Raw genomic sequence first — 55269 nt, 5'->3', positions numbered from 1 at the left:
CGCCGAAGCTCGCGGGCGAAGTGGTTGGGCTCGGCCAACACTGTCATGAACCCATTCATACTGGACGGCGTCCATCGCGCGATTCCCTGCGGGGAATCGCGCCACCGCACTCGCCCGGCACAGACTGCCGGTCATGAGCAACCCCATCGAGATCAAGGAATGGGCCGGCCGCTACGTCGCCCAGTGGAACGAACCCGACCCGGACCGGCGTGCCGCCCTCATCCGGGAGCTGTGGGCGCCCGACGGCGTCCAGGTGCTGGTCGATCCACCGCAGGCGATCCGAGAGGAGGCGGCGAGCCTGGCATTCCCGGTGCCGCCGCTGGAGGCGCGCGGTCACGACGGCCTGGACGCCAGGGTCCGGCGGGCCTACGAGATGTTCGTCGCACCGGGGGAGCATGTCTTCAAGGCAGACGGTGAGCCGTTCGCACTGCTGCCTGACCTGATCGCCGTGCGCTGGTCGATGGTGTCGACCAGCACCGGCGAGACCGTCGGCGGCGGCCTGGACCTCCTGGCCCTGAACGACGACGGCCGCATCCGCACCGACCACCAGTTCATCGGCACACCAAGCTGACAGCGCCGCCGCCACACCGCGTCAGCCGAGACGAGAAGGCACGACGGCACCGCCCACCTGCCTCGACGCCTAGGCAAGCCGGTTGGCGGCGACACCACCCCCCACCCAGGACAACACCACACGCCAGCCCCCTGGCCCGTACCGCGCCTCTGTACCAGGGCGGCGGCGGGCACTTGCCTCGAAGCGGTGCTGAGCCGCTTGCCAAGCCTGCGCCACCCATGTGCCGTGCATCTGCGCCATCACAGAAACAAAAACAACAGCAACTTAATTAAGTTCCTTATATACTCCTCCGGTGCCGCCCAAACCGCAGCCCGGCGAGCTCGATGTCGCCCACCTGACCTCCGTGCTGGAGGAGTTCACCCGGATGTTCATCCGCCTGCCCGCCGTGCAGCGGCTGAGCTTCACCACGCTGTCAGTGCTCCACACACTGGCCGGACAGGGCCCCAAACGTCTCACCGAGCTGGCCGCGAGTGAGCAGGTCACCCAGTCCGCCATCACCCAGATGGTCGCCAAACTGGAACGCGACGGCCTGGTGGAGCGGCGGCCGGACCCGTCGGACCGCCGCGCCGTGCTCGTCGACGTCACACCGGCGGGCGCCGCGATCGTGCACGGGCGGCGCGCCGACCGCAGGGCGCATCTCGCCGAGCTCACCGGCGAGCTCACCCCCGCCGAGCGGGCGACGATCGCGGCCGCCTTGCCCGCCTTGGCCCGCATGAGCGAGGTGAACCGGCGGCTCGCCGGCGAAGCCGACGCCCCGGACAGGAGGAAATGACCATGCCCACCACAGAGCCCACCGCGCAGGGGAACCGCTCGTTCCCCCTGGAACCGACGCCGATCCACGTGCCCGACGACGTCCTGGACGACCTGCGCCGCCGCTTGGAGCTCACCCGCTGGCCCGCCGACGTCGGCAACGAGGATTGGTACTACGGCGTCAACGCCGACTACCTGCGTGAACTCGTCGACTACTGGCGTACGGGCTACGACTGGCGCAAGGCCGAGGCGGCGATCAACGCCTTTGAGCACTACAAGGTAAACGTCGACGGCGTGCCCGTGCACTTCATGCGCCGCCCGGGCGTGGGCCCCAGCCCGACGCCGCTGATCCTGACCCACGGCTGGCCCTGGACGTTCTGGCACTGGTCCAAGGTCGTGGACCCGCTCGCCGACCCGGGCGCCCATGGCGGCGACCCGGCCGAGGCGTTCGACGTGATCGTGCCCTCCTTCCCAGGGTTCGGATTCTCCGGACCGCTGCCCGGCCGCCCGGACATGAACTTCTGGAAGGTCGCCGACGTCTGGCACACCCTCATGACCGACGTCCTCGGCCACGACCGTTACGCCGCCGCCGGCTGCGACGTCGGCGCGCTGGTGTGCGGGCAGCTCGGCCACAAGTACGCCGCCGAGCTGTACGGCATCCACATCGGCTCGGGCCAGATGCTGACGATGTTCAACGGCGACCGGGCCTGGGACCTCAGCGGTGGCCGGCCCATCCCCGAAGGGCTGCCGGCCGACGTCCATGCCCAGGTCGTGGCGCTGGACAGGCGCTTCGCCGTGCACCTGGCCGCGCACGTGCTGGCCCCGAGCACGTTGGCGTACGGGCTGTCGGACTCGCCCGCCGGGCTGCTCGCCTGGATTCTCGAACGCTGGATCAAGTGGAGCGACAACGGCGGTGACATCGAGACCGTCTTCACCAAGGACGACCTCCTCACCCACGCCATGATCTACTGGGTCACGAACTCGATCGGCACATCCATCCGCACGTACGCCAACAACAACCGTTACCCGTGGACCCCGTCCCACGAACGGTGGCCGCCCGTGGAGGCGCCGACCGGCATCACGTTCGTCGGCTACGAGAACCCGCCCGGCGTCACCACCGACCAGCGCGTCCAGCACTTCCTCGACAGCGGCCGGGCCGCCTGGTACAACCACGTCAACCTCACCGTCCACGATCACGGCGGCCACTTCATCCCCTGGGAGATTCCGGGGGAGTGGGTGGACGACCTGCGCCGGACCTTCCGGGGCCGCCGCTGACCACACAGTTCTTTCTTGTGCCGCAAATCGCATGATCCGCCCCCATGCCTCTGCGGCCATGGACCGTCTCCTCACCCGCCTGAGCCTCTCCTGTCCTTCGGAACGGTGCCCGGCTTGCCGTTCTTCGGCTCTTACGACCGGGCTTGGGCTTCCTCCGCCCGGATCCGAGGCTCAGGTGGCCGGGACCGTTCGTAGGCGTGGAACGCGCCCCAGCAGACGCACAACGCCAGCGCGAACACCGGTAACCAGGCCAGCCTGGCCAGCACCCAGGACGGTTCGCCGGGCACGGTGTGCAGGCCGTGCAGAGGGCGGCCGGCGAGCAGCCCGAGTGTGGTGACCGCGATCATCGCCGTCTGGTGCCAGAGAAAGATCGTCATCGCGGACAGGTTCGCCAGTGCCACGAACGCCCACACGGTGGGCCGCGCCAGCAGTCGCCGCAGCGGATCGCGAAGGAGGAGCGCGGCTCCGCACTGGGCCAGCCCGAATGCGACCGCCGCGAGCGTGGGCGGGGACTGGTTCGAGATCGGGGCACCCGGCACGCCCACCATGGAAGCCGGGTAACCGGCCCACACGATCAGCACGGCCGCGACGGCCGCGCCGCCGGCCAGTAACGCCCATCCGGTCGTCCGCTCGTTCAGCCGGTCACGGGCCCAGGCCGCCCCCAAGCAGTACGGCACCAGCCACCCCGCCGCCAGGTTCACCCATCCCACCCACTCAGGCCCGCCCCACCCGAACCGCACCAGATCGACGAGAGCGACCACGGCGAGCGGCCACGCCGGATGCAACCGGACGACCAGCGACGTCAACGCCGTCAGCCCCGCGTACACCAGCAGGAACCACAGCGGGGACCACACCAGCTTGGCCAGCGCCTGCACACTCTTGAAGTCGGCACCCGAGGCGAGCATCACCAAGGCCACCAGGGTCCACACCACCGCCACGGCCGCGACCGGCCGCAGCAGCCGTGCCGCACGCACCCGCAGCCACCGCCCGTAGCCGACACCGCGAGCGTGCGCGGAGGCGTGGCTCCTGGCGGTCACCTGGCCGCCCACCAGGAAGAAGAGCGCCATGGTCTGCAGGACCCACGACACCGGGGCGAGGTACGGCATGTCACGCAGCGGGCTGGCGACCCGAACGCTGCCGCTCTCGACGACCAGCGCGCTCACCAGCCAGTGACCGAGCACCACACCGCCGATGGCCAGGGCGCGCAGGGCATCCACGCTGCGGTCACGCCCGGCCGGCGTCGTCTCCTCGACCTTCCGCACGAGATCACGCACGCCCGGCCACCTCCAGCGGCATCCGCGCGTGCTCGCCCCCGCTCGGCGGCATCCGTGTGTGCCCGCCTCCGCTCGGCGGCATCCGTGTGTGCCCGCCTTCGCTCGGCGACAGGGATACGTGCCCGCCCCCGTGCCCCATCGGTGACAGGCGCGCGTTTCCGCCCAGGTCCTGTCCCGCGCCCTGCCTGGCGCCCTGTCCCGCGTCCGAACGCGCCTGCGGCGTGACATGGGCGTTCGATTCCGTGCTCGGTCCCTGATTCCTCGTGCTGCTGGCGAGCAGTTTCGTGGCCGCGTCCGCTGGTCGTGCCGCGGCTTCGTCCGGTGCTCTCAGGAGTGGCTCTGGTGTTGTGAGGGGCGGTCTCTGGTCTGTTCGAACGGCTGCGGTGTCTGGTCGGGAGCGGCCGGGGTCGGCCTGGAGGGGATCCCGGCCTGTGATGATCCGCATGATGTTGTGCAGGGACAGGGAGCCGTCCGTCAGGTAGTCGCTGTGGCCGCCATCGCCCGTCGCGAAGACGTGCGCACCGAAATCAGGGGAGACCGGGTCGGTGCCCAGGCCGAGGGTGACGAAGGGGAGGTGCAGACGGGTGTGCGGCACCAGGCTGATCCAGTCGTTGCTGGTGCGCCCCGCCCAGACCGCCGCAGAGGTCCGCAGCTCGCGGACGTTGTCCGCGCCGACGCCTGGGCTGCCGGTCAGGATGATGCGGGCGACGTCCAGTCCAGGTGCGGCGCGTGCGCACACCACTCCGCCGTACGAGTGGCACAGCAGTGACAAGCTGCCGCCGCCCTTGGTATCCGTCAGCCGTCGGACGAAGCCGTGCAGTTCGGCGGCACCCTTGTCCGCCAGGTCGGACGTGAGCGTGTCCAGACTGATCGTCGCGGGCGTCCGATAACCGAGCCAGGCGACGACGGCGTGCCCCTCGCCGAGCGCTTGGTGCAGGCGGAGCGCGCCGCCGCGCAGCAGCCCGTACTTGTCGAGATTGGTGTCGGCGCCGGGAACCAGGACGGCGACGTGCTCCGCCGTCGCCAGGTCGCCGAAGACCTCCACGACGCGCCCGCCGTCACGGCCGTCAAAGGACAGGAACCTGCGGCCGGGATCGGCCATGACTCGCAGCGCCGCGGCCCGCCGCAGGTCCCCATGACGAGTGGCCGCGTCGGCGGCGGCCAGGACGTCGCTCCGGCTGGTGGCGTATCTGTCTGCCAGGGCCTGTGCGGTCAGCTCTGACAGAGGGGTCGCGCTCGCGGGGACGGGCGCGGGCACCGCCGCTGGGTGCGCCGTGCCGATCACCGGCGCCGCCACCGATGCGGCGACGGACAGGGACAGCAGGGCACGGCGTAGCCGGAGAAGGTTCGACTGGATCACGCGTTCGAGAGTGCCGTGACGGGCCGCCGCGCCGCATCGGACCGTCGTCTGTTCTTTTCGCGGCTCAGGCAGACCACGGTTGTACGACCTGGGTCCGATGCGCGAGCAGGCCGTTCACCCATACGATCCGGGCATGCACGCTGAGTATCGGGGATGGACGCGCCCCGCCCACGTTCAGTCCTGGCCCTCGACGTCGTCCAGCAGGTCGAGCACGCGCCACAGAGCCGGATTGGCCGATCCGCGGTTCCAGATGGCATGGAGTTCCACCGGGTGCCCGCCGCTGTCGTTCTCGACCGTGAGCTCGTCGCCTTCGTCCCCGGTCATCGGATTGCCGCTCCGGCTTGCGGAAATGGGGCTGCCGCCGCCGTGGACGAGGTCCCTGAACACCACGCCCTCGATGCCGAGGGAGCGTGCGCTTGCGGGCACGAGTGTCACGCCCCGCCCCGCGGCCACAAGCAGCACCGCGGTGAGGATCTGGTGCACCTGCTGCTCGTCCCTGGGCCGCACCGTGGACAGGAAACGGACGGTGAGCTCGTGGAAGTAGCGCGACCGTACGGGGTGATAGCTGACCATGGGGAGGCCGGCGAAGTCTTCGGGCGCGAGCGGCCGGTCGAGCGCGGCCAGCGCGTGGCCGGTGGGCACCGCCGCGCACAGCGGTTCGCGGAAGATCACTCGCGAGTCGATTCCGGCCAGGTCGTACGTCGACCGGGCACGATTCACGTCGGCCGGTGGGCGGGCCGACGCCAGGTCAGACATCGGGCGAACCGGATTCATGGGGGGACGGGCCAGATCCAGTGGGGAGGAGGAGTCGGTCACGGTCGGGCCGGGCAATGGGCGGGCTGGATCGGACGGTGGCTGGGCCAAGTCCAGGCGGGACGTTGGGTGGGGTGGGTCGAGAGGCGGGCAGGCCGAGCCAAGGTGGGGGGTTGGGTGAGATGGGTCGGCGGGCGGGCAGGTCGAGCCAAGGCCGGGAGTTGGGTGGGACGGGTCGACCGGCGGGCGGAACGGGCCAACGCCGGAGGCTGGATGGGGCGGGTCCATGAATGGGCGGGCTGAGTCAAGGCCGAAGGCTGTGTGGGACGGGTCGACGGGCGGGCGGAACGGGCCAAGGCCAGGGGTTGGGTGGGACGGGTCGACGGGCGGGCGGAACGGGCCAACACCGGACGATGGGCGGGACGGGTCCAAGGGTAGGCGGGCCGAGCCAGGGCCGGAGGCTGGGTGGGACGGGTCGATGAGTGGGCGGGATGGCCTGACGCTGGACGATGGGCGGGGCAGGTCGAAGGGTGGGCGGGCCAGGCCCAGGTCGAGTTCGCCGCGCAGGATGCCGTCCATCTGCCTGGCGGTCACCTGCTCGTGCAGGATGACGTCGACCTCCGGCAGACGCTCGGCGAGCAGGCGCAGGAGTCGGCCCAGCACGCTGATCGCCGAGACGGCGGTGAAGCCGAGCCGCAGCGTGCCGCTGGCGCCGCCGGCGATTCGGCGGGCGCGGTCGCCGGCGGTATCGACCAGCGTGAGCATCTGACGGGCGTCCTCCAGGAAGCCGCGCCCGGCCTCGGTGAGGATCACCCGCCGGTTGTCGCGTTCGAGGAGGGTCACGCCGATCGCGCGTTCGAGCTTCTGGATGTGGCGGCTCAGCGGCGGCTGCGTCATGCGGAGGCGTTCGGCGGCGCGGCCGAAGTGCAACTCCTCGGCGACCGCCACGAACGCGCGGATCTGGTCAAGTGTCAGCATCGTTCGGCCTCACCGTTCTGCTCGGAGTTCGGCGGCGACGGCCCGCTCGCGCAGTTGCGCCGCTTCCACCCGAGCCGCCTCCAGCTCCGCCCGCAGCTCCTCGATCCGCGCCCGTTCCATGCGCAACTCGATCCGCGTACGGTCGAGCTCCTTGGCGACGGCTTCCGCCCGCGCCTTCTCCTCGGCCGCCGCTGCCTTGGCCGCCTGGACGGAGGCAAGGTCCCGGCCCGCCTCGGTGGCCGCCCGCTCGGCCATCAGGGCCCGTTCCAGGGCTCTTTCCCGTTCCTGTGCTGCGGCTTCCTCTCGTGCGCGGGCCGCGATCAGCTCGCGCTCGGCCCGCTCCTGCTTCTGGAGGGCGGCTTTCGCTTCCTTGCGCGCCTGTTCCTTGTCCGCCCGGTCGCGTCCGGCTTCCTTGCGGACGCGCTCGATCTCGGCTCTCGCCTCCTCTTGGGCGCGGGTCACCTCCGCGCGCGCCTCCTCGGCCCGCCGCTCGGCCAGCTCGGCCTGCCGTGCCGCCTCCTCGGCCCGCCGCTCGGCGAGCTTTGCCCGCCGCCCCGCCTCCTCTGCGGTCTGCAGCGCCTGCCGTTCGGTGCTGGCCGCCTCGCGCAGCGCGGCGAGCGCCTGCTCCCTGGCCCGTTCGGCGTCGTTGAGCGCGGTCTCCTTCTCGCTCTCCGCCTCCTCAAGGCGGACGCGCATCTCGGCCGTCTGCCGACGGGCGTGCTCGGTCGCCTCCCTCGCCAGCCGTACCTGCTCGAACGCCTGCTCCCGTTCTGTACGTGCGATCGCCACCCGTGCGTGTGCCTCGGCCTGCACCGCGCTGAGTTTCGCCTCCACGCCGGCGGGGCTGAGCTCCTCGGCCAACGCCCGCGCCAGGGGCTCGATCGCCGCCGCCAGGCCGCTCTCCATCCGGTCGTACAGCTGCTCGGCCCTGGCCAGGGCGCCCTCCAGGCCGGGAGTCGCCCGGCGCAGCTCCCGGTCCCGCTTGGCCGCCGCCTGGCAGTTCTTCTCCGGACAGTAGGACTTGGGGCGTCCCCGGCCTCGACGCTGCTCGATCGGTGCTCCGCAGTGCTTGCAAGGTGTCACGACAGCTGTCTCCGAAGCCACACGCAGACCCTAGCATTTTTATTTTCCAGAAATTTAAATTCAAAAATTGGGAGGATGGGGCGGCATGACGGGACGGGACGGGGTGACGTCGTGCTGGTGCGGCTCCGTTCAAGCTTGGGTGGCTGGTGCCGACGGGGCTCGGCTGTTTGAGCAGCGTTTCTTACTGGCCGCCCAGAGGGGCTTCTCGGTGCGCGGGTGGGTCTGTGGAGGTGTGGCGATGTGTCGGCCAAGGTGTGGTGACATCGGGTTCCGGCCCGAGCGAAGGGCGTCGCTCCAGCTCCAGCTCAAGCTCAAGAGGCCACGACACGGTTGAACAGGCCGCTGTTGCCCATGTCGGTCTACCCGGCGTCGGTCTACCCGGCCTGGGTGTCGGTAAGGTCCGCAGGCGCGATCGGCAGGTCCGTGTTGTGGGGGGTGGTGGCTGTTGTCGCTCGTCGTCTTACAGGTTGTGTCCGACTGTGACTGCTAAGTCTCCTGTAGCAGACAGCCAACGGCTTGCCGGTGTTCATAGCGCGGCTGCGAGCGTGCGAGACGGTGCTCACTGGCGAGGGCTGCACCGACCCGAAGCGGCGCGGAAGGCTGGGTGGGGCGCTGGGCGAGGCGAGCTGATGGTGCACCGGCCTGCGGTTCAGCGGGACGAGTAGCTCGCCCCGCTTCTTCTTCGCGGCGACGGCGTACCGGGAGGCCGCGACGAGGCGATCGCGGAGCCGGGCCGCTTGTCACGCCGAAGGTCGGCTCGCCTCACAAGGTGCTGTGGCGGGCTGCCGGGGCCTGCCTGGGCCGGGTGATCTGGATCTGGAGGGGTGGGAGCTGGCGTTGGTGGGCGGCAGATGCCGCTCGCGCGTTGGCGGACGGCTCCAGGAGCGGCTTGTCTGCCTGAGGCTTCTCCCTTGATGTCGCCGGACTCGCTGGGGAGTGAGTCAAGGTGAGGTGTTCGCGGGTGGCTCGGTGAGAGGCCGAGGAAGGGCGAGGCGGTCGTCGCATCGGTCGGCTGGTTGACGGGGTCGCCGTCGAGAGCGACCTCGTCGGTGGGGTCGCTGTCGACGGAGGAGGGCGACGGTCTGGGCCGGCGGTGGGGGTCGGCCCTGGGTCAGGTCAGGTCGTGTCGATCGCGGAGGATCTCGACGCCGTCGCCCGTGAGTTCGTCGCAGTACGCCGTGCGCCCGGTCATCGTCATGATGAGGGCCAGCGTGCTGCCCGACACCAGCGGCCCGGAGCCGGTGGTGAAAGGGCCGTCGTCGGCGACGAGCCGCAGGCCGGCGATGCGTTTCTTGGCGGGGAGGACGAGGTCGGAGCCCTGGTAGTACTCGGCTGTGCGGGTGAGGGTTTCGATGGGGTAGTCGTGGCGGATGCCCAGCGGCCGCCGGATGTCCTCGGCGTGCACGATCGTTTCGCCCAGCATCGCCACGACCGGGAGAGGCGGTTTGGTGGTGCTCGTGATGACGCGCCGGAACCTGTCGTGCGTCTCGGCGGCGTTCGCGCCCAACTGTTCGGCCAGCCGCATGGCGACCTGCTTGTCGAAGTCGAACCGGTAGCGGATCACGCCCGCCATCCATCGCACACTGTTGAGGCTCGCCCCCGCGATGAGGTGCGCCAGCACCTCGCGCACGGTCAGCCCGGCGCACAGCGACGGCGTGGCCCACTGCTCGTCGGTCAACTCCGCGAGGTCGGCGGCCAGGGCGGCACGCTCGACGTGCACCAGGGGCCAGAGGCCGGCCGCGCGGCTGTTCCTGGCATTCGGCTGCGGATTCGGCGTGCCGGACGGCTTCTCGTGGTTGGTCACAACTGTCCTTGCGTGGAGTCGATAAGGGTATTCGAAGGTGAAGACTCCCGGATTGGGGTGAAATCGTCGCTCAGCAGTGAAGCCAGTTGCCGGCAGGCGTTCCGGGGCTTCCCGAGATGTATGCGTTTCGCATAGAGTTCAAGGATGGAATCGGTACTCGAGGCGACCATCAACGAGTGGCACGCGAGCGTGAACGACGCCGACCTGCGGCGTTCCGCGCAAGTGGTCGGCGACCCCATCGTCGTCCTGGGGCCGAAGGGCGCCGGGCCGATCACGCCGGGACAGTTCGCGGAATGGGTGGAGCGTTCGGGCATCACCCTGCGCCCGAGGTCGTGGCATCCCGTCAGCGAGCGGCTCATGGTCGTGGAGGAGGACGCCACCTGGCCGGGCAGCGGGACCGCGACCCGCGTGGCGACGGTGTTCCGGGTGGCGGAGGGGAAGGTGACGGCCGCGCTGCGGCTGCCGGACCTCCGGCAGGCGCTGGAGCTGGCCTACATCTGCCGCGAGATGGCGGCCACCGAATGAGCGACCCGGGGCCGGGGCAGGTTCTGTTCGCGTTCGTACGGTACTGGTCACGCAGGCCCCAGACCGGCGATCCCGAGGTGGCCGAGCAGGGGCGGCTCGTGCTCGTCGCCGAGGCCGTCCACGCGCTGACCGGGCGCGGGGTCCCGGCCACGGTCAACGCGGTCGCCCACGAGATCGGCATCGACCAGAGCGGCGCGTCGCGGCTGGTCAGAAGCGCGAGAGAGGCCGGCTACCTGACCATGGAGGCCTCGGACGCCGACGGCCGCCAGCGCAGGGCCGCGCTCACCCCGTCCGGCCTGGCCCTGCTGGATCACGCCCACGACTGGCAGGAGCAGGTCTTCGACCGGCTGACCGAGGGCTGGAGCGAACGACGCCGCCGCGACTTCCGGCAGGCTATGACGGAGCTGATGGAGCGCTCCTGCGTCCTGGACGAGTGACCCCCGCCGCTCAGGGCGGGCATTCCGGCCGCGTCCTGCGTACGGAGAACTCCAGGCGCAGCGACCCGTCGGCGGGCAGGGCTATCGCGCGCGCCCACGGATCGCTCGCCCAGCAGGCGGGCAGGAGGAAATACCGCTGGTTGGAGTGGATCAGCAGGCGCAGGCCGGTGTAGCGGTAGCGGTACATGGCCTCGGGGTCCGGCAGCGCCGTCTCCTTGATCCCCGGGCCCTCCAGGTGCAGCCGCCTGGCCGCGTACACCACCGTGCTGGGCATCCCCGCGGAGTCCACCCGGTACTGCAGGGCGGCCTCGGCGCCACGCCGCTGCGCGTACAGGGTGACCGCCCACAGCAGCAGGACCAGCAGGAGCGCCGCGCAGGCCGTGCGGCGGACGAGCTGGTCGGCGGGGGAGCTCGCCGGCCGCGGACGGATCCGCCGGCGCAGGGAGTCGCCGTAGACGAGGGCGAACACGCCCAGCCCCAGGCAGAAGGGCACGACGTAGAACCGCGTTCTCCACCAGCCGGCCAGGGCCACGATCCCCACCGCGACGCTCACGACCCCGAGCACGGCCATGACCGTGATCACCCGCGTCGTCGCCGTACGGTGTCTGTCCGCCGACCGGACCAGCCACCGGTGCGCCGTGGGCGCGATCAGAGCCAGCACCAGGAGCAGGATCAGCGGCTCTGTCGCCGGCGCGACGCTGCGCAGCACGTATTCCTGGAACGACAGGCCCAGCAAGCTCTGCTCGATGCCGAGACCGGCGTACATGGTGTTGGCGCGGACGGCCCCGACGTACATCATGACGGCCGCGACGAAAGTGGTGGGCGTCACGACGTGGGCGAGGACGCTCCAGACGCGGCTGAGGTCCTGGGCCGGCCCGGTGTCGTCACCTTCGGAGGCGTCTTCGGGCGGCGCTCCGGTCACGACTCGTCCGGCGCCGGGCCGTGGTCGGTGTCCGGCTGCGTGGGGCCGCCGTCGCCGGGAGGCTGGACGGGTTCCTCGGGGGACGGCGCGGAGGGACCTCCCGTGCCGGGCTCGGGCCCGTTCGAGGACGACGACGAGGGGGCGGAGGACGGCGACGAGGACGACGACCGCGTGCCGGTGGGCGGCAGCGTCGCACAGTCCGGGAGGGTGGCGGGATCGGCGGCCACCGAGCACGCGTCCCTGAGGAATTCCGGCGGCAGCCCGCCGAGGCGTTCGAGGGCGGCGCGGGCCCGCAGGGCGGTGGCGCGGTCGCCCTCGGCGGTGGCGGCCACCAGGAGTGTGTGGTTGAGCATCCGCAGGCCAGGCCGGAGCATCTGGGGGTGCAGGTCGGAGCTCTGCTGCTCCGCCTGAAGGGCGTCGTGGTACGCCTCGCCCATCAGTCCCTGGTTCGCCTTGGCCGCCGCCCCGCAGACCTTGGCGATCGCCTTCGTCTCGGGTGAGCTGTCGCCGGAGGACGCCGCGCGGCCCATCCGCTCCGCCGTGCCCGCGAAGTCACGGCTCTGACCCATCCGCTGGCAGTCGAGCCCTACCTGGACGGTCGCTTCTGGCAGATCGCCGCTGTCCTCCTCGGGGACGAGCTCCTCGTCGGGGGTGATGACCGGCCGGGCCCGCAGCGGGGCGCCAGGTCCGGCCTCTCCCGCGCCGCCCGCCCCGGACCCGCCGTCGCCGCAGCCGCCCGTCAGCGCCAGCGCGGCCGCGAACGCCGCCACCGCGGCAGGCAAGGTCCTCCGCACCGTTTCCTCCGATGACTCGCCGGTGTCAGAACCAGCTCGTACCTCGCGGGAGCGGGCGCCACTCCGGGCAGGGTGCACCGATCACCGTACGCTGCCGATTTCTTGCCGCCGGGCGTCGCCCGGCTCGACCAGGCGGGTGAGCAGGTCGATCAGGTGCTCGCGGTCGGCCGGGGGCAGCGGGGCGAGGAACTCCTCCTGGGCGGCGGCGATCAGCCGGTCGAGCTCGACGAGCTGCCCGCGGCCGGCCGGGGTGATGGTGATGATGTTGCGCCGCCGGTCCTCGGGGTCGGGCGCGCGCTCGAGGCAGTCCCGTCCGGCGAGGTCGTTGACGACCGCGACCATGTCGCTGCGGTCGATGCCGGTACGGCGGACGAGACCGGCCTGACTGGCCGGGCCGTACTCCTCCAGCGTGGCGAGCAGCGCGTAGTGGTAGCGCCGCACGCCGGCCTGGGCGAGCGCCCGGTCCACGATCCGGTTGGCCGTCAGCGCCGCCTGGTTCGCCAGCCTGCTCGGCAGGCCGCGCAGCCGCCGTGGCGGCGCTTCCTCGGGGATGTTCACGGGCGCCAATCTAGCAATCGTTGGACAGACCCACGATTATCTGCGATCGTTGGTCCAACCAATGTTGGACCTACCAACAGATTGACGAGGGATCAACGACATGACCGACACCGCCGAACGCCGCGACCCCGGGTGCGTGAACCTGGGCGCGCGCGTCCGTGGCCGCACGCTCTATCCGGGCGACGAGGGCTTCGAGGAGACCTGTTCGGGCTGGCTGCTGACGGTCGAGCACCGGCCCGCGGTGGTCGTGGAGGCCGCCGACGCGGGCGACGTGGCCGCCGCCGTACGGTTCGCCGCCGACACCGGACGCCCGGTCGCCGTCCAGTCGACCGGCCACGGCGTGTCCGTCCCCGCGGACGGCGCCGTCTTCATCGCCACCGGGCGGCTGCGCGAGCTGTCGGTGGACCCGGACGCGGGAACCGCGCGGATCGGCGCCGGCCTGCGCTGGGGCGAGGTGCTCGCCGCGACGGCCGAGCACGGCCTGGTGCCGCTCTGCGGCTCCTCCGAGCAGGTCGGCGTGATGGGATACCTGACCGGCGGCGGGCTCCCGCTGGCCTGCCGCACGTACGGCTTCGCCGCCGGCCACGTCCGCTCGCTCGACGTCGTCACCGCCGACGGCCGGCTCCGCACCGTCTCGCCGGCGCGCGAACCCGACCTGTTCTGGGCGGTACGCGGCGGCAAGAGCAACTTCGGCGTCGTGGTCGCCGCCGAGATCGAGCTGCTGCCGCTGCGCACCGTCTACGGCGGCGGGCTCCGCTACCCGGTCGAGGACGCCGGGCGGGCCGCCCACGTGCTCCGCTCCTACCTGGCGTGGGCCAAGGAGCAGCCGGAGGAGATGTCGTCCTCGGTGACGCTGATGCGCTTCCCCGACGCGCCGCAGGTGCCCGCGGAGTTCCGCGGCCGTTCGCTCGTCCTGGTGCGGGTGGTATGCACGGGGGACGAGGAGCGGGCAGAGCGGCTGGTGGAGCCGCTGCGCGCGCTCGGGCCCGACGAGGACACCTGCCGCGCGATGCCGTACCCGGAGATCACCGGCATCTACCAGGACCCCAGGAACCCGGTCATGGCGCACCTGCGCAGCGCTCTGACGTACGAGCTGGACGAGGAGGCCGTGGCGGAGCTGGTGTCGTTCATCGACCCGGCGGCGCCCGGCGGGCCGTTCCCCGGCATCGAGCTGCGCCACCTGGGCGGGGCACTCGACCGGCCGCCCGCCCGGCCGCACGCGGTCAGTACCCAGGGCGCGGCCTTCCACCTGTGGCTGCGGATGCCCGCCCCGCCCGAGCGGGCCGACGAGGTACGCAGGACCGCCGACGCGGTGCTGCGCCGGCTGCGGCGATGGGACACCGGCGCCCAGCTCCCGGGGTTCCAGTTCGACCACGACTCCGACCCCGCCCGGGTCGGACGTGCCTACACCGAGGAGACCTACCGGCGGCTGGCCGCGCTGAAGGCGGCCTACGACCCGGACCACCTCTTCCGGATCAACCACACCATAGCGCCGCGGACCGCCGAGGGGATTGCGTGACGCCCACGGGGTAGCTGCCGTCCCGTGGAGGCAGTTGCGCGTACCGACGCCAAGGAGCAGCCCATGCGACAGCCGTGGACCTCACTCACGAGGTCAGGACTGGCCGCGGCCTTCGGCACGGCGGCCCGCCTCCGGCACGGGAGGCCGCTCCACACGTCCGGCCTCGTCCTCGACGCCCACCTGCGCCTGCACGGGACGCCGGAGCCGTGGGGGGTGCCCTTCCTCGACCGGCGGATGGACCTTCCGGGCATCGCCCGGCTGTCCCGCTCGGTCGGCGTGCCGCCGCCGCTTCCCGACATCCTCGGCCTCGCACTCCGCTGGGAGCAGGACGACACCACCGCCGACCTGCTGCTGGCCACCACCGGGCGCACCGCGCTCGGCAGGCGGCTGCTGCGGCCCGCGACCCGGTGGACGGGGCTCTACGGCTCCCTGTTCCCGTACCAGGCGGGGGAGCGGCGGGTGCTGCTGGGCGCGTTGCTGCACACACCGGTACGGCTGCCCGCCACGCTCGACGCGCTCGCCCAGGTCGTCGAGCACGGCCCGCTCACCGTGGCGCTCCTCGCCGCCGCCCCGTCGGGGCCGTGGCGGCCGTTCGGGCAGGTGCGCCTGTCCGCGCCGGCCCTTGAGGACGCGGAATATCCGACGCGCTTCAACCCGATCCGCCACCCGATCGCGGGGCTGCCCCCGGCGAGCTGGCTCAACGACGTCCGCGACGCCGCCTACGCCTCCGCGCAGCAGGTGCCCGACCTGCCGGAGAAGTCCCGCGACCTCAGCGGCGTCGCCTAGCGCCTTTCCTGACCGGCATCAAGCCTGTACAGCGTTCCTTATGATCCCTTAACATCTGGGATCCTAAAGTACTAGCAGGCTAGATAAATGGAGAAGCCGGTGATCGAGTTCCACTTGGACGCCAGGTCGGGTGTCTCGCCGTACCTGCAGCTGGTCCAGCAAGTACGGCACGCGCTGCGCCTGGGCGTGCTGCGCGAGGGCGACCAGATGCCGACCGTCAAGGAGGTCGTGGCGCACCTGGCCATCAACGCGAACACCGTCCTGAAGGCCTACCGGGAACTCGAGCACGAGGGCCTGGTGGCGGCCCGGCCGGGGGTGGGGACGTTCGTGACGGCGACCCTCGCCGACGCCTCGCTGGCCGCGCACGGCCCGCTGCGGCAGGAGCTGCGGCGCTGGCTGGACAAGGCCCGCCGCGCCGGCCTCGACGACGAGAGCATCGAGGCCCTCTTCATGACCACCTTTCGGACCACCGCACAGGAGGACATAGCGTGAACGCCGTCCTGGAGGCCCACGGACTGGGCAGGAGATACGGCAGACGCTGGGCGCTGCGCGAGTGCACCCTCGACCTCCCGGCGGGCCGCGTCGTGGGACTGGTGGGTCCCAACGGGGCCGGCAAGACGACCCTGCTGAAGCTGGCCAGCGGCCAGCTGGAGCCGACGGCGGGCACGATCACCGTGCTGGGCGGCCGTCCCGCCGGCGGCCCGCCACAGCTCGCCAGGGTCGGGTTCGTCGCCCAGGACACCCCCGTCTACGCCGGGCTGAGCGTCGCCGACCACCTGCGATTAGGCGAGCGGCTCAACCTCCGCTGGGACGCCGCCCTGGCCCGCGACCGGATCACGGGGCTCGGCCTCGACCCCGCCCAGCGGGCGGGCAGACTGTCGGGCGGCCAGCGCGCCCAGCTCGCCCTCACCCTGGGCCTGGCCAAACGGCCCGAGCTGCTGATCCTGGACGAGCCGGTCGCCTCGCTCGACCCGCTGGCCCGCCGCGAGTTCCTGCAGGGGCTGATGGAGGCCACGGCCGAGCACGAGTTCAGCGTGCTGCTCTCCTCCCACCTGGTCTCCGACCTGGAACGGGTGTGCGACTTCCTCATCGTGCTCGTCGACTCCCGCGTCCAGGTCGCCGGGGAGGTCGACCGGTTGCTGGCGACCCACTACCGGCTCACCGGCGCGCGCCGCGACCCCGACCGGTTGCCTGCCGACCAGCACGTGGTCAGCGCGCGTCACACCGCCAGGCAGAGCACGTACGTGGTCCGCACCGACGGCCCCATCCACGACCCCTCCTGGACGGTCACCCGGCTCGGCCTGGAGGACCTCGTCCTCGCGTACATGGACAAGACCACCGTGGACCGGCGGGTCGCCCTGGAGGTGCGGCGATGATCTGGCTGACCTGGCGCCAGTTCCGCGGTTCGGCCGCGACGACGGCCGCCCTGCTCGTCCTGCTCGCCGTCGTCCTGGCCCTGACCGGCCCCGGCCTGGCCTCCGACTACTCGACCGGGATCGCCGCCTGCGCCCAGGACGGCACCTGCGACCGCTTCTACGACCGTTTCTTCGGCGGGCACGAGACCGCGTTCGTGGCCCTGACCCTCGTCGTGCTGCTCCTGCCCGCCCTCGCCGGGCTCTTCTGGGGAGCGCCGCTGATCACCCGCGAGCTGGAGGCGGGCACGCACCTGATGGTGTGGAACCAGGGCATCACCCGCAGCCGCTGGCTGGCGGTCAAGCTCGGGCTCATGGGCCTGACCGCCGTGACCCTCGCCGGCCTGTGCGGCCTCATGGTGACCTGGTGGTCCGACCCGCTGGACAAGTCGGCCGCCGAGAACCTGGCCCTGATGGCTCCGCTGGTGTTCGGCGCGCGCGGCATCGCCCCGATGGGGTACGCGGCCTTCACCTTCGTCCTCGGCGTGACCGCCGGCATGCTGGTACGCCGCACGCTGCCCGCCATGGCCGTCACCCTGGCCGTCTTCGCCGCGCTCCAGCTCGCCATGCCGCTGCTGGTCCGGCCCCACCTGATGCCCCCGGTCACCTCGACCTTCGAGCTCGGCCCGACGAACGTGGACAACCTCGGCATCAGCCGGGACCAGGGCGGAGAAGTGCGGATCCAGCTGAAGTCGGCCGTCCCCGGCCACACGGGCGCCTGGGTCCTGTCCGCCGACCTGGTCGACGCGTCCGGGCGTACGGTCGGCGCCGGCGGCGAAGGCGCCGCCAAGATCTCCACCACGTCGGGCCCCTGCGCGCCGTCGGCGGCCGGCGGGGACGGCTGCATCGCCGAGATCAACCGGCTCGGCTACCGGCAGCAGGCCACCTACCAGCCCCTTGAGCGGTTCTGGCCCTTCCAATGGATCGAGACCGGGATCTACGCCCTGCTCACCCTCGGCCTGTCGTGGCTCTGCTTCTGGTGGATCCGCAGGCGCCTGTCATGACCGCCGTCAGGATCACGGCCGCCGCGCTCGCCCTCGCGGCGACGGCGGCCTGCACGGCGCCGGCGCCGCCGCGCGCCCAGGTGAGCACGGCCGGCACGGTCTGCGCGGCACCCCGGAGCGCCCCCGCCCCGGAGACGGCCACCACGATCGACGTCATCGAGCAGGCCTACTACTGCATCCTCGGCAACTACTACGGCGGCCCCACGCTGGACGCCCGCTCGCTGCTGAGCGCCGGGTTCGCCGCCCTGACCCAGGAGCTCAACCGTGACGGCCGCGACCTGCCCGAGGCGGGCATGCCGGCGCTGACCGGCGACCGCGAGAGCGACTGGACCGCCTTCGAGGCCGCCTACCGCAGGGTCACCGACCAGGTGCCCGGCCTGCGCGACAGGCTGGCCGTCGTCACCCTCGAAGCCATGGTGGCCGCCCTCGGCGACAACCACGCCCGCTGGACGCACGACGTCGAACGGCCGCCCGACGCCTACGACGGCGACGGCTACGGCCTCGGTCTCCTGGCGAACGTCAACGGCCCGCAGGCGGACGGCAACCCCGGCGTCGCCCTGCCCCCGCTGTTCGTCACCGCCGTGCAGGGCGGGGCGGCGCGGGCGGCCGGGCTGCGCCCGGGCGACATCATCGAATCGGTCGACGGCTCGGCGCCCTTCATCGACGGCAAGGCCACGCCCGCGGTCGCCGCCCTCTACCCGGCGTACCCGGAGGCGCGCCCGGTCCGGCTGCGGCTCCTGCGGCAGAGCACCGGCCGCCGCTGGAGCGTGACGCTCGAACCCGGCCTCTACCAGCAGGACCTGGCCGCCCTGCAAGTGGTGCGGTCGAAGCTGCTCGACGACGACATCGCCTACGTACGGCTGCGCGGCTTCGCCCCCGACTCCGCCGACCGCGTCTTCAGGGCCGTCGCCCGATTGCGCGCCGGCCGGACCCTGTCCGGCGTCGTGCTGGACGTACGCGGCAACGGCGGCGGCAGCCCCGCGGAGGCGACCCGGCTGGTGAGCGCGTTCGGCCACGGCAAGGTCACCGCCTACCAGTGCACCGCGGACGCCACGTGCGCGACCACGCGGACCGACGACACCGTCGAACTGCTCGGTCTGCCGCTGGTGGTGCTCACCGACCGCGGCTGCGCCTCGGCGTGCGAGCACTTCAGCTCCGCGGTCAAGGACCTGCGCCTCGGCCGGCTGGTCGGCACCAGGACGGCCGGGGTGATCTCGGGGCCGGCGGAGCCGTACCTGCTGGCGAACAACACCCTCCTGAGCTTCCCCGCCAGGCACCACCTGGGCCCGGACCGCGAGGTGATCGACCGGATCGGCGTGCCGCCCGACCACCACGTGCCCCTGACCCCGCAGGACGCGGCCGCCGGGCGCGACCCCGCGCTCGCCAAGGCCCTGACCCTGCTGCACGAGTGAACGGACCTCCCGATGAGACAGATCCTCGCAGCCGCCGCGGGACTGGTCGTCCTGGCCGCGTCCGCCTGCTCCGCGCCCACGCCGCCCCGGTCCGCCGTCCCGTCGGCCACGCCGGCCGGCCCCGCCACCCTGCCCGCCCCCACCGGCGCCCACCGGGTCGGCACCACCGCCCTGTACCTGAAGGACGCCTCCCGCCCCGACCCCTGGAACCTCGACGCCGACGCCAGGGAGCTCAAGGTCACGCTGTGGTACCCGACCGAGCAGCGGGACGGGCGGCGGGCGGCGTACATGACGCCGAAGGAGTCGGAGCTCACCCTGCGCGGGCTGGGCGTCGCGGGCGTGCCGGACGACACGCTCAGCATGACGCCCACCAACGCCGTCGCGGACGCCGCACCCACGGGCGGGAAACGGCCGCTCGTGGTGCTCTCCCCGGGCTTCACCAAGCCGATGAGCACGCTCACCTCCCTGGCCGAGGACCTGGCCAGCCGCGGGTACGTCGTGGCCGGCATCGACCACACCTACGAGAGCCACGCCACCACCCTCCCCGGCGGGCGGGTCGCGGAATGCCTCGCCTGCGACAGCGACAGCGACCCGGGCTTCGGCGCGGGGCTGGTCGCGGTACGGGCGGCCGACGTCTCCTTCGTGCTCGACCAGTTGCCGGCGAAATGGGATGGCGCCGACCGGATCGACCGGTCCCGGATCGCCATGGTCGGGCAGTCGATCGGCGGGGCCGGCGCCCTGGCGACCATGGTGAAGGACTCCCGCGTACGCGCCGGGATCGACATGGACGGCACCACCTACGCCCGCATCCCCAAGGGCGGGCTCTCCCGGCCGTTCCTGTTCCTGGGCTCGCCGCAGCACGTCCCGGGCGGCCGCGACACCTCGTGGGAACGCGACTGGAAGCTGCTGACCGGGTGGAAACGCTGGCTCGTGCTGGCGGGCGCGGAGCACCAGTCCTTCACCGACGGCCCGGTGCTGTCCAGCGCTCTCGGCGTCACGCCCGCCTCCGGCGTCCTGCCCGCGGCGCGCGCCGCCGAGCTCACCCGCACCTACGTGGCGGCCTTCCTCGACCGGCACCTGAAGGGCGAGCGGCAGCCCCTCCTGGACCAGCCGTCCGCGCGCTACCCCGAGGTCACGTTCTGCCCCACGACCTGCTGACGGCGCGGACGCGGATTGTCGGAGATCATCTCTAGGGTGCTGCCATGACGTGCCCCCCTTCTTGCGCGCGGATTCGCGAGCGCGCCGTCGCCCGCGACGCGCGCGGCCTGGCCGACCTCGTGATCGCCCTGTCCGACGCCGAGCGGGCCGAGACCGCCCGGCACCTGCCCGACCTGCGCGACGAGCTGCGCGGCTTCGGCGGCTACGGGGAGCTGCTGCGGATCGTGGGAGCCGGCGTGCTGTCCGGCCCCGCCGCGACGGCCGCCTGGCTGACCCGGCGCGAGTTCGCCGACCCGTGGCCGAGGCTGGATGAGCTGGCCCGGGTGCTCGCCACGCGCCCGGCCGGCTGGCAGGCCGACGTGGCCGCCCGTCTCGTGAGGAAGATCCGCACGCCGGACGACCGCGGCGTCCCGCTGGCGCTGGCCGTGCTACGGGCCACCGGAGCCACGCCGCCCGAGCACGACCCGCTCGTGACCGCCTGGCTGCGCACCCGCCCGGCCGACGACGACCCGCTGCTCGGCCCGCTGCTGCCGCGGATCTTCGAGGCCGAGGGCGTGGGCCGCGAGCTGCGCGAGGAGCGCCTCACCCCGCCCCCACCCCCTGGCTGTCCCTGATCGGGCGGCTGCTCGCGGCCGGCCGGGTGTCGCGGGTGGAGCTGCTGGACGGCTGCCTGCGCCGCTTCCTGCGCGGCGGCGACAGCATCAGCCTGCGCTTTTTCGTCCGGCTGCACGAAATGCTCGACCCTACGCCGCAGGAGGCCGCCGCCCGCACCCGCGACTACCTGCGGCTGCTGCCCGTCGCGCCCGGCCCGGTCGCCGAGCTGGCCCTCGGCCAGCTCCGCCGCGGTGGCTCGCTGGAGCCGGCCGACACGGCCGAGGCGGCCGGCGCGCTCACCTTCCGCGCGGAGTCCAAGCTCGCCCTGGGCGGCCTGCGCCTCGTCGAGGGGGAGACCGACGGCGCGACCGGGCATCCGTACGCAGCCGAGCTGGCCGCCGCCCTGGCCACGGCGTTCGGGCACGCCTCCTACGAGGTTCAGGGACGGGCCGCCAGGATCGCGCTCAAGCGTGCCGCCGCCCTCGCCCCGGCCGGCCAGGTTCTCGCCGAGGCGGTGCCGCTGCTTCCCGAGGCGCTGGGGGTGCGGGTGGCCGGCCGGTTCGGCGGCGAGGCGGCGCGGGAGGAGCAGCCCGAGGCGTTCACGCCGCCGCCGCTGCCCGCGCCCGCCGCGCCCGAGCCGTTCCCCGAGCCGACGCTGGACGTGTGGGAGAGCGTGCACACGTGGGTGGACGGGGAGCGGTGGCTGGCGGCGTTCGTCCGGCGGGCCGCCACCGATCGGGAGGGGCTGCGGCGCACGCTGGCCGGGCAGTTCGGCGGCGGCCACCCGCAGGTGCATTCCCAGGAGTCCTGGGTCGAAGTCAGCGACTGGATCGGCGCCCTGGCCGCGCAGGTGACGGACCCGGAGCCGGACCCGGAGCCGGACCCGGAGCCGGACCCGGAGCCGGAGCCGGCGTCCGCCTCCGCCGGTCCGGAGCCGACGTCCGCCTCCGCCGACCCGGAGCCGGCGTCCGTCTTCGCCAGGCCGGAGCGGGCCGTCGGCGCGCCGGAGCAGGCCGCCGGCGGGCTGGAGCAGACCATCGGGGAGCTGCTGGAAGCGGCGTGGAGCGGCGCCGTGCGGCTGCTCGGCCTCCACCCGTCGGCCGGACGAATGGACGGATCGAGGGGCGGACCGGCGGTTGGATGGATCCTCGAACCGCTGGCCGGACCGCTGGGCGGGCCGCTGACCGGAGCGCTGGGCGGGTCGATGGCCGGGCCGATGAGCGGGCCGTCGGCTGGGCTGGGGGCCAGGAGTCAGCCGAGCCTGCCCCCGGCGGACGAGGTCGCGCCGCCCCACCTGTTCCTGCTGCGCCGGCTCGACGAGATCCACCGCGCGCTGCGGGCCGGCACGCTGCCGCCCGTGCTGCTGGCCACCCCCACCCTGACCACCGGCCACCTGGACCCCGCCGTCCTGGTGGAGCGGCTGGCGGAGTGCGCCGCCGTGGGCGCCGCGCCGCTGCCCGCCGACCTGGCGCAGGCGCTGCTGCGGCTGCCCCGCGGCCGCCACCCCGAGGCGGCCGGGCAGGCCGCGCGGATCGGCTCGCCGGCCGCCGCGACCGCCGCGCGCTGGCTGGCCGAGGGCGGGCTGCGCGACCCGGAGACGCACGTACGGTGGTCCTACCTCGACGGCGCCACCGACCGTTTGTTCGACGAGCACGAGCCGGCCGAGCGGCCCTACCAGATCCGGCTGCGGCCGGTGCTGCGCGCCGAGCCGACCGGCCACGAAGCGCTCGACGAGCTGCTGACCACCCGGACCCGCTGGAGCTGGTTCCGGTCCCGCGGCCTTCTCAGCTGGTGGCCGTCGCTCCTGCCCTCGCACCGCGAGATCGTCGCCGCCGACTACCTGCCCGACATCCTCCATCCCGGGGTGGCCGCGCGGTGGGTGCGGAACCTCGCCGACGCGGACGGGCCCGCAGGGGAGGCGATGGCGCTGGTCCTCGCCTGCCAGGTCGCCAGGGCGGAGCCAGAGGCGGCGGCCCTGCTGGTGCGCATGGCCGCCAGGGGCGACCTGCCGGCCGAGGAGGTGGGCGCGCAGGTGGCGCTGCTGCTCCGACGCACACCGCACTACCAGCAGCGGCCGATCGTGGTCGTGCTCGCCGACGCCGCGCGGCAGGGCGCGTACGAAGCCGTCTGGCGGCTGCTCACCCGCCTGCTGCCCGCGCTGCTGCCCGCCCCCGGCGAACGGGCGCGGGTCGAGCACACCGAGGCCGTGACCCTGGCGGCGGACGTCGCGGCCTGGGCGGGGGCACGCGGCCCGATCCCGGAGGTGTCGGCGTACGCGACGGCGGGCGGCAGGAGCCGGTTCGCCCGCGCCTGCGCCCGCCTGCACGACCAGCTCCGCCACGGCGGTCCGGCCGCTCGCGGCCGGGTTCACGAGGGCGAGGAGGAACCGGTCGCCGGTGCTCGTTAAATGCGTTGCCGGAGAAGCGGCGGCTGCGGAATACTGCGGGCGAAGCTGATCGCCTGTCGAAGGGAGGGTGAGACCGTGACGACGACTGTTCGCGTGCCGTTTTCCGCGTCCCCACACCTTCCCGCCGGGCGTCCGCCGCTGACCTGACTCGATCGGCACCCCGGTGGGCCTCACATCTGGAGCATTCCCACCGTGCCGAAGCACTCGCAACACCGCCGCCGTGGCAAGCACGCCCTCGACGCCGACGACATCGCCTGGCTGGAGAGCACGCCCGAGACGGCGTCCGACGACGGCCCTCCCGAGGGTGATCGCTGGTCCACCTGGGACCAGAGCACGCCCACGGAGAAGGGGCCGCGCCCGTACCCCGGCTGGCTGGTCACCGAGCTGGCCGCCGTCGACACCGAGCACGGCATCCTGAAGACCGGCAAGGAGGCCGACGTCCACCTGATCTCGCGGGGCGTGCCGGGCACCGACCGGGTCTGCCTGCTGGCGGCCAAGCGCTACCGGTCGGCCGAGCACCGCCTGTTCCACCGCGACTCCGGCTATCTGGAGGGCCGCACGACCCGCGAGAGCCGGACGAACCGCGCCATGGCCAACCGCACCGCGTTCGGCAAGCAGATGATCGCGACGCAGTGGGCGGTGGCGGAGTTCGGGGCGTTGTGCCGGCTGTGGGAGCTGGGGGTGCCGGTGCCGTACCCGGTGCAGATCCTCGGCACGGAGATCCTGCAGGAGTTCGTCGGGACGCCCGACGGCTACGCGGCGCCGCGCCTGGCCCAGGTCTCCGAGGGCCTCGACGACCTGTGGAAGCAGCTCGTCGAGGCGATGGTGACGCTGGCGGGGGAGGGGCTGGCGCACGGCGACCTGTCCCCGTACAACGTGCTGGTCCGCGACGGCAGGCTGGTCATCATCGACCTGCCCCAGATCGTGGACGTGGTCGCGCATCCGGCCGGGCCGTCGTTCCTGGACCGCGACGCGCGCAACATGGCCACCTGGTTCGCGGCCAAGGGCGTCGCCGGGGCCGACCCGGAGACGCTGGCGGCGCTGCTGCGGCGCGAGGCCCGCATGTGACCGCTATTTGCCCAGGTCCTTCCCCGTACGGGAGTTTGCCGATGAAAGACTGGAAGGGACGGAAGGAGGCATCATGATCGAGGTCAAGAGCATCGAGAAGCCCGACGAGCGCCGCGACTTCCCGAAGGGACATCTGGAATTGTGCAGTCTGTCCGGGCTGAGCTTCGCCGTGGCCACGTTCGAGCCCGGCTGGCGCTGGTCGGAGTCGGTCAAGCAGATCGTGGGGACCAGCTCCTGCCAGGTCCGTCACCAAGGGTTCGTCGTCCAGGGCCGGATGCGGTGGCACATGGACGACGGCGCGGAGGCAGAGGCGGGACCGGGCGACATCTTCGTCTGCTCACCTGGGCATGACGTCTGGGTGGTGGGCGACGAACCGGTCATCCTCTACGAATTCGCCGGAGGAATGGCCGACTACGCCCGCGCGGCCGGCGACTGCTGAGATCAGCCGCGCGGCCGGCGACCGCTCCAGCGGGAGTCAGCCGCGCGACCTGCGGCCCAGCGCGCGGCGCATCCTCCTGGACAGGACGGCGCGCATGCCGCGCTGCTGGTCGAGCCGGCGGTCGCGCTGCGCCGCGTGCACCTCGCGGCGCAGCGCGCCCACCTCACGGCGCAGTTCCACCGTGCTCCTGCGCCAGCGCGCCGCCTCGTCACGCCACTTGGCGACCTGGCCGCGCAGCCGTTCGGCCTCGCCGGCCAGCCGCGCCGCCTCCGCCTCGGCCCGCACCCTGGCCTGGTACGCCGCCCGTCGCCCCAGCGGCTCGACCGGCCCCTCGGTGAACCCGTACGCCTCGCCCGTCACCCACCGCACGCCGGAGACGTCCGCCACGGCGTCGTCCAGGTCCTCGCCGGGCCGGACCACGAGCCGGGCGCGGGCGAAGGCGGACACCCGTTCCAGCCGGGCCGCGACCACGCCCTCGGGTGACTCCCGCAGCAGCACCTGGACCAGGCCGAGCCCTTCGGCGCGGGCCAGGTCGAGCAGCTTGGCCACGCCGTCCTCGCCCGGCGCCCAACCGGCGGGCAGGCGCAGCACGAACGGGACCGACGGGTCCACCTCGGCGGCGGTCGCCAGGCGTACCCGGGGTTCGTGCTCGTAGTGGCCGTGCACCAGGACCAGATCCAGGTCGGGGTCCTTGAGCGGGGCGCGGCGGTCGCGGTCGAGCCTGTCCCAGGGGCCGACCAGCACCACCGACAGGTCCGCGACCGTGGAGGCGAGCAGGGCGTCCACGGCGGTGCGGACGGCCTCGTAGCCGGCCGTGCCGTCCAGGACCGCGGTCACGTACGGCACCTTCCACCGTCGCGCCGGATGCGTACGCAGCCACTGGTAGGCGGGGATGCGGTCGGCGACGAAGGCGTGGCTGACCCGGTCGACGCGCTGCTGCTCGCGCATCCGCATGGTCGGGCCGAGGTGGTAGGCGCGGGCCCGCGGCTCGGGCACGAACACCGCCCCCGCCTGCGCCAGCCGGTAGCCCATCTCGGTGTCCTGGCCGAGGACCAGGTCCTCGTCCATGGGGCCGGCCGCCTCGATCAGACGGGCGCTGACCGACGTGGCCCCGCCGACGTGCAGGCTGAACGGCCGCACCGGGTTGGCGGTGAGGCCGTCGGTGCGCTCGACCAGCCCGACCAGCCAGGCGTGCGGCAGGGCCGGCTCGAACGCCGCCTCCAGGTCCTCCGGCAGCGTGTCGGGCAGTGGGGCGGAGGTGAAGCGGATGTACCCGGTGACCGAGAGGTAGGGGGCGGCGTGGTGCCAGCGCATGTGCGCCTCGATCGCGCCCGGCGTGAGCACCACGTCGGAGTCGAGCCAGTGGATGACGTCGCCGGTGGCCTCGGCGAGGCCGGCGTTGCGGGCGGCGGCCCGGCCCGGCCGGTCGCAGCGGATGAGGCGGGCGGCCGAGTCCCCGGGCAGGCGCAGCGGCGGCGAGCTGCCGTTGTCCACGACGATGATCTCCGTCAGCTCCGCCGGGTACGTCTGCCGCGCCAGCCCCCGCAGCACCAGATCCAGCTTGTGCTGCGCGCCGTACGCCGGGATGATCACGCTCACCCGCAGCTCGGGCACGAAGTCCTCGGGCGGCTGGAGGACCCGGTAGTCGTTGCCGCGCACCCGTCGCACGTCGTCGCCGACGGTGGTTTCGAGAGAAGAGACGGACATGCGCGCGAATGCTCCTTGATCGTCAGGCCGGATGGATGGGCCTCACCCTAGGACGCCTACCTGGGAGAGAACCCGGCCCGGCGATCCGTGCGCATCACGTCTTCGCAGGTCAGAGCTGCCAGAATGCGCACAGGAAACGCGCAGGTCGCCGCTCAGGACCAGAGTGTCGCGGCGACGGCCAGCGTGGTGAAGGCCGTGGTGAAGCCGCCGCCGACCGCGTCCACGGCGGCTCCGACGTCCTCCAGCACCCGGGCCAGGTCGTCCGGCCGGAGCCGGGTGAGACCGCCGGTGGTGGGCAGCAGGTCGAGCCATTCGGCGCGGGTGTAGTGGCGTTCCCCGTCGAACCGCCACAGCTCGGGCTCGCCGAACGCGCCCGCCTGCCGGATGCCGTCGGCGAACCTCTCGAACATCTGCCGGTAGACGTCCTGGGCGGCCTTCGGCGGGCCGGCGACGGCCGGTGCGCCGGGCAGCACGCGGCGCAGCGCGCCGGCGAGCGCCTCCGCGATCGGCGGCGGCGCGTCGTACACGTGGGCGAACGCGGCGAGCAGGCCGCCGGGGCGCAGCACCCGCGCGGCCTTGGCCGGGCCCGCGACCGGGTCCACCCAGTGCCAGGACTGGCCGGCCACGACCGCGTCGAACGTCCGCCCGGCGGCGTCCCAGTCCTCGAACGTCGCCACCTCGACCTCGACGCCGGTGCCGCGGGCGAACGCGGCCATCCGCGCGTCCGGTTCGACGCCGAGCACCGTGCGGCCGGCCGCGAGGAACTGCCGGGCCTCGATGCCGGTGCCGCAGCCGACGTCGAGGAGGTCGGGGCCGGGGCTCGCGGCTATGATCCGCTGGATCAGGGCGTCCGGGTAGGCGGGGCGGGCGCGGTCGTAGCGTTCGGCGTCCACTCCGAACGATTCGGCCGTCTGCCGGGCCTCATGAGGCTCCTGCGGGGTTCCCTGAGTTAAAGTGGGCATGCGCCCACCATAGTGGGCGCTCGCCCACTTGTCGAGCGTGCGAGAGGGAGAACGGGCGATGCCGACGGGAGTGGCGCTCCGCGATGTGCGGCAGCAGTTGTTCGACGCCGCGGAGCGGGTCCTGCTCAGGGACGGCGCGACCGGGCTGACCAGCCGGGCCGTCACCGACGAGGCCGGCGTCGCCAAGGGCGTCCTGCACCGGCACTTCGCCGACTTCGACGCCTTCCTCGCCGACCTGGTGCGCGAGCGCGTGCGCCGGCTCGCCGCCGAGGCCGCCGCCCTGCGCGCGGCCGCCGGGCGCGGCACCGTCGCCGGCAACCTCACTGCCGCGCTGATCCAGCTGTTCGACCCGGTCGCGGTGTCGATCGTCGGCCTCGTCATCTTCCGCGACGAGCTGCGCGCCCGGCTGCGCCAGGACCGCCCGGAGGCCGGTGTCCCGGTCCTCGCCGAGGCCGCCGCCATGATCGGCGGCTACCTCGGCGAGGAGCGCGCCATGGGGCGGATCGCCGCCGACGCCGAGGTGGACGCGCTCGCGCTCTCCCTCGTCGGCGCGGGGCACCTGCTCTTCGCCGACCGTGACGGCGCCGCGCCGGATCCGGAGGCTGTCGAGAAGGTCGTACGGGCCGTCATCGCCGACGTGGTCCAGCGCCGCCTGCTGTGACGCCGCCCCGGCCCTCCAGGTTGGCGGCCATCCGCTGGAGCGTGCGTACGGTGCCGGCGTACTCCTCCTCGGTGAGTCCCGTGAGGAACGCCGAGCGGATGCCGTGCACCTTCTCCTGGACGGCGGCGTGCCCGGTCAGGCCCTCCGGTGTGAGGGCGTGGCGGCCCTCGGCGTCCTCGGTGAGCCAGCCGCGCCGGGTCAGCTCGCCGGTGACGTCCTCCGGCGTGATCGCGCCGGGCTGCCAGAAGGGGCGCAGTGTCTCCCGGAGGCCGCTCGCGGTCTGCGGGGCCTGGCGGAGCACGTTCAGCACCTGCCAGTGCCGGCGCGTGAGGCGCTCCTCGTCGAGGACCCGTTCGGCCTCGGCCTCGATGAGCCGGTCGAGGTGCTTGAGCCAGTAGCCGATGGGACGATCCATGGCGTATGCCTTTCTGCATAAACATGTCTTATTACAAGTATATGCTCAAGTGCTACGCCAGAGCGCCCAACCCTGGCGGCCCGCCAGTCAAGGAGCGACGGGGGCGGTGGCGAGCCGGCGAGCGGCGGCGATCACCGCTTCGCGGCGGCGGGCCAGCGCCGCCTGGTCGCTCTCCTCGCCCAGCATCATCCGGCACATCCCGGGCACCGCGAAGTTCCAGGAGATGAGCCCCATGATGGTGAAGAGCAGGTCCTGCGCGGCCCGTACGCGTTCCTGCTCGGGCAGGTGAGGGGCCACGCTGTCGGCGAGGCCGCACACCTTCTCCCGGAACGCGACGCGCCGCTCCGTCTCGCTCGCGCCGAGCCCGCCGTCACGCGTCTCCAGCGCCTCCCACAGCAGCAGCCGGATCAGCTCGGGATGTTGCTGGTGCCAGTCGAAGATCTGCCCGACGGAGTCGGCCACCGCGTCGGGGTCGATGGAGATCGCGACGTGGACCTCCTCCAGCTTCGCCCGCAGGACGGCGGCGAAGAGCTTCTCCTTGCCGCCGTAGTAGAGGTAGATGGCCTGCTTGTTGGCCTTGGCGGCGGCGGCGATCCGGTCGACCCTGGCCCCCGCCAGCCCGTGCTCGGCGAACTCGGCGGTGGCGGCCGCGAAGATGCGCCGCTTGGTGTCCTCCGCGTCATAGGCCATGGACGAATTAAACCATCGGGTTGACTCACTCCCTCGCAAGCGGCAGGATCGGGACCGGAAATAAAACAACCAGATGGTTTATTTCTCGCCATCCAGGAAGGCATCCCATGTCCACTGGCACCACCGCACCCGCCCCCGTACGCTCCCCGCTGCCCACCGGCCTCGCCGGCGCCACCGCCGTCCTCATCGGCGCGAGCTCGGGCATCGGCCTCGCGGCCGGCGTCCTGCTGCGTTCCGTCGGCGCGCGCGTCGTCCTGGTCGGACGCGACCCCGGCCGGCTGAAGGCCGCCGTCGCCCGGGTACGCGAGGCGGGCCGGGACGAGGACCCCGACGACGCCGTGGTGGCCGTCGCCGGCGACGGCGGCGACGAGCGCACCCTCGACGAGGCCTTCGACCGGGCCGGGCGCACCGACCACGTCCTCGTCACCGCGGGCGGCATGGCCGGCGCGGGCCCCGTGAGCGGGGTGTCGCGCGACGGCCTCGGCGCGCTCCTCGACACCCGCCTCTGGCCCGTGTTCGCCGCCGCCCGCGCGGCCGCGGCCCACCTGCCCGCCGGAGGCTCGCTCACGTTCAGCTCGGGAACGCTCGTCGTCCGCCCCAGGCCCGGGATGAGCGCGCCGCTGTCGGTCGCCGGCGCCGTGGAGACCCTGACCAGAGCCCTCGCCGTGGAGCTCGCCCCGGCCCGTCAGCGCGTGAACGCCGTACGCTTCGGCATGATCGACACCCCGCTCCTGCGCTCGATCCCGGGCATGGACTCCGACGAGGGAGTCGCCGCCGCCGGGGCGGGCATGCCGCTGGGCCGCGTCGGCACCGCGGAGGAGGCCGCCGCCTCCGCCCTGTTCCTCATGGCGAACACCTACGTCACCGGCCAGGTCATCACCGTCGACGGCGGCGCCACCCTGGCCTGAGCCCTCATCGGCTGACCGGGGTCTCCCGCTCGACGTGCGACAGCTTCTCGGGGTTGCGCACGGCGTAGAGGCCGGTGATGAGGCCGTCGTCGATCCGTACCGTGAGAACGGTGCTGATCGCGCCGTCGATCCGGAAGATCAGCGCCGGATGGCCGTTGATCTGCGCCTGCTCCAGCACGGCCGGCGCGCCGGGCGTGCGCAGCCTGGCCACCAGCGCCGCCACCTGGTCGGGCCCGACCAAGGGGGTCAGCGCGGCCTTGGCGACCCCGCCGCCGTCGCCGAGCATGACCACGTCCGGGGCGAGGATGTCGAGCAGCCCTCGCAGGTCGCCGGTCTCGACCGCCCCCTGGAAGGCCGCCAGCGCGTTCCTGATCTCGGCGGGGGAGGCGCTGCCGCGCGGCCGCCGCGCGGCGACGTGGGCCCGCGCCCGGTGCGCGATCTGCCGGACCGCGGCCGGGGTCTTGCCGACGGTCTCGGCGATCTCGTCGTAGTCCACGGCGAACACCTCGCGCAGCACGAACACCGCCCGCTCGGCCGGCTGCAGCGTCTCCAGCACCAGCAGCATCGCGGTCGAGACGCTGTCGGCCAGCTCGACGTCCTCGGCCACGTCCGGCGAGGTCAGCAGCGGCTCGGGCAGCCAGGGTCCGACGTAGGACTCCCTGCGCCGGCCGAGCGTGCGCAGCCGGCCGAGCGCCTGCCTGGTGGCGATCCGCACCAGGTAGGCGCGCCGGTCCCGTACGGTGCTGAGGTCCACGCCCGCCCACCGCATCCAGGTCTCCTGCAGGACGTCCTCGGCGTCGGCCGCCGAGCCGAGCAGCTCGTAGGCGACGGTGAACAGCAGGTTCCGGTGCGTGACGAACGCCTCGGTCGCCGCGTCCAGCCGGTGCTCGCCGCCTGTGCTCATGGTCGCTCCTGCCCGCTCGCCGTCGAAAGTGCCACGCATGTGACACCGCCCGCGGCCCCGTTGTGACACCACGGCACTGTGACCCCTGTCACAGTGCCGTGGTGACGCCGGATCAGGAGCTGGTGAGGACGGCGAGCCGCTGGGTCGCGCGGGTCATCGCGACGTAGCGGTCCACCGCCCCTTCGACGCCCTCGCCGAACCGCTCAGGATCGACGAGGACCACCAGGTCGAACTCCAGCCCCTTCGCGAGCTGCGGCGTCAGCGACCGGACCCGGGGCCGCGCCTCGAACGCCGGGTCGCCGATCACGCAGGCGACCCCCTCGGGGTGCTCGGTGAGCCACCCGTCCACGATCGTGTCCAGCTCCGCCACCGACCCGTGCCGCACGGGCACGCCGCCGGCGCGGATGGACGTCGGCACGTTGGCGTCGGGGAGCGCGGCCCGGATGACCGGCTCGGCCTCCGCCATGATCTCCTCCGGCGTCCGGTAGTTGACGGTGAGCGAGGCGAGGGTGATCCGGTCCAGCCCGACCCGTTCCAGCCGCTCCCGCCACGACTCGGTGAACCCGTGCCTGGCCTGGGCGCGGTCCCCGACCACGGTGAAGCTCCGCGACGGGCAGCGCAGCAGCAGCATCTGCCACTCCGCGTCGGTCAGCTCCTGGGCCTCGTCCACCACGATGTGCGCGAACGGGCCGGCCAGCCGGTCGGGTTCGGCGGCGGGCAGCGCGCCCTCGTCCACCAGGGCCTCCCGGAGGTCCGCGCCGTGCAGCATCGTCACCGCCGCCTCGCCGTCGTCGTCGGCCTGGAGCAGGTTGTCGACCACGCCGGCCATGCGCTCGCGCTCCGCCGCGGCGGCGGCCTCCTGCCTGCGCCTGCGCCGGGACGACTCCGGGTCGCCGAGCCGCTGCCGGGCCGCGTCCAGCAGCGGCAGGTCCGACACGGTCCACGCCTGCGGGTCGGCACGCTGCAACCGCCTGATCTCCTCCTTGGCGAGCCAGGGAGCGCACAGCCGCAGGTACGCGGGCACCGACCACAGGTCGCCGACGAGGTCGGCCGGCTCGATCACCGGCCAGGCGCGGTTGAAGGCCGTCAGCAGCTCCCGGTCGCGCAGCAGCGACCTGCGGACCAGGTCGGCGGGGACGTCCTCGTCGTCGTGCTTGCCGACGATGATCTCGACCAGTTCCTCCCAGATGCGGTCGCGCGCCTCGTTGTGCGGGGTGCCGGGCTCCGGCGCCGCGAACGCCTCGGCCCAGTCGTCGGGACCGAGCCGGACGTCGGACCACTCGGTGGTGACCGTCATGCCCTTCGCGGGCGGGTTCTCGTAGAACCTGACGGCCGGCTCGATCGCCTTCACCAGGTCCGCGGACGCCTTCAGCCGGGCCACCTCGGGGTCGCTCTCGGCCGCCGCCGTCGCGCCCTCGGGCACGAGGTCGCGCAGGGTGCAGGTCTGCACGCCCTCCTCGCCGAGACTGGGCAGCACGTCGGCGACGTACGCGAGGTACGGCTGGTGCGGCCCGACGAACAGCACGCCGCCCCGGTTGTGGCCGAGCCGCGGGTCGGCGTAGAGCAGGTACGCCGAGCGGTGCAGGGCGACGACGGTCTTGCCGGTGCCCGGACCGCCGTCCACGACCAGCGCGCCGCGCGAGCTGGCCCGGATGACGGCGTCCTGGTCGGCCTGGATGGTGGCGAGCACGTCCCGCATCCGCGGCGAGCGGCTGCCGCCCAGGCCGGCGATGAAGGCCGACTGGTCGTCCAGCGCGGCGTGCCCGTCGAGCCCGTCCGCGGTGAACACCTCGTCCCAGTAGTCGCTGATCCGGCCACGGGTCCAGCGGTAGCGGCGGCGGCTGGCCAGGCCCATCGGGTTGGCGTGGGTGGCGCCGAAGAACGGCTCGGCCGCAGGGGACCGCCAGTCCAGCAGCAGTCGCCGGCCTTCCCTGTCGGTCAGGCCCAGCCGCCCGACATAGACAGGTTCGGCCCCGTCCGCCCCGACCATGCGGCCGAGACACAGGTCGAGCCCGAAGCGGCGCAGCGTACGCAGGCGGGCGCTCAGCCGGTGGACCTCCAGGTCCCGGTCCAGCGCCGCCCGGCCCGCGCCGCCCGGGGCCCTGCGCATGGCGTCGAGACGGTCCGACAACTCGGCGACCGTCTGCTCCAGGGCCCCGGCAACGGCCGCGAAGTGCTGCTCGTCGCGGCCGATCAGCGCCGGGTCGGCCTTGGCCGACAGCCTTTCCGGCAGGTCGAACACGCTGATGGTCGATGGGTGATTCACGTAGTGCGCTCCGGCGTTTTCGCAGGTTCTCGGCCTCGGCCGCCGATTGTCCTGCACGACCGGGGTCTTGCCGCAAGCCCCCGGGTGCGCTATAGGTTGAAAGTGGAAAGGAGCGGATTCTCCCCTTTCCCGTCCTCGGTCTCCTCCTCAGAGCGTCTGCCGGTGCCGGTGCTTTTTTTCGTCGTGCCGGTCGTCGCCGCGCTCCCGCTCCCGCGCACGCCGCGCCCGGCCGCACGAGACTGATCCGCAAGGCCGCGCACGTACGGGGAAGAGGGGGTCCCATGGCTGAAACGGATGTGACCATGGGAGTCGAGGAGGGGTTCATTCTTCTGGACCCGGCCACCGCTAAGGTGACGCCGGTCGCCGGCGACGTGCGCGAGCGCGTCGGCGGCACCGTACGGGACCAGGTGACGGCGCGGACCGGATTCCAGATCGAGACCCGCAGCGGCGCGCACACCGAGCTGGCGGGCCTGCGGGAGGAGTTGCTGCGGCTGCGCGCCGTCGTGGTGGCCGCCGCCGACGGCGCGGGCGCCGGGGTGGCGGCCACGGGCACGGCGTTGTCGGGCGACCTGCCGGGCGACGCCGGCTGTCACGTGTGGCTCGGCGTTGACGACCGGGAGGAGGCCGTCCAGGTGGTCGACCATCTGCGGCCCTGGCTGCCCGTGCTGCAGGCGCTGACCGTGAACTCGCCGATCGGCGGCGACACGGACACCGGCTGCGCGAGCGGGCGCGCGATGGCCAGGAGCCGTCATCCCGCCGCCGGTCCGCCGCCCTGGTTCCGGTCCGCCGAGCACCACGACTGGCTGGTCGAAGGGCTGCACGCCACCGGAGTGGTCCCCGAGTGGCAGGCCAGGCTCTCCTCCGACCGGCCGGCGATCGAGGTCAGGGTGGCCGACACCTGCCAGACCGTGGCCGAGGTGGTGCTCCTCACGGGGCTGGTCAGGGCGCTGGCCGCCACGGCGCTCGGCGACGTACGGGCGGGCCGGCCCGCACCGAACGTGGACCACACCCTGCTCGCCGCCGCGAGCTGGCGGGCCGCCCGCGACGGGCTGGAGGGGGAGAACGTCGACCAGCTCACCGGCCGCACGCTGCCCGTCTGGCGGCTGGTGGACACGCTGATCGACCACATCGGGCCCGCGTTGCGCGCCCTCGGCGACCTGCCCCTCATGGACGAGGGGCTGGACGTGCTGCACCGGCACGGCTCGGGCGCGGCGCGGCAGCGGGCCGCGTACGAGCGGCGGGGGCTGGTGTCCGACGTCGCCCGCATGCTGGCCGACCAGTCGCGGCAGGACCTGCCGCGCTTGGCGGGCTGAGCCGGTCAGCTCGTCTCGATCCGCCCGAGCGGGCCCGGCTCCGCCGCCAGGGCCGCGCACGCGCTGGGCCAGGCGGGGTCGCCCGGGTCGAGGGCGGTGCGGAGGTAGGCGGTGGTGAGCCGCTGGATCAGGGCGACGCGGGCCGGGCTCTCGTCCGTGGTCTCGGCGGCGCCGGGGCCGACGATCCCGCCGAGCGAATGCTCCGCCCCGAACAGGGTGAGCAGGCTCTTGCCTCCGGGGCTCAGCCGGTACGGGTCGGTGAACCAGTCCGGGCCCCGTACCGACAGCGCCGACCGGTCCTGGTCGCCCGCGACCACGAGCGCCGGCGTGGTCATCCGGGTGAAGTCCGGGTTCATGAAGGGGAAGTGCTCGGCCGCGAACGGCGTCAGGTCGGCCCCGCCCGATCCCGGCGTGGCGAGCAGCACGCCCGCCCTGACCCGCGGGTCGGGCAGATCCTCTCCGGGCCGGCCCGCGGCGTCGAGGACGCGCGCGCCGAGCAGCATGCTCGCCGTCTGCCCGCCCCAGGAGTGCCCGGCCACGGCGATCCGGTCGCGGTCGAGGCGCCCGTCGAGGCCGGGAACGGCGGCCTCGACGGCGTCCAGCCGGTCCAGTACGTGCGTCAGGTCCGTCACCCGCCACCGCCAGATGAGCGGGGTACGGGGATCGTCGGGCGGCAGGGCGAGCGTCCGCGAGTCGAGATGGGTGGGCTGGACGACCACGAACCCGTGCGCCGCCCAGTGGTCGGCCAGCGGCCCGTAGCCGTCCATCGACCAGCCGAAGCCGTGTGAGAGGACGACGACCGGCAGATCCCTTCCGGTCGCGGGGGCGGAAACCCGCACCCGCAGGTCCTCGCCACGGCCGGGGGCGGGCAGCACCACCGGTTTCACCGAGACGACCCGGGCGGCGATGGTCGTCGTGTCCGTCGTGCTCATGAGAGCGGTCTTCCTTCGCGTCAGTCGGTCAGTGGGTGGGGATGAGCTCGTCGGCGACCCATCGGGCGACGCCGTCGGGGTAGGGGGCGGGCAGTCCGAGCACGACGTGCCGGAAGCCGGCCTCGACCGCCGCGCCGATCGCGTCCCTTGTAGGGCCGGGACGGTCGTAGGAGACCGGCAGGTGGATCGAGCGGGTGATCGCGGCCGGGTCGCGGCCGATCTCGGCGCAGTAGCGGTCCAGCAGGGCCGAGCGGCCCGCGAGGTCGGCGATGTCGCCGCCGCCGGGGATGTTCCACAGGTCGGCGTGCTCGGCGGCCACGCGCAGCGTCGCCGCCGAGCGCCCGCCGACCAGGATGGGCGGGTGGGGGCGCTGCACCGGCTTGGGGTTGCCGAACGCGCCCTTCAGCTGGTGGTGTACGCCGTCGAAGTCGAACGGCTCGTCCTCGGTCCACAGCCGCCGGATCACCGTGCACGCCTCGGCCAGGCTGCCGACGGCCTGGGCGGTGTCGTGGAAGGGCAGGCCGTGGGCCTCGTACTCGCGCCGGGCCAGGGGATGGTCGGGGCGCGAGCCGACGCCGATGCCGAAGTCGAGGCGTCCGCCGGAGACGATGTCGACGGTCGTGGCGATCTTGGCGAGCAGCGCGGGCGGCCGGAACCGATTGCTGGTCACCATCAGGCCGAGCCGCAACCGCCGGGTCTGCGCGGCGAGGGCGGCGAGCAGGGTCCAGCCCTCGTGGACGGGGCCGGTCAGGTCGCCCGCGATCGGCAGGAGATGGTCGAACAGCCAGGCGTGCCCGATCGCCGGGATCGTGTCCGCCTCGCGCCAGACCCGCAGGACGTCGTGGTAGCCGACCTGCATCGGCGCGGTCATGATCCCGAAGCTGGGCGGGGAGTCGTAGGGCATGGGTGTGCTCCTTCCGGCCGGGTGGCCGGGGGTTCGCGGAGGGAGGATGCGGGCGCGCGCTCTGGCATCATGGGAGAGAGAACAAGTGGGACTGTGTCCCGTTTAGAACATACGGGACAGTGTCCCGTTTAGCAAGCCGGGCGGCGGCGCCGGCGGAAGGAGCGGCGCGGTGAGCGACAGCGAAAAGAGCGCGCAGGCCGCGCAGGGCGGGCAGGCCGCGCAGGGCGCGCAGGGCGGGCAGGCCGCGCAGGCCGCGCAGGGCGGCACGCGTAAGCGGGCCGACGCCCGGCGCAACGAGAAGACCCTGCTCGACGCCGCCGCGGCGGTCTTCGTCACCTCGGGCGTCGAGGCGCCCATCCGGGACATCGCGGCCGAGGCGGGCGTCGGCACGGCCACGATCTACCGCCACTTCCCGACCCGGGCCGACCTCATCATCGCCGTCTACCGGCACCAGATCGAGGCCCTGGCCGAGGCCGGCCCGGCCCTGCTGGCGGCCGGGCCGACCCCCTACGCCGCCCTGGGCAGGTGGATCAACCTGTTCATCGACTTCCTGGTCACCAAGCACGGCCTGGCCGCCGTGCTGCGCTCCGACGAGGCCGGGTTCGAGGCGCTGCACGCGTACTTCCTCGACCGGCTCGTGCCGGTGTGCGGGCGGCTGCTCGACGCCGCGGCCGCGGCCGGCGAGATCCGCTCGGACGTCGCCGCCCTGCAGCTCATGCGCGGCGTCGGCAACCTGTGCATCGGCGCGGAGAACGACTCACGCTACGACGCCCGCCCCCTGGTCGAGCTGCTCATCGCGGGGCTGCGCCGGGTGTAGCCGGACGTCAGCGGGGGCGGACGTTGTGGTTGCGGGCGAACAGGTTCTCCGGGTCGTGGCGGCGCTTGACGGCGGCGAGCCGCTCGTACGTCGCCGCCGGGTAGACCGCTGCGACGTCCTCCTCGCCGGCCGAGGCCAGGAAGTTGGCGTAGGCGCCGTCCACGTGCGGCGCGAGGTCGCGCCAGAGGGCGTCGAACGACGGTCGGCCCGCCGCGAGCACCGGCTCGGGGCCCGCGCTCGTGGTCACGACCATCAGCGCGGCGTCGCGGTGCGCGTACGCGGTGGCGTCGGCCGGCACCCGGGCCACCGCGCCGCCGACCGCGCGTACGGAGATGAGCGGCGCCCCCTCCGCCGCCCCCGCCGCCACGAGCACGCGCAGCACCCCGGGCACCGCCGCCGCCCCGGCGAACCCGCTGCGCGTCACCAGCCGGATGCCGGGCGGCGGCACCAGACCCTCCACGAGCGTCTCCGCGTACGGCTTCAGCGTGACGCCGTCGCCGGTCACCGTGCCGAGCCGGCGGAGCGGGTCGATCGCCCGCGCCGCGAGCCGCGCGTCGTCCCCGTCGAAGGCGACGTGGACCTGCACCGGCGCCTGCGGGCCGCCCGCGAAGGGGTTGGCGAAGTCGGCGACGGAGGTCAGCTCCTCGGGCGCGGTACGCAGGTGCTCAGCCCACCCCTGGAGCACCGTGGCCGCCTCCGCCGCAGGGAAGGCGATCGTGCCGTGGAAGACGTCCGTCGTCGGGTGGGCCGCGAACACGAACGCGGTCACGACCCCGAAGTTGCCGCCGCCGCCGCGAAGCGCCCAGAACAGCTCGGGATTCTCCTCGGCGCTCGCCCGCACGACCTCCCCGGCGGCCGTGACCACCTCGGCGGCGACCAGGCTGTCCAGGGCCAGGCCGTGCTTGCGGACCTTCCAGCCGATGCCGCCGCTCAGCGTCAGCCCGCCGACGCCGACGCTCCTGGTGTCGCCCGAGGAGATCGCCAGGCCGTGCGGGGCGAGCGCGTCGGCGACCTGGCCCCAGGTGGCGCCGCCGCCGATCCGTACGAGGTGACGCCGCTCGTCCACGAGCTCGACCTGCGCCAGATGGGCCAGGTCGAGTACCACGCCGCCGTCGTTCGTGGCGAAGCCGGCGAAGCCGTGCCCGCCGCCGCGCACCGACAGCGGCAGCCCCGTGCCGGCGGCGTGGCGCACGCCCGCCCGTACGTCGGCGACGGTCTTGGGCCGCAGGACGAGGGCGGGACTGCCCGGCACCAGCAACGATCGGGCGGCGGCGGCGTAACCGGCGTCGTCCGGGCCGATCACGTCGCCGCCGAAGTCGCGGCGCAGGGTGTCCAGTGCTGCGTTCATGATGATTCCTCCACATCGCTCATTGGGCGAACACGAGATGCCGCCCACCCCGGGCGTGTGACAGTGACCTGCGCCACACCGTCCGCCCCACGGGTCAGGAATCGAGAAGCGGCCGCCCTCGCCCTCCGGCTACCGTGACCGGGCGCCCCGGGGCAGCGCCGAGGTAGGTAAGGTGCACTGACCCGAGCCGGGCGACGACCCAACGGAGACACGATGAGCATGGACACCCGTACGGAAGCCGCGTCGCACCTCGCCGACGGCCACGACCTGATCCGGGTGCACGGCGCCCGCGAGAACAACCTCAAGGACGTGAGCGTCGCGATCCCCAAACGCCGGCTGACGGTGTTCACCGGCGTGTCGGGCTCGGGCAAGAGCTCCCTGGTGTTCGACACGATCGCGGCCGAGTCGCAGCGGCTGATCAACGAGACCTACAGCGCCTTCGTGCAGGGCTTCATGCCGACGCTGGCCCGACCCGAGGTCGACGTGCTCGACGGGCTGACCACGGCCATCATCGTCGACCAGCAGCGCATGGGCGCCGACCCGCGCTCCACGGTCGGCACGGCCACCGACGCCAACGCGATGCTGCGCATCCTGTTCAGCCGGCTCGGGAAGCCGCACGTCGGCTCGCCGCAGGCGTTCTCCTTCAACGTCCCGTCCGTACGGGCCAGCGGCGCGATCACCGTCGAACGCGGCGGCGGCAAGACCGTGAAGCAGAACTTCACCCTCACGGGCGGCATGTGCCCGCGCTGCGAAGGCCGGGGCACGGTCTCCGACATCGACCTCACCCAGCTCTACGACGACTCCAAGTCGCTCGCCGAGGGCGCGTTCACCATCCCCGGCTGGAAGTCCGACAGCTTCTTCACCGTCCGGGTCTACGCCGAGTCGGGGCTGTTCGACCCGAACAAGCCGATCCGCGAGTTCACCGAGAAGGAGCTGCGGGACTTCCTCTACCGCGAGCCGACCAAGGTGAAGGTCGAGGGCGTCAACCTCACGCTCGAAGGTCTGATCCCGAAGATCCAGAAGTCGTTCCTGTCCAAGGACCGCGAGGCGATGCAGCCGCACATCCGGGCGTTCGTGGACCGGGCGGTCACCTTCACGACCTGCCCCGAGTGCGACGGCAGCCGCCTGAGCGAGGCCGCGCGCTCCTCGAAGATCCACGGCGTGAACATCGCCGACCTCTGCGCCATGCAGATCAGCGACCTGGCCGAATGGGTGAGCGGGCTGGACGAGCCGTCCGTCGCGCCGCTGCTGGCCGCGCTGCGGCACACGCTGGACTCGTTCGTGGAGATCGGGCTCGGCTACCTCAGCCTGGACCGTCCCTCCGGCACGCTGTCCGGCGGCGAGGCGCAGCGGGTCAAGATGATCAGGCATCTGGGCTCGTCGCTCACCGACGTCACGTACGTCTTCGACGAGCCGTCGATCGGCCTGCACCCGCACGACATCGAGCGCATGAACACGCTGCTGCGGCGGCTGCGCGACAAGGGCAACACCGTCCTGGTCGTCGAGCACAAGCCCGAGATGATCGCCATCGCCGACCACGTCGTCGACCTCGGCCCCGGCGCGGGCACCGGCGGCGGCGAGGTCGTGTACGAGGGCGGCGTGGACGGGCTGCGCGCCGCCGGCACGCTGACCGGCCGGCACCTGGACGACCGGGCCGCGCTCAAGGCGTCGGTGCGCGAGCCGTCGGGAGCGCTGGAGGTGCGCGGCGCCCGCCTGCACAACCTGCGGGACGTGAACGTCGACATCCCGCTCGGCGTGCTGGTCGTGGTGACCGGCGTCGCCGGATCGGGCAAGAGCTCGCTCATCCACGGCTCGGTCGCGCGCAGGGACGGCGTGGTGGCCGTCGACCAGACGCCGATCCGCGGCTCGCGGCGGAGCAACCCGGCCACCTACACCGGGCTGCTCGAACCGATCCGCAAGGCGTTCGCGAAGGCCAACGGCGTGAAGCCGGCGCTGTTCAGCGCCAACTCCGAGGGCGCCTGCCCCGCCTGCAACGGCGCCGGCGTCGTCTACACCGACCTCGGGATGATGGCCGGCGTCAGCACCACCTGCGAGGAGTGCGAAGGCAGGCGCTTCCAGGCCGCGGTGCTGGAGCACCGCCTCGGCGGCCGGGACATCAGCGAGGTGCTGGCCATGCCGGTGAGCGAGGCCGAGGAGTTCTTCGCGGCGGGCGAGACCCGTATCCCGGCCGCGCACGCCATCCTGCGCAGGCTCGCCGACGTCGGGCTCGGCTACCTCAGCCTCGGCCAGCCGCTCACCACGCTGTCCGGCGGCGAGCGGCAGCGGCTCAAGCTGGCCACCCACATGGGGGAGAAGGGCGGCGTCTACGTCCTCGACGAGCCCACCACGGGCCTGCACCTCGCCGACGTCGAGCACCTGCTCGGCCTGCTCGACCGGCTCGTCGACAGCGGCAAGTCGGTCATCGTCATCGAGCACCACCAGGCGGTGATGGCGCACGCCGACTGGATCATCGACCTCGGCCCCGGCGCCGGCCACGACGGCGGCCGGATCGTCTTCGAGGGCACCCCGGCCGACCTCGTCGCCGCCCGCTCGACGCTCACCGGCGAGCACCTGGCGGCGTACGTCGGCGCCTGATCACTGCCCTGGCCGCCGGGGGCCAGGTGGACGAGCCGGAGACCGGCTCGGGAAGATGGCATCGTGCGACCGAACCAATCAGGGCCCGAGGACGCCGCGCAGCAGCAGCGGCTGCGCCTGCTCGCGCTGCTGCGCCGCGTCCGCGACCGCATCGACCGCGAGTACGCCCAGCCGCTCGACGTCGAGGCGCTCGCCCGCGGCGTGAACATGTCGTCAGGGCACCTCAGCCGCGAGTTCCGGCGCGCCTACGGGGAGTCCCCCTACTCGTACCTGATGACCCGGCGCATCGAGCGCGCGATGGCGCTGCTGCGCCGCGGCGACCTCACCGTCACCGAGGTCTGCTTCGAGGTCGGCTGCTCCTCGCTCGGCACCTTCAGCACCCGCTTCGCCGAGCTCGTCGGCGTGCCGCCGAGCACCTACCGGCGGCAGGCGGCGGAGGCGACGGAGGGCATGCCGTCGTGCGTGGCCAAACAGGTCACCAGGCCGGTCAGGAATCGAGAAGCACCGGCCGCGGGGCCGCCGTTAGCGTGACGGACATGGACATCACCATCAACGCGAGCTTCCTGCCGCACGACGATCCCGAGGCCGCCCTCGCCTTCTACCGCGACACCCTCGGCTTCGAGATCCGCAAGGACGTCGGCCACGGCGGCATGCGCTGGATCACCGTCGGCCCGCCCGGGCAGCCCGAGACCTCCATCGTGCTCTACCCGCCCGGCGCCGACCCCGGTGTCACCGAGGAGGAGCAGCGCGTCATCACCGAGATGATGGCCAAGGGGACCTACGGCGGCATCCTGCTGGCCGCCGACGACGTCGACGCCGTCTTCGACAAGCTGCAGGCCACCGGCGCCGAGGTGATGCAGGAGCCGACCGACCAGCCGTACGGGGTGCGCGACTGCGCCTTCCGCGACCCCGCGGGCAACATGATCCGCATCAGCAAGCGCGATTGAGCCCGGCGGGCGGCGCCCGGCTACGATGTCGCAGGTGACCGCCTACGACGATCTCGACGCGTTCGAGCACCTGAACGCCTCGGCCCTGCCGCCGCGCCAGCAGCGGATCCTGGCGGCGATCCGCGACCACGTGGTCCGGCACGGCTATCCGCCGAGCACCCGCGAGCTCGGCCGGGCGGCCGGGCTGCGCTCGCCGTCGTCGGTCTCGAAGCATCTGAGGAGCCTGGAGGAGAAGGGGTTCCTCCGCCGGGCCGGCACGATGACCCGGCCGATCGACGTACGCCTGTTCCTGCGCGAGCCCGCGCCGGAGACGGCGAGCGAGCTGGTGAGCGTGCCCGTGGTGGGCGACATCGCCGCGGGCACGCCCATCCTCGCCGAGCAGCACGTGGACGACCTGCTCACCCTGCCGCGCGACCTGACGGGCCGGGGCACCGTGTTCGCGCTGCGGGTGCGCGGCGACTCGATGATCGACGCCGCGATCTGCGACGGCGACCTCGTCGTGGTGCGCCGGCAGCCCGAGGCGCACTCCGGCCAGATCGTCGCCGCCATGATCGACGGGGAGGCCACCGTCAAGGTGTTCCGCCGCCGCGGCGGCCACGTCCTGCTCGAGGCGCGCAACCCGGCCTACGCCGACATCGACGGCGACGAGGCCGTGGTGCTGGGCGTCGTGGTGTCGGTCCTGCGCAACCTGTAGGCCGCCGGGCCGCTGATGATCAAGCCCGGCGCGGGCGGTAGTTTGAGCGGGAGCACCTGCCCGCCTCAGGCGGGAGCACCTGCCCGCCTCAACGCCTGGGAGACGCGATGAGCAGCGCCGACACGGCCATCGCCGCACTGCGGACCGGACACGACGAGCTGTCCGGGCTGGTGTCCGGACTCACCGACGAGGACCTGGCCAGGCCCTCGGCCGCCGCGGAATGGGACATCTCCCAGGTCGTCAGCCACCTGGGCAGCGGCGCCGAGATCGCGCTGACCGTCCTGCGGGCCGCGCTCGACGGCGCTCCCGGCCCCGGCCACGACTTCAACCAGAGCGTCTGGGACAGATGGGACGCCATGACGCGACGGGAGCGCGCCCGCGGCTTCCTCCAGGCCAATGAGGCCCTGACCGCGCTCTACGAGTCCCTGGACGCCTCCACCCGCGACGAGCTTCGCGTCGACCTGGGCTTCATGCCCGCCCCGGTCGACGTCGCCACCCTGAGCCGGATGCGGCTCAACGAGCTCGCCCTGCACTCCTGGGACGTCCGCGTCGCCTTCGACGAGCACGCCACGCTCGCCCCCGACGCGACGGCCGCCCTGCTGCACCAGGGGCCCGACCTGTTCGCCTGGATCGGCAAGGTCGACCGGCTCGACGGCCGCACCCTGGACCTCCAGGTCACCACCACCGCCCCTGAGTCCGTCTTCGTGCTGCGGCTGAGGCCGCCGATCGGCGTCGACTTCGACGTTCCCGAGCAGCCGGACGGCACCCTCGCCCTGCCCGCCGAGTCCTGGCTGCGCCTGATCTCCGGCCGCCTCGCGCCGCGGCACACCCCGGACGGCGTGACCACGACGGGCGCCGCCGACCTCGACCTGCTCCGCCGGGTGTTCCCCGGCTACTGACCCCGGCGGCGCCGCCGTGGCATGATCGTCCGTCATGATGAAGAAAACGATCACCGCGTTAGCGGTGTGCGGCGTGTTCCTGGTGACCGCCGCACCCGCGCAGGCGGCGCCCAAGGACCCCGTACGGGCGCTGAAGGCCAAGCTGGTCCCCGGCCACGGCGTGCGGTTCACCGAGACGGCCGAGTGGTCCGACGGCACCGACACGCTCCACGCGTACGAGAACAAGGGCGTGCTGCAGTTCGCCAGGAAGGGGCTGAACTACGACCTCACCATCACCGCCTGGGACGACACCGAGGAGCGGGTGATCTCCACCGGCGGGAGGACGTACTACAAGGGCGGCTTACTCGCCGAGCTCCTGCCCAAGGGCAAGAGCTGGCTCGGCGTCAAGGGCGGCGGCGCGATGCCCGGCGTCTACCTGCAGGTGCTCAACCCCGCCGAGCCGACGACGCTGTCGGCGCTGCTGAAGAAGGGCAAGAGGGAGGGGAGCAAGGTCACCGGCACGATCACGTTCGCCGCGCTGACCAAGGTCTCCCCGTGGTTCGCCGGCTCCGGCCTGAGCGCCTGGGCCGCCGCGACGCCGATCTCGTACACGCTGACGCTGGCCCCGTCCGGGCTGCCGACCAGGCTGTACAGCTCGTTCCGCGCCAAGGGCGTGGACCGTCTCTACTCCGACTTCGAGGGCAGCATCATCAACGTCGAGACCCGCTACACCGGCTGGGGCGGCAAGGTCTCGATCAAGGCGCCGAGCCCCAAGACCGTGACGGACAGGTACGCGAGCTGAGTCCGTTAATCGTTTGAACGCACGCGCCGGGCGCTGCCACCATCCACGCATGGACGATGAGGAGCTCCGGACGATCCAGCGGAACGTCGACCTCGCGATCGAGCAGCTCGGCCCGATCAGCGGCATCGACTTCGGCCTCGACGAGGAGTCCGTCCGGTGGGTGGAAGGCTTCATCGAGCGCCGGCGGGCCCAGCCCGGCTTCGACCCGGACCAGGCGGAGGGCCTGGTTGACGTGCTCGGGTCCTACCTGGGCGCGTGCGTCGCGGCGGGCGCGGGCGGGCACTGGCACTGGCGGGACGACGGCGGGTGGGGCGTGGCCCTGCCCGACGGCAGCACGGCCTTCCCCTTCACGAAGGTCCGCAAGCAGCTCCGTGACGGCCTGGAGGGCGGCGAGTCGATCGCGAGCTTCTACCGGGTCGCCGTCGAGTTCATCGCCACCGGCAGGATGCGCGACGACGATTAGTCCCCGCCCGGCCCGCCGAGCAGCTCGCCGAGGAAGTCGTCGAGACCGCGGGCGAGCGCGCGCACGGTGACCTCACCGCCGGGGCCGGCCTCATCGAGGCACCGTGCCACGCTGCCGGCCGCGCCCGGCGCCGCGATCACCTTGACGTGCCACCGGTCCCGCTCCCCGCGCCGGTCGGGGCCGGTGGGCGTTACCTCGGCCAGCACCGCCCAGCCGCGCCCCAGCAGCGCGTTGGCCAGGGAGGCCGCCCGGCGGTAGCCCGCCACCGTGGTCTCGCACTCCATCAGCTCCGGCACGAACTCGTCCATGTGCCCTCCAGGCCCGCGTCCACCTTCGCTCTTTCCGCACGCCGCCCGGCGAATCCTCCCAGGGACGGCGGTAGGGCTGGCCCTACCTGAGGAAGGGGTGACAGCGGGGGTCCGCGTACCCTCTGGTTCTCGCGATGCTGGCAAGCGATCATCATTGGGACGATTTCGCCGGCATCGGAGGCAGATGTGAGTGTTGTAGACCTCGACCGACCGCAACGGGGCAGCGACTTCGCCCGGCTGTCGCGCCGCATAGCCGAGGCCGGCTTACTGGAGCGGCGGCCCGGTTACTACGCCGTCCGGATAGGGCTGGTCGCCGCGCTGTTCGCGGGCAGCTGGGCGGTGTTCGCCGTCGTGGGCGACACCTGGTGGCAGCTCCCGGTGGCGGTGCTGCTGGCCGTGGCCTTCGCCCAGGTCACGCTGCTGGCCCACGACCTCGCGCACGGGCAGATCTCGCGCTTGCGGCGGACCAGCAGGATCGCGGGGCTGCTGGTCGGCAACCTGGCCGTCGGGCTGAGCTACGGCTGGTGGATGGACAAGCACACCCGCCACCACGCCAACCCCAACCACGAGGACCACGACCCCGACGTCGCGCCCGACGTGCTCATCTGGTCACGCGGGCAGGCCGAGACGGCGCGCGGGCTGGCCCGGTTCGTCGGGCGGTGGCAGGCGTGGCTGTTCTTCCCGCTGCTCACCCTCGAAGGGTTCAACCTGAAGGTGTCGAGCTTCCGCGCGCTGCGCCGGCCGACGCTGAAGAACCGCCCGGCCGAAGGGCTACTGCTGGTCGCGCACGTCGTGGCCTACGTGGGCGCGCTGTTCCTGGTCCTGCCGCCCGCCAAGGCGCTGGTGTTCCTGCTCGTCCACCAGGCGTGCTACGGCGTCTACCTGGGGTGCACGTTCGCCCCCAACCACAAGGGCATGCCGGTGCTGACCGCGCAGGACGAGCTGGACTTCCTCCGCCGCCAGGTCCTGACCTCCAGGAACGTCACCGGCGGCCGTCTCCTGGACATCGCGCTCGGCGGCCTGAACCACCAGATCGAGCACCACCTGTTCCCCGGCATGCCGTCCCCGAACCTGCGCCTGGCCCGGCCCATCGTCCGCGAGTACTGCCGCGAGCTGGGCGTCGAGTACGCCGAATGCGGCCTGATCGCCTCCTGGAGCCAGGCCCTGCGCCACCTCCACGACGTCGGCCGTCCCCTCCGGGCATGATGACGCCATGCCCCGCTTCGTACACCCGGCCGCCACGTTCCGCACCTCGTTCCTGGCCGCGCTGGCCGAGTTCCGGGCCGACACCGACTACCCGCTGTCGTGGTTCGTGTCGGACGTGGACACGCCGGCGCCGGCTGAGCCGGACGCCTTCGAGGCGTACGTCGCCCGCGTGCTCGCCGAGCGCACCCAGGCCGGGGTGCGGCCCGGGTTCGTGCCGATGACCACGCTGTGGTGGGTGGACGGCGACCGCTTCCTGGGCCGGCTCGCCATCCGCCACCGGCTGACGCCCGCGCTGACGGAGCTCGGCGGCCACATCGGCTACGACGTACGGCCCAGCGCCCGCCGGAGGGGGCACGCGACGGCGATGCTCGCGCGGCGCTGCCGATCGCGCGGGCGCTGGGCATCGGCGAGGCGCTGGTGATGTGCGACCTGTCGAACGTCGCCTCCCGGCGGGTCATCGAGGCCAACGGCGGGCGGCTGATCGACGTGACCGAGCGGAAGCGCCGCTACTGGGTGCCCACCGGCACGACCTGACTTCCTTGGGACGGCTTCGTCCTGCCGCCGGTCTTCGCACCGCTCAGGTCCGCACCGCTCAGCTTCGCGTTCGTCAGGTCCGCGCCCTTCAGGTCCGCGTCGCGCAGGATCGCCGTACGCAGGTCGGCTCCGCGCAGGTCCGCGCCGTTGAGGCTCGCCCCGGTCAGGTCCGCGCCGCGTAGGTCGGCCCCGCGCAGGTCCGCCTCGAACAGGTCCACCCCGCGCAGGTCTGCCCGGCGCAGGGAGGAGTTGCCCAGGTCCGTCTGGAACAGATCGGCACCGTGCAGATCGGCGCCGTGCAGGTCCGCGCCGCCGAGGTCCGCCATGAACAGGACCGCGTACGGCAGGTCCGCCCCGTCCAGCAGCGCTCCCCGCAGGTCGGCGCGGGTCAGGTCGGCGTGGTCCAGGTTCGCCCCGCTCAGCCTGGCCCCGCGCAGGTCCGCCGAGGTCAGGACGGCGACGCCCAGGTTGAGGCCGCTCAGCTCCGCGCCCGGCGCCCTGACGCGCGCCAGGTCGCAGCCGCACACCCAGTCGCGCCCGGCGTCCGGGACGTCGTGGACGCTGCCGAGCACGGTCAGGGCCGTCTGCACGTCGGCGGCCGGCCGCCCGACCTGCCCCGGCGGCGCCGCCGAGCCGTGCTCGCGCACGTACGCGGCCATGACGTCGGCGGTCGTCACGCGGTCCCGCTCCGACTCCCGTGCCAGGCGCCGCAGCGTGTGGATCGCGGCCAGCCGGACCTCGGCCTCCCCTGAGCCGAGCCGCCGTACGGCCTCCGCGTAGCCGTCGGCGCCGCGCCGCGCCGGCGCGGCCTCGATGGACCGGGCGTCGGCGTAGACCAGGCTGCCCGAGGCCAGCAGCAGCCCGAGAACGACCCCCCAGGCGCTGACCCGCCGCAGCAGCGTGTCGACGGACTCCGGCGCGGCGCGGCGGCGCAGCCGGCACCCGGCCCCGAACAGGAAGCAGGCCACCGCGAGGACGGCCATCGCCAGCGGCGGAAGGTCCTCCGGCGCGTACGGCGGCACCAGGTGAGCCGGCAGCCGTTCCAGGACGGGCCGCCACCAGCCGGGGCCGCCCGCCCAGGCGAGCGCGGCCCCCACGAGTCCGACGCCGGCGAGCAGGGCCAGGCCGAGAAGGGCCGCGGTGAGCAGAGCCGCGACGGGCGGGGCCAGCTCGGCGGCCACACCGGCCGGCCCGGCCAGAGCCCGCCGAAGCCGCGCTCGCCACGAGGTCACACCACCCATTCGACCCGAAACCGCGCGCGGAAGGTAGCCCTGCCGGAGGATCTGTCAGTCCGCGTGGAGGGCGGCGGCGGTGGCCGTGCCCTTGAGGCCGGTGACCGGGCCCTGGTAGAGGATGCGGCCTCCGTGCCGGCCCGGGCCGGGGCCGAGGTCGATGATCCAGTCGGCGTGCCGGATGACGTCCAGGTTGTGCTCGATGACGACCACCGTGTGCCCCTGCTCCACGAGCTGGTCGAGGACGCCGAGCAGGGCGGCGATATCGCGCAGGTGCAGGCCCGTGGTGGGCTCGTCCAGGACGTAGAGCGCCGGTTCGGTGGCCTCGCGCAGCTCCCGCGCCATCTTCACCCGCTGGCACTCGCCCCCGGACAGCGTGGTGAGCGGCTGGCCGAGGCGCAGGTAGCCGAGGCCGGCCCGGTCGAGGTGGCGCAGCCCGTCGCGGATGTGCCGGTCGGGCAGCCGGTCGAGGGCGTCGGCGATGGTCAGGTCGTCGAGGTCGGCGATGGACAGGCCGTTCACCCGGTGCCGGAGCACCTCGTCGGTGAAGCGCCGGCCGTGGCAGGTCTCGCAGACGTTCTCCTGGCCGTCCATGAAGGCGAGGTCCGTGTAGATCACGCCGAGGCCCTTGCAGTCGGGGCAGGCGCCGGCCGAGTTCGCGCTGAACATCCCGGCGGGCAGGCCGCTGTGCCGGGCGAACAGTTTGCGTACGGCCCCGGCGATCCCGGTGTAGGTGACGGGGGTGGAGCGGCGGTTGACGCTGACCGGCCGCTGGTCGAGGACGATCGCGTCGTGCTGGGCGACCAGTTCGGCGGCGAGGCTGGACTTGCCCGAGCCGGCGACCCCGGTCAGCACGGTGAGCACCTGGGCCGGGACGTCCACGGTCAGGTTCTGGAGGTTGTTGCGGGTGGCGCCGGTCACCGTGATGACGCCCTTGGGCGGGCGCGGCGCGGTGTTGAGCGGCGTACGGGCCGCGAGGGCCGCCGAGGTGGCGGTGCCGGCCGACCGGAGCCCGTCGAAGGAGCCCTGGAACACCAGCCGCCCGCCGCCGGCGCCCGCGTCCGGGCCGATCTCGACGATCTCGTCGGCGATCGCCATGACGGCGGGGTCATGCTCGACGACCAGGACGGTGTTGCCCTTGTCGCGCAGCCGCTGCAGCAGGGCGGTCATGGAGGCGATGTCGTGCGGGTGCAGCCCGACGGTGGGCTCGTCGAAGACGTACAGCATCTCGACCAGGCTGCTGCCCAGGTGCTTGACGGTCTTGACGCGCTGCGACTCCCCGCCGGACAGCGTGGGGGTGGCGCGGCCGAGGTGCAGGTAGCCGAGCCCGATGGTGATCATGGCGCGCAGCTTGTCGCCGAGCGCCGCCACGACCGGCGCGACGGCGGGGTCGCTCACCTCTTCCACCAGGGCGGCGAGCTCGGTGATCTCCATGCGGGCCATCTCGCCGATCGTGCGGCCGAGGACGGTCGCGGTGCGGGCGGCCTCGTTGAGGCGGTCGCCGTGGCAGTCGGGGCAGGTCTGCGACCGGGTGAAGCGCTCGATGGTCTCCCGCTTGCGGTCGGACAGGTCGTCGGAGGTGTGCAGGTAGATGCGTTCGAAGCGCTCGACCACGCCCTCGTAGTCCTTCGGCGGCCGGACGCCGAGCCGGGCGGCGTGCTCGCCGCCGTACAGCAGCGCCGCGCGCTCGTCGGGCGTCCAGTCGCGCAGCGGGGTGGCGGGGTCGAAGGCGCCGATGTCGGCGTACTGGCTGTACCAGTAGCCGCCGTTGCCGAACCCCGGCAGCAGGATCGCCCCGTCGGCGAGCGACTTGTCCAGGTCCAGGAACCGTTCGACGGCGCTCACGACGATCTCGCCGAGCCCGGAGCAGGACGGGCACATCCCGGCGGGGTCGTTGAAGGAGAACCGGTTGGACTCGCCCACGTACGGCGTGCCGGCCCGGGAGAACAGCAGCCGCAGGTACGTCCAGGCGTCGGTGATCGTGCCGACCGTGGAACGGGCGTTCCCGCCGATCCGACGCTGGTCGATCAGCACGACGGGGGAGAGCCCGGCGATCTCGTCGGTCTCGGGACGGGTCCACCGGGGCAGCCGGTTGCGGGTGAACGGCGGGAACGTCTCGTTGAGCTGGTGCCCCGCCTCGGCGGCGATCGTGTCGAACACCAGCGACGACTTGCCCGACCCCGACACCCCGGCGAACACGGTCAGCCGGCCGCGCTGGAGGTCCACGTCCAGGTTCTTGAGGTTGTTGGTCCGGGCGCCCCGGATGCGGATGAACTTCGGCATGCGTACGACGCTACGAACAGATGTGGCCACTTCCTGGCCGCGTCCCGGGAGAGACTGGAGGCATGGCGGACGTCACCCAGCGCATCCTCGCCCTGCTCGCCACGTTGCAGACCGGCCGGGCGTTCACCGCCGACGAGCTCGTGGCCCGGCTCGGGGTCAGCCCTCGCACCCTGCGCCGCGACGTCGACCGCCTGCGCGCCTACGGTTACCCGGTGCGGACGCGCCCCGGCCCCGGCGGCCACTACCGGCTGGTGGCGGGCAGCGCGCTGCCGCCGCTGGTGCTCGACGACGACGAGGCGATCGCCACCCTCCTCGGCCTCGCCACCCTCGCCGCGACCGGCCGCGCCGCCGAGGGCAGCGTGGACGAGGCCGCCACCCGCGCCTACGGCAAGGTCGACCAGTTCCTGCCGAAGCGGCTGCGGCACCGGGCCGCCCAGCTCAGGGCGAGCCTGGAGACCAGCACCGCGCGGGCCCCGAGCGTCAGCGCCGACGTCCTGGCCGAGCTGGCCGAGGCGATCCAGCGCCGGCTCGTCGTCACCTTCGACTACACCGGCAGGGACGGCGCGGTAACCTCCCGGCGGGCCGAGCCCTACCGGCACGTGCACCACAACCTGCGCTGGTACCTGCTGGCCCGCGACACCGCCAAGGACGACTGGCGGGTCTTCCGCCTCGACCGCGTCACCGGCCTGCGCACCTCGACCAGCACGTACGAGCCCCGCCCCCTGCCCGCCGAGACCGCGCTCGACTACCTGCGCCAGGGGCTCGGCAAGGACCGCGAGCGGGTCGTCCTCACCGTCGAGGCGTCATTGGCCGACGTCGCCGACGCGTTCGCCTACGAGGACGCCGACCTGGAGGCCCTGGGGGAGCGGCGGACCAGGGCCGTGCTGGCGCTCGACACCTGGCAGTGGCTGCTGCTCCGCCTCGCCTTCCTGGACGTCCCCTTCACCGTCGAGGAGCCGGAGCGTTTCCGCGCCGCCCTCCGGTCGTTCGGGGCGCGCCTAAGCGGCGGGGGCGGTCCGGCGCAGCCGGTCGCGTAGCCGGGCGAGCACCGGCGGGCCGCCCGCGAGGCACCACAGCGCGATGACCGGGTCGCAGACGGCGCAGCCGAAGGAGGAGTCGCCGGCGAAGGCGAGGATGGGGCTGGCGTTCAGGTGGTGGAGGACGTCCCAGGCCGTGTGGAGCAGCCAGCCGGCGCCGATCCACGTCCAGCTGTCGAGGCCGCGGAAGGCGACGTAGGTCATGACGACCGGCAGGACGAACTCGGCGTACCCGAGCCCGCCGCCGCTCAGGTACGCGGCGCCCGCGCCGGCGACCAGCACGGCGTTGGCCCGGCGGCGGTGCGGGTCGGGGATCAGGGAGAGCAGGCAGACGCAGACGATCCCGATGAGGATCGGCATGAGGACGGACATGAGGTTGGACACGGGGGAACGCTAGGGCCGGCCCGCCGCCCGGCCCCAGTGGCTGGAACGCCAATTTCCCACGGGTTCCCGCCACCGCCTACGGTGTCCCGCATGCACACGGTGGCGGTTCTGGCGCTGGACCAGGTGGTGGCGGCCGACCTGGCGACGCCGGTCGAGGTGTTCGGGCGGGTCCGGGTGGACGGGCGGCGGGCGTACCGCGTGCTGGTCTGCGCGGTGACGCCGCAGGTCGCGAGTGACGCCTTCACCATCGTCGCCCCGCACGGCCTGGAGGCGCTGCGCGAGGCGGACACGATCGTCGTGCCCGGCTGCTCCGAGGGGGCCGCCCCGCCCGACCCGGCCGCGCTGGAGGCGTTGCGCGCCGCGGCCGCGGGCGGCGTCAGGATCGCCTCCATCTGCGTGGGGGCGTTCACCCTGGCCGCCGCCGGGCTGCTCGACGGGCTCAGCGCCACCACGCACTGGGCCGCGGCGGAGCGGCTGGCGGAGGCGTACCCGCTGGTGGACGTGCGGCCGGACGTCCTCTACGTGGACAACGGCCAGATCCTCACCTCCGCGGGCGCCGCCGCGGGGCTCGACCTGTGCCTGCACCTGATCCGGCGCGACCTCGGCTCGGCGGTCGCCGCCGACGCGGCCCGCCTGGCGGTGACGCCGCTGGAACGCGAGGGCGGGCAGGCGCAGTTCGTCACGCACGCCCGGCCGCCGGCGCCGCGCGGCTCACTGCTGGAGCCGGTGCTGTCCTGGATCGAGGACAACCTCGCCGGCGAGCTGACGCCGGCCGGCATGGCCGCGCGGGCCGGGATGAGCGAGCGCACCTTCGGCCGCCGCTTCCGCGAGCAGACCGGAACCACGCCGCTGCAGTGGCTGCTGCGCGCCCGGGTGCGGCGGGCCCAGCTCCTGCTGGAGACCACGGACCACGGCGTCGAGCGGGTCGCGGCGCAGGCCGGGTTCACCTCGGCGACGGCGTTCCGCGATCGGTTCAAGCGGGTCGTCGGCGTCACCCCGCAGTCCTACCGCGCCTCCTTCCGCACGCGCGGTCCCGCGGTCTGACCGGCTCATGCGGCTCTCGCGGCCACCTTGTCCAGGAAGGCGTACAGGTTCGTCCGGGTGCGGGCGAGCTTGTCCTCCAGGGTGAGGGACTCGTCGATGACGCCGCCGCCCGCGGCCTCCTTCGTGCCGCGCAGGTAGAGGGAGCAGGCGAGGTCGGCGCACATGTACTGGCCGACGGAGTTGCCCTGGCGGCCCGCCTCGCCGGTGCGGCGGGCGCTCATGAGCGCGACGCCGCCGTTGGTGTGCGTGGTCAGGCAGAGCGAGCACATGCTGCGCGCGGTGAAGCCGCGGGCCGCGCCCGAGGTCACGCGGAGCGCCACCCCGACGAGGGCGCCGTCGCGCTCGGCCACCAGGTACGCGCGTTCCGGCGCGCCCGGATCCCGCCAGCCCAGGAAGTCGAGGTCGTCCCAGGGCTGGTCGGGCAGGTCCTTCGGCACGCCGGCGCGCTTGGCCTCACCCTTCGAGCAGTTGATGAGGGACGCGCGGATCTCGCGCTCGGTGAGAGGTCTCATGAGCGGCGAGGCTAGTTTCCTTAATGCTATTATGCAAATGCTTAAAGGCTTTAAGTGATGGAGGGCGCGTGGCACGAGCGGGACTGACCGCGGAACGCCTGACCCGGGCGGCGGCGGAGCTGGCCGACGAGCTCGGCTTCCACAACCTGACGGTCTCGGCGCTCGCCCGCCGGTTCGGCGTCAAGCCCGCCGCGCTCTACTCCCACGTCAGGGACGCCCAGGAGCTCCGGGTGCGGGTGGCGGTCCTCGCCCTCGCCGAGCTCGCCGAGCGGGCCGCCGCCGCCCTCGCCGGCCGCGCCGGCAAGGACGCGCTGGTGGCCTTCGCCGACGCCTACCGCGGCTACGCCAAGGAGCACCCCGGCCGGTACGCCGCCGGGCAGATCGAGCTCGACGACGAGACCGCCTACGCCAGCGCCGCCCGCCGGCACGCCGAGATGACCCGGGCCATCCTGCGCGGCTACGACCTGCCCGAGCCCGCCCAGACCGACGCCGTGCGCATGCTGCACAGCACCTTCCACGGTTTCGTCAGCCTGGAGACGCAGGGCGGCTTCGCCCGCACCCCGCGCGAGGTGGACGTGTCCTGGGCGCGGACTCTCGACGCCCTCGACGCGGTGCTCAGGAACTGGCCTCCGGAGGAGTGAGCGGGTCAGGCGGCGTAGTTCGGGTAGCCGTAGCCGACGACCTGGGAGGTCGGGCGGACCCGCTCCTCGACCTTGCCGTTGCCGGTGTTGCCCTCGATCGTGGAGATCGTGCCGTCGCCGTTGTCCTTGACGACGAAACCGACGTGGTTGATGGCGCTCAGGCTCTTGCTGCCGCTCCAGGAGAAGAACACCACGGCGCCGGGCTTGGCCTCGGTGCCCCAGCGGTCGTTGGCGGCGAACCACTTGGCGTGGGCGACGGTGTAGGCGTCCCAGCCGACCTGGGTGCGGGCGCCGGTCTGCTCGCCGACCCAGGAGACGAACATCGAGCACCAGGGGGCGTTCAGGTAGGCGTTCCTGTTGCCGCCGTCGCGCTGGACGGTCTCGCCGGCGCGGGCCGAGTCGGCGTACCACTGCTGGAACTTGGTGCCGCCGCCGTCGGCGTTCTCGGACGTGCCGACCTGGGCGCGGGCGAGGTCGAGGACCTGCTGGGCGGTGACGTTGACGCGCGCGTCGCGGTTGCTGACGCCCTGCTGGGCGGCGGCGGCGGCGGCCGCGGGCTGCGCGGGGGCGCTGTCGGCGGCCGCGGTCACGGCGGCGGTGGCGCCCAGGGCGGAGACGGCGAGGGCGCCGCTCAGCGCCAGCTTGGCGGCGTTCAGCTTCGGGGCACGGATGAAACGGCTGATGGCCATGAGGGGTTTGCTCCTTTGCGCTTCCATGCCGCTTACCGGGTTAGCTGACGGGTTCGGGCGTGCGGAAGCTGCCCTACGGCACATGGACGTGCCGATTCACCCCGGTCGAGAACGGGTCCCCGGTTCCGCCAGTGGCGGATTCAGCGGCCGCGGGCATCGGACGCCCGCGGTGGGAGTGGGATCGAACATGGCGTCCGCGAGGCGGACGCGGGCGAGCGCGGCCCGGTGGTCACTCGCTCTGAGGCTGAGGTCGCGGCCACGCTCACTGGACCGTACAACACCCCCCTGACCTGCGTAATTCCCCGGTCAC

General features: G+C 73.2%; 56 protein-coding genes and 1 riboswitch (1 of these 57 cut by a window edge). Of the genes, 32 read left to right on the top strand and 24 right to left on the bottom strand.

Features of this window, described 5'->3' with window-relative positions; translation table 11 throughout:
• Positions 1–47 carry the beginning of an MmyB family transcriptional regulator gene (locus tag ABD292_RS38060; RefSeq protein WP_344216229.1) on the bottom strand. Its footprint begins 745 nt before the window's first position, so only the first 47 of its 792 coding nucleotides appear in the window; the start codon lies at positions 45–47; the stop codon falls past the left edge of the window.
• An 86-nt stretch (positions 48–133) separates the two neighbouring features.
• On the opposite strand from ABD292_RS38060, the gene ABD292_RS38055 reads away from it, so the two are divergent.
• The 3 genes from ABD292_RS38055 (at position 134) to ABD292_RS38045 (ending at position 2596) form a co-directional block, all read left to right on the top strand.
• Positions 134–571 (top strand): hypothetical protein, encoded by a 438-nt coding sequence (locus ABD292_RS38055; protein WP_344216227.1) that lies wholly within the window; start codon positions 134–136, stop codon positions 569–571.
• A 292-nt stretch (positions 572–863) separates the two neighbouring features.
• The gene (locus tag ABD292_RS38050) at positions 864–1343 is read left to right on the top strand and encodes a MarR family winged helix-turn-helix transcriptional regulator (protein ID WP_344216226.1); all 480 of its coding nucleotides are present in this window, start codon (positions 864–866) and stop codon (positions 1341–1343) included.
• A 2-nt stretch (positions 1344–1345) separates the two neighbouring features.
• Positions 1346–2596 carry an epoxide hydrolase family protein gene (locus ABD292_RS38045; protein ID WP_344216224.1) on the top strand — a complete coding sequence of 417 codons (1251 nt, stop codon included), beginning with the start codon at positions 1346–1348 and terminating at the stop codon, positions 2594–2596.
• A gap of 131 nt (positions 2597–2727) precedes the next feature.
• Here the strand turns inward: ABD292_RS38045 and ABD292_RS38040 are convergent, their stop codons facing one another.
• The 5 genes from ABD292_RS38040 to ABD292_RS38020 form a co-directional block, all read right to left on the bottom strand.
• Entirely contained in the window at positions 2728–3870 is a 1143-nt protein-coding gene (locus ABD292_RS38040) for an acyltransferase family protein (protein WP_344216222.1), read from the bottom strand.
• Positions 3863–5230: an alpha/beta hydrolase gene (locus ABD292_RS38035; protein ID WP_344216220.1), complete on the bottom strand. Its 1368-nt coding sequence runs from the start codon at positions 5228–5230 to the stop codon at positions 3863–3865. The genes ABD292_RS38040 and ABD292_RS38035 overlap by 8 nt, the downstream gene beginning before the upstream one ends.
• Positions 5231–5404: 174 nt before the next feature.
• A complete protein-coding gene (locus ABD292_RS38030; RefSeq protein WP_344216218.1) occupies positions 5405–6961 on the bottom strand; it encodes a LysR family transcriptional regulator in 1557 nt (518 codons plus the stop codon).
• Positions 6962–6970: 9 nt separating this feature from the next.
• Positions 6971–8044, bottom strand: a complete 1074-nt coding sequence (locus ABD292_RS38025) for a coiled-coil domain-containing protein (protein ID WP_344216216.1) — start codon at positions 8042–8044, stop codon at positions 6971–6973.
• 1111 nt (positions 8045–9155) lie between these two features.
• Entirely contained in the window at positions 9156–9848 is a 693-nt protein-coding gene (locus ABD292_RS38020) for a maleylpyruvate isomerase family mycothiol-dependent enzyme (RefSeq protein ID WP_425565234.1), read from the bottom strand.
• A gap of 144 nt (positions 9849–9992) precedes the next feature.
• Between ABD292_RS38020 and ABD292_RS38015 the strand changes: the two genes are divergently transcribed.
• The gene (locus ABD292_RS38015) at positions 9993–10373 is read left to right on the top strand and encodes a hypothetical protein (protein ID WP_344216214.1); all 381 of its coding nucleotides are present in this window, start codon (positions 9993–9995) and stop codon (positions 10371–10373) included.
• Positions 10370–10810 (top strand): MarR family winged helix-turn-helix transcriptional regulator, encoded by a 441-nt coding sequence (locus ABD292_RS38010; RefSeq protein WP_344216212.1) that lies wholly within the window; start codon positions 10370–10372, stop codon positions 10808–10810. Before ABD292_RS38015 ends, ABD292_RS38010 begins: the two co-directional genes overlap by 4 nt.
• 10 nt (positions 10811–10820) lie before the next feature.
• Here ABD292_RS38010 and ABD292_RS38005 read toward each other — a convergent pair whose 3' ends face one another.
• The 3 genes from ABD292_RS38005 to ABD292_RS37995 form a co-directional block, all read right to left on the bottom strand.
• Complete coding sequence (locus ABD292_RS38005) at positions 10821–11732, bottom strand: hypothetical protein (RefSeq protein WP_344216210.1); 912 nt, start codon at positions 11730–11732, stop codon at positions 10821–10823.
• Positions 11729–12526, bottom strand: coding sequence for a hypothetical protein (locus ABD292_RS38000; protein WP_344216208.1), 798 nt, complete (start codon positions 12524–12526; stop codon positions 11729–11731). The genes ABD292_RS38005 and ABD292_RS38000 overlap by 4 nt, the downstream gene beginning before the upstream one ends.
• An 81-nt stretch (positions 12527–12607) precedes the next feature.
• On the bottom strand, positions 12608–13084 hold the full coding sequence (locus tag ABD292_RS37995; RefSeq protein ID WP_344216206.1) for a MarR family winged helix-turn-helix transcriptional regulator: 477 nt from the start codon (positions 13082–13084) through the stop codon (positions 12608–12610).
• A gap of 100 nt (positions 13085–13184) precedes the next feature.
• On the opposite strand from ABD292_RS37995, the gene ABD292_RS37990 reads away from it, so the two are divergent.
• The 11 genes from ABD292_RS37990 (at position 13185) to ABD292_RS37940 (ending at position 24883) form a co-directional block, all read left to right on the top strand.
• Positions 13185–14603 (top strand): FAD-binding oxidoreductase, encoded by a 1419-nt coding sequence (locus tag ABD292_RS37990; protein ID WP_344216204.1) that lies wholly within the window; start codon positions 13185–13187, stop codon positions 14601–14603.
• Positions 14604–14666: 63 nt separating this feature from the next.
• A complete protein-coding gene (locus ABD292_RS37985; protein ID WP_344216202.1) occupies positions 14667–15389 on the top strand; it encodes a hypothetical protein in 723 nt (240 codons plus the stop codon).
• Positions 15390–15476: 87 nt separating this feature from the next.
• The gene (locus ABD292_RS37980) at positions 15477–15881 is read left to right on the top strand and encodes a GntR family transcriptional regulator (RefSeq protein WP_344216200.1); all 405 of its coding nucleotides are present in this window, start codon (positions 15477–15479) and stop codon (positions 15879–15881) included.
• Complete coding sequence (locus ABD292_RS37975) at positions 15878–16765, top strand: ABC transporter ATP-binding protein (RefSeq protein ID WP_344216198.1); 888 nt, start codon at positions 15878–15880, stop codon at positions 16763–16765. The genes ABD292_RS37980 and ABD292_RS37975 overlap by 4 nt, the downstream gene beginning before the upstream one ends.
• A complete protein-coding gene (locus ABD292_RS37970) occupies positions 16762–17805 on the top strand; it encodes an ABC transporter permease (RefSeq protein ID WP_344216196.1) in 1044 nt (347 codons plus the stop codon). Before ABD292_RS37975 ends, ABD292_RS37970 begins: the two co-directional genes overlap by 4 nt.
• Positions 17802–19217 (top strand): S41 family peptidase, encoded by a 1416-nt coding sequence (locus ABD292_RS37965; RefSeq protein ID WP_344216194.1) that lies wholly within the window; start codon positions 17802–17804, stop codon positions 19215–19217. Before ABD292_RS37970 ends, ABD292_RS37965 begins: the two co-directional genes overlap by 4 nt.
• Positions 19218–19229: 12 nt before the next feature.
• Positions 19230–20375: an alpha/beta hydrolase family protein gene (locus tag ABD292_RS37960; protein ID WP_344216192.1), complete on the top strand. Its 1146-nt coding sequence runs from the start codon at positions 19230–19232 to the stop codon at positions 20373–20375.
• 44 nt (positions 20376–20419) lie between these two features.
• Positions 20420–20989 carry a hypothetical protein gene (locus tag ABD292_RS37955; RefSeq protein ID WP_344216190.1) on the top strand — a complete coding sequence of 190 codons (570 nt, stop codon included), beginning with the start codon at positions 20420–20422 and terminating at the stop codon, positions 20987–20989.
• A gap of 35 nt (positions 20990–21024) precedes the next feature.
• Positions 21025–23376, top strand: coding sequence for a DUF7824 domain-containing protein (locus ABD292_RS37950; protein WP_344216188.1), 2352 nt, complete (start codon positions 21025–21027; stop codon positions 23374–23376).
• A 192-nt stretch (positions 23377–23568) separates the two neighbouring features.
• Positions 23569–24444, top strand: coding sequence for a serine protein kinase RIO (locus tag ABD292_RS37945; RefSeq protein ID WP_344216186.1), 876 nt, complete (start codon positions 23569–23571; stop codon positions 24442–24444).
• A 73-nt stretch (positions 24445–24517) separates the two neighbouring features.
• Positions 24518–24883: a cupin domain-containing protein gene (locus ABD292_RS37940; RefSeq protein WP_329577080.1), complete on the top strand. Its 366-nt coding sequence runs from the start codon at positions 24518–24520 to the stop codon at positions 24881–24883.
• A gap of 36 nt (positions 24884–24919) precedes the next feature.
• Here ABD292_RS37940 and ABD292_RS37935 read toward each other — a convergent pair whose 3' ends face one another.
• Both ABD292_RS37935 and ABD292_RS37930 read right to left on the bottom strand, forming a co-directional pair.
• Positions 24920–26590, bottom strand: a complete 1671-nt coding sequence (locus tag ABD292_RS37935; RefSeq protein WP_344216181.1) for a glycosyltransferase — start codon at positions 26588–26590, stop codon at positions 24920–24922.
• Positions 26591–26742: 152 nt separating this feature from the next.
• A complete protein-coding gene (locus ABD292_RS37930; protein WP_344216179.1) occupies positions 26743–27552 on the bottom strand; it encodes a class I SAM-dependent methyltransferase in 810 nt (269 codons plus the stop codon).
• A 58-nt stretch (positions 27553–27610) separates the two neighbouring features.
• Between ABD292_RS37930 and ABD292_RS37925 the strand changes: the two genes are divergently transcribed.
• Positions 27611–28213 (top strand): TetR/AcrR family transcriptional regulator, encoded by a 603-nt coding sequence (locus ABD292_RS37925; RefSeq protein WP_344216177.1) that lies wholly within the window; start codon positions 27611–27613, stop codon positions 28211–28213.
• Here ABD292_RS37925 and ABD292_RS37920 read toward each other — a convergent pair.
• Positions 28179–28628: a MarR family winged helix-turn-helix transcriptional regulator gene (locus tag ABD292_RS37920; RefSeq protein WP_344216175.1), complete on the bottom strand. Its 450-nt coding sequence runs from the start codon at positions 28626–28628 to the stop codon at positions 28179–28181. The genes ABD292_RS37925 and ABD292_RS37920 overlap by 35 nt on opposite strands.
• Before the next feature lie 87 nt (positions 28629–28715).
• Entirely contained in the window at positions 28716–29318 is a 603-nt protein-coding gene (locus ABD292_RS37915) for a TetR/AcrR family transcriptional regulator (protein ID WP_344216173.1), read from the bottom strand.
• A 107-nt stretch (positions 29319–29425) separates the two neighbouring features.
• Between ABD292_RS37915 and ABD292_RS37910 the strand changes: the two genes are divergently transcribed.
• Entirely contained in the window at positions 29426–30226 is an 801-nt protein-coding gene (locus ABD292_RS37910) for an SDR family NAD(P)-dependent oxidoreductase (RefSeq protein ID WP_344216171.1), read from the top strand.
• Positions 30227–30230: 4 nt separating this feature from the next.
• Here ABD292_RS37910 and ABD292_RS37905 read toward each other — a convergent pair whose 3' ends face one another.
• Both ABD292_RS37905 and helR read right to left on the bottom strand, forming a co-directional pair.
• The gene (locus ABD292_RS37905; protein WP_344216169.1) at positions 30231–31130 is read right to left on the bottom strand and encodes an RNA polymerase sigma-70 factor; all 900 of its coding nucleotides are present in this window, start codon (positions 31128–31130) and stop codon (positions 30231–30233) included.
• Between the two features lie 112 nt (positions 31131–31242).
• Positions 31243–33396 (bottom strand): RNA polymerase recycling motor ATPase HelR, encoded by a 2154-nt coding sequence (gene helR, locus ABD292_RS37900; RefSeq protein WP_344216167.1) that lies wholly within the window; start codon positions 33394–33396, stop codon positions 31243–31245.
• A 281-nt stretch (positions 33397–33677) separates the two neighbouring features.
• Between helR and ABD292_RS37895 the strand changes: the two genes are divergently transcribed.
• Positions 33678–34709, top strand: a complete 1032-nt coding sequence (locus ABD292_RS37895) for a carboxylate-amine ligase (RefSeq protein ID WP_344216165.1) — start codon at positions 33678–33680, stop codon at positions 34707–34709.
• A gap of 5 nt (positions 34710–34714) precedes the next feature.
• Here the strand turns inward: ABD292_RS37895 and ABD292_RS37890 are convergent, their stop codons facing one another.
• Both ABD292_RS37890 and ABD292_RS37885 read right to left on the bottom strand, forming a co-directional pair.
• Positions 34715–35641: an alpha/beta hydrolase family protein gene (locus ABD292_RS37890; protein WP_344216163.1), complete on the bottom strand. Its 927-nt coding sequence runs from the start codon at positions 35639–35641 to the stop codon at positions 34715–34717.
• A gap of 28 nt (positions 35642–35669) precedes the next feature.
• Entirely contained in the window at positions 35670–36545 is an 876-nt protein-coding gene (locus tag ABD292_RS37885) for an LLM class flavin-dependent oxidoreductase (protein ID WP_344216161.1), read from the bottom strand.
• 169 nt (positions 36546–36714) lie between these two features.
• Between ABD292_RS37885 and ABD292_RS37880 the strand changes: the two genes are divergently transcribed.
• The gene (locus tag ABD292_RS37880) at positions 36715–37362 is read left to right on the top strand and encodes a TetR/AcrR family transcriptional regulator (protein WP_344216159.1); all 648 of its coding nucleotides are present in this window, start codon (positions 36715–36717) and stop codon (positions 37360–37362) included.
• Positions 37363–37369: 7 nt separating this feature from the next.
• On the opposite strand, the gene ABD292_RS37875 is transcribed toward ABD292_RS37880, so the two are convergent.
• Positions 37370–38710, bottom strand: coding sequence for an FAD-binding oxidoreductase (locus ABD292_RS37875; protein WP_344216157.1), 1341 nt, complete (start codon positions 38708–38710; stop codon positions 37370–37372).
• Between the two features lie 213 nt (positions 38711–38923).
• Between ABD292_RS37875 and ABD292_RS37870 the strand changes: the two genes are divergently transcribed.
• The 7 genes from ABD292_RS37870 (at position 38924) to ABD292_RS37840 (ending at position 45089) form a co-directional block, all read left to right on the top strand.
• On the top strand, positions 38924–41305 hold the full coding sequence (locus tag ABD292_RS37870) for an ATP-binding cassette domain-containing protein (RefSeq protein ID WP_425565233.1): 2382 nt from the start codon (positions 38924–38926) through the stop codon (positions 41303–41305).
• A gap of 63 nt (positions 41306–41368) precedes the next feature.
• Positions 41369–41836, top strand: coding sequence for a helix-turn-helix transcriptional regulator (locus ABD292_RS37865; protein ID WP_344216155.1), 468 nt, complete (start codon positions 41369–41371; stop codon positions 41834–41836).
• Positions 41837–41841: 5 nt separating this feature from the next.
• Entirely contained in the window at positions 41842–42252 is a 411-nt protein-coding gene (locus tag ABD292_RS37860; RefSeq protein ID WP_344216153.1) for a VOC family protein, read from the top strand.
• Between the two features lie 25 nt (positions 42253–42277).
• Positions 42278–42946, top strand: coding sequence for a transcriptional repressor LexA (gene lexA, locus ABD292_RS37855; RefSeq protein WP_344216151.1), 669 nt, complete (start codon positions 42278–42280; stop codon positions 42944–42946).
• 107 nt (positions 42947–43053) lie between these two features.
• The gene (locus tag ABD292_RS37850) at positions 43054–43845 is read left to right on the top strand and encodes a maleylpyruvate isomerase family mycothiol-dependent enzyme (RefSeq protein ID WP_344216149.1); all 792 of its coding nucleotides are present in this window, start codon (positions 43054–43056) and stop codon (positions 43843–43845) included.
• Positions 43846–43879: 34 nt separating this feature from the next.
• A complete protein-coding gene (locus ABD292_RS37845) occupies positions 43880–44626 on the top strand; it encodes a hypothetical protein (protein WP_344216147.1) in 747 nt (248 codons plus the stop codon).
• A 49-nt stretch (positions 44627–44675) separates the two neighbouring features.
• A complete protein-coding gene (locus ABD292_RS37840; RefSeq protein WP_344216145.1) occupies positions 44676–45089 on the top strand; it encodes a hypothetical protein in 414 nt (137 codons plus the stop codon).
• Here ABD292_RS37840 and ABD292_RS37835 read toward each other — a convergent pair.
• Positions 45086–45397, bottom strand: coding sequence for a hypothetical protein (locus ABD292_RS37835; protein WP_344216143.1), 312 nt, complete (start codon positions 45395–45397; stop codon positions 45086–45088). The genes ABD292_RS37840 and ABD292_RS37835 overlap by 4 nt on opposite strands.
• A gap of 186 nt (positions 45398–45583) precedes the next feature.
• On the opposite strand from ABD292_RS37835, the gene ABD292_RS37830 reads away from it, so the two are divergent.
• On the top strand, positions 45584–46603 hold the full coding sequence (locus tag ABD292_RS37830) for a fatty acid desaturase family protein (RefSeq protein ID WP_344216141.1): 1020 nt from the start codon (positions 45584–45586) through the stop codon (positions 46601–46603).
• Between the two features lie 7 nt (positions 46604–46610).
• Positions 46611–47024 (top strand): GNAT family N-acetyltransferase, encoded by a 414-nt coding sequence (locus tag ABD292_RS37825; protein WP_344216139.1) that lies wholly within the window; start codon positions 46611–46613, stop codon positions 47022–47024.
• An 85-nt stretch (positions 47025–47109) separates the two neighbouring features.
• On the opposite strand, the gene ABD292_RS37820 is transcribed toward ABD292_RS37825, so the two are convergent.
• Both ABD292_RS37820 and ABD292_RS37815 read right to left on the bottom strand, forming a co-directional pair.
• Complete coding sequence (locus tag ABD292_RS37820; RefSeq protein ID WP_344216137.1) at positions 47110–48369, bottom strand: pentapeptide repeat-containing protein; 1260 nt, start codon at positions 48367–48369, stop codon at positions 47110–47112.
• Positions 48370–48423: 54 nt separating this feature from the next.
• Positions 48424–50652 carry an ATP-binding cassette domain-containing protein gene (locus tag ABD292_RS37815; RefSeq protein WP_344216135.1) on the bottom strand — a complete coding sequence of 743 codons (2229 nt, stop codon included), beginning with the start codon at positions 50650–50652 and terminating at the stop codon, positions 48424–48426.
• A 62-nt stretch (positions 50653–50714) separates the two neighbouring features.
• On the opposite strand from ABD292_RS37815, the gene ABD292_RS37810 reads away from it, so the two are divergent.
• Positions 50715–51689 carry a helix-turn-helix transcriptional regulator gene (locus ABD292_RS37810; RefSeq protein ID WP_344216133.1) on the top strand — a complete coding sequence of 325 codons (975 nt, stop codon included), beginning with the start codon at positions 50715–50717 and terminating at the stop codon, positions 51687–51689.
• Here ABD292_RS37810 and ABD292_RS37805 read toward each other — a convergent pair.
• Complete coding sequence (locus ABD292_RS37805) at positions 51651–52073, bottom strand: DUF6010 family protein (protein WP_344216131.1); 423 nt, start codon at positions 52071–52073, stop codon at positions 51651–51653. The two genes, ABD292_RS37810 and ABD292_RS37805, sit on opposite strands and share 39 nt — an antisense overlap.
• Positions 52074–52163: 90 nt before the next feature.
• Between ABD292_RS37805 and ABD292_RS37800 the strand changes: the two genes are divergently transcribed.
• Positions 52164–53117 (top strand): GlxA family transcriptional regulator, encoded by a 954-nt coding sequence (locus ABD292_RS37800; protein WP_344216129.1) that lies wholly within the window; start codon positions 52164–52166, stop codon positions 53115–53117.
• Positions 53118–53122: 5 nt separating this feature from the next.
• Here ABD292_RS37800 and ABD292_RS37795 read toward each other — a convergent pair whose 3' ends face one another.
• Positions 53123–53629, bottom strand: coding sequence for an FBP domain-containing protein (locus tag ABD292_RS37795; protein WP_344216127.1), 507 nt, complete (start codon positions 53627–53629; stop codon positions 53123–53125).
• Positions 53630–53697: 68 nt separating this feature from the next.
• Between ABD292_RS37795 and ABD292_RS37790 the strand changes: the two genes are divergently transcribed.
• Positions 53698–54270 (top strand): TetR/AcrR family transcriptional regulator, encoded by a 573-nt coding sequence (locus ABD292_RS37790; RefSeq protein ID WP_344216125.1) that lies wholly within the window; start codon positions 53698–53700, stop codon positions 54268–54270.
• Between the two features lie 5 nt (positions 54271–54275).
• Here the strand turns inward: ABD292_RS37790 and ABD292_RS37785 are convergent, their stop codons facing one another.
• Positions 54276–54959 (bottom strand): CHAP domain-containing protein, encoded by a 684-nt coding sequence (locus tag ABD292_RS37785; RefSeq protein ID WP_344216123.1) that lies wholly within the window; start codon positions 54957–54959, stop codon positions 54276–54278.
• A gap of 14 nt (positions 54960–54973) precedes the next feature.
• Positions 54974–55115, bottom strand: a riboswitch (cyclic di-AMP (ydaO/yuaA leader).
• Positions 55116–55269: the final 154 nt, after the last annotated feature.

The sequence above is a fragment of the Nonomuraea bangladeshensis genome, from assembly GCF_039529455.1.
In the GTDB taxonomy this organism is placed as follows: Bacteria; Actinomycetota; Actinomycetes; order Streptosporangiales; family Streptosporangiaceae; genus Nonomuraea; species Nonomuraea bangladeshensis.
Note: the sequence above shows the minus strand (reverse complement) of the source record. Positions and strands in the feature narration are given on the sequence as shown.

What these genes read in the sequence shown, in the direction of transcription:
- ABD292_RS37860 (WP_344216153.1), top strand. Translation starts at nt 41,842, where the DNA reads ATGGACATCACCATCAACGCGAGCTTCCTGCCGCACGACGATCCCGAG.
- ABD292_RS38045 (WP_344216224.1), top strand. Translation starts at nt 1,346, where the DNA reads ATGCCCACCACAGAGCCCACCGCGCAGGGGAACCGCTCGTTCCCCCTG.
- ABD292_RS37840 (WP_344216145.1), top strand. Translation starts at nt 44,676, where the DNA reads ATGGACGATGAGGAGCTCCGGACGATCCAGCGGAACGTCGACCTCGCG.
- ABD292_RS37815 (WP_344216135.1), bottom strand. Translation starts at nt 50,652, where the DNA reads ATGCCGAAGTTCATCCGCATCCGGGGCGCCCGGACCAACAACCTCAAG.
- ABD292_RS37925 (WP_344216177.1), top strand. Translation starts at nt 27,611, where the DNA reads ATGCCGACGGGAGTGGCGCTCCGCGATGTGCGGCAGCAGTTGTTCGAC.
- ABD292_RS37835 (WP_344216143.1), bottom strand. Translation starts at nt 45,397, where the DNA reads ATGGACGAGTTCGTGCCGGAGCTGATGGAGTGCGAGACCACGGTGGCG.
- ABD292_RS37800 (WP_344216129.1), top strand. Translation starts at nt 52,164, where the DNA reads ATGCACACGGTGGCGGTTCTGGCGCTGGACCAGGTGGTGGCGGCCGAC.
- ABD292_RS37785 (WP_344216123.1), bottom strand. Translation starts at nt 54,959, where the DNA reads ATGGCCATCAGCCGTTTCATCCGTGCCCCGAAGCTGAACGCCGCCAAG.
- ABD292_RS37905 (WP_344216169.1), bottom strand. Translation starts at nt 31,130, where the DNA reads ATGAGCACAGGCGGCGAGCACCGGCTGGACGCGGCGACCGAGGCGTTC.
- ABD292_RS37810 (WP_344216133.1), top strand. Translation starts at nt 50,715, where the DNA reads ATGGCGGACGTCACCCAGCGCATCCTCGCCCTGCTCGCCACGTTGCAG.
- ABD292_RS38015 (WP_344216214.1), top strand. Translation starts at nt 9,993, where the DNA reads ATGGAATCGGTACTCGAGGCGACCATCAACGAGTGGCACGCGAGCGTG.
- ABD292_RS38055 (WP_344216227.1), top strand. Translation starts at nt 134, where the DNA reads ATGAGCAACCCCATCGAGATCAAGGAATGGGCCGGCCGCTACGTCGCC.
- ABD292_RS37980 (WP_344216200.1), top strand. Translation starts at nt 15,477, where the DNA reads ATGGAGAAGCCGGTGATCGAGTTCCACTTGGACGCCAGGTCGGGTGTC.
- lexA (WP_344216151.1), top strand. Translation starts at nt 42,278, where the DNA reads ATGTCGCAGGTGACCGCCTACGACGATCTCGACGCGTTCGAGCACCTG.
- ABD292_RS37920 (WP_344216175.1), bottom strand. Translation starts at nt 28,628, where the DNA reads ATGGATCGTCCCATCGGCTACTGGCTCAAGCACCTCGACCGGCTCATC.
- ABD292_RS37960 (WP_344216192.1), top strand. Translation starts at nt 19,230, where the DNA reads ATGAGACAGATCCTCGCAGCCGCCGCGGGACTGGTCGTCCTGGCCGCG.
- ABD292_RS37825 (WP_344216139.1), top strand. Translation starts at nt 46,611, where the DNA reads ATGCCCCGCTTCGTACACCCGGCCGCCACGTTCCGCACCTCGTTCCTG.
- ABD292_RS37935 (WP_344216181.1), bottom strand. Translation starts at nt 26,590, where the DNA reads ATGTCCGTCTCTTCTCTCGAAACCACCGTCGGCGACGACGTGCGACGG.
- ABD292_RS37885 (WP_344216161.1), bottom strand. Translation starts at nt 36,545, where the DNA reads ATGCCCTACGACTCCCCGCCCAGCTTCGGGATCATGACCGCGCCGATG.
- ABD292_RS38010 (WP_344216212.1), top strand. Translation starts at nt 10,370, where the DNA reads ATGAGCGACCCGGGGCCGGGGCAGGTTCTGTTCGCGTTCGTACGGTAC.
- ABD292_RS37795 (WP_344216127.1), bottom strand. Translation starts at nt 53,629, where the DNA reads ATGAGACCTCTCACCGAGCGCGAGATCCGCGCGTCCCTCATCAACTGC.
- ABD292_RS37870 (WP_425565233.1), top strand. Translation starts at nt 38,924, where the DNA reads ATGAGCATGGACACCCGTACGGAAGCCGCGTCGCACCTCGCCGACGGC.
- ABD292_RS37985 (WP_344216202.1), top strand. Translation starts at nt 14,667, where the DNA reads ATGCGACAGCCGTGGACCTCACTCACGAGGTCAGGACTGGCCGCGGCC.
- ABD292_RS38030 (WP_344216218.1), bottom strand. Translation starts at nt 6,961, where the DNA reads ATGCTGACACTTGACCAGATCCGCGCGTTCGTGGCGGTCGCCGAGGAG.
- ABD292_RS37875 (WP_344216157.1), bottom strand. Translation starts at nt 38,710, where the DNA reads ATGAACGCAGCACTGGACACCCTGCGCCGCGACTTCGGCGGCGACGTG.
- ABD292_RS37940 (WP_329577080.1), top strand. Translation starts at nt 24,518, where the DNA reads ATGATCGAGGTCAAGAGCATCGAGAAGCCCGACGAGCGCCGCGACTTC.
- ABD292_RS37970 (WP_344216196.1), top strand. Translation starts at nt 16,762, where the DNA reads ATGATCTGGCTGACCTGGCGCCAGTTCCGCGGTTCGGCCGCGACGACG.
- ABD292_RS37955 (WP_344216190.1), top strand. Translation starts at nt 20,420, where the DNA reads ATGACGTGCCCCCCTTCTTGCGCGCGGATTCGCGAGCGCGCCGTCGCC.
- ABD292_RS37890 (WP_344216163.1), bottom strand. Translation starts at nt 35,641, where the DNA reads ATGAGCACGACGGACACGACGACCATCGCCGCCCGGGTCGTCTCGGTG.
- ABD292_RS37915 (WP_344216173.1), bottom strand. Translation starts at nt 29,318, where the DNA reads ATGGCCTATGACGCGGAGGACACCAAGCGGCGCATCTTCGCGGCCGCC.
- ABD292_RS37895 (WP_344216165.1), top strand. Translation starts at nt 33,678, where the DNA reads ATGGCTGAAACGGATGTGACCATGGGAGTCGAGGAGGGGTTCATTCTT.
- ABD292_RS37930 (WP_344216179.1), bottom strand. Translation starts at nt 27,552, where the DNA reads ATGCCCACTTTAACTCAGGGAACCCCGCAGGAGCCTCATGAGGCCCGG.
- ABD292_RS37845 (WP_344216147.1), top strand. Translation starts at nt 43,880, where the DNA reads ATGATGAAGAAAACGATCACCGCGTTAGCGGTGTGCGGCGTGTTCCTG.
- ABD292_RS37990 (WP_344216204.1), top strand. Translation starts at nt 13,185, where the DNA reads ATGACCGACACCGCCGAACGCCGCGACCCCGGGTGCGTGAACCTGGGC.
- ABD292_RS37965 (WP_344216194.1), top strand. Translation starts at nt 17,802, where the DNA reads ATGACCGCCGTCAGGATCACGGCCGCCGCGCTCGCCCTCGCGGCGACG.
- ABD292_RS37910 (WP_344216171.1), top strand. Translation starts at nt 29,426, where the DNA reads ATGTCCACTGGCACCACCGCACCCGCCCCCGTACGCTCCCCGCTGCCC.
- ABD292_RS37850 (WP_344216149.1), top strand. Translation starts at nt 43,054, where the DNA reads ATGAGCAGCGCCGACACGGCCATCGCCGCACTGCGGACCGGACACGAC.